The sequence below is a fragment of the Streptosporangium sp. NPDC050148 genome (assembly GCF_055586505.1).
In genome coordinates, this window is the sequence record NZ_JBVJIA010000014.1 from 106,578 (window position 1) to 164,248 (window position 57,671).

Genomic DNA, 57,671 nt, shown 5'->3' on the forward strand with positions numbered 1-57,671 from the left:
CGCCCACCCCCCCCCCCCCCCCCCCCACCCCCCCCCCCCCCCCCCCCCCCCCCCCCCCCCCCCCCCCCCCCCCCCCCCCCCCCCCCCGGGGCGTCAGGCGCCGGAGGTGGCCAGCCAGACCGCCGTGTCCGGCAGCAGCAGGTGCCCCTCGACCGGAGCGCTGCCGATCAGGACGCGGTCGTGCGGGGGCAGCTTCACCGGCTCGATGCCGCAGTTGATGACGCAGGTCAGCGGTCCCCGCCTGAAGACAAGAGCGTCCCCGGAGCTCTCCAGCCAGGTGATCTCGTCGGGCAGGGTGCCGCGCAGGTCGCGGCGGGCGCGCAGGGCCTCCCGGTAGAAGCTCAGCGTCGAGCCCGGGTCGTTCGACTGGCGCTCGGCCGACAGCACCACCCACTCGACCGGCTGGGGCAGCCAGGGCCGCGTCCCGTCCGGGGAGAAGCCGTACGGCTCGGACACCCCCGACCAGGGCAGCGGGACCCGGCACCCGTCCCGGCCGGGCAGCTTCCCCTCGGACCGGGCGAAGATCGGGTCCTGGCGGGCCTCCGGGGGAAGATCCTTCACCTCGGGGAGGCCCAGTTCCTCCCCCTGGTAGAGATATGCCGATCCCGGCAGGGCGAGCATGGCGAGCAGCGCCGCACGCGCGCGGGCCAGACCCGTCGTGGAGTTCGTCAGGCCGTCGCCGTACCGGGTCACGTGCCGGATCACGTCGTGGTTGGAGAGCACCCAGGTGGGGGCGGTCACGGCGGCCAGCGTGTCGTCGATGACCTTCTTGAACGCGGCCCCGGACCAGGGCGCCTCCAGCCAGGCGAAGTTGAAGCTCTGGTGCAGCTCGTCGGGACGGACGTAGAGCGCGAGGTCCTCGGCGGAGTCGGTCCAGACCTCGCCGATGGCCATCCGCTCACCGTCGTAGGAGTCGAGCACCTTGCGCCACTCGCGGTAGACCTCGTGCACCTCGGGCCGTCCCCAGATCGGGGACTCGGCCTTGAACGCCTGGTCCTCCGGAGGCGTGTCCGGCAGCCCCTCGGCCTTGTACAGGCCCATCGCCACGTCGATCCTGAACCCGTCCACCCCCCGGTCCAGCCAGAACCGCAGCACGTCGAGGAACTCGGCGTGCACCTCGGGGTTGCGCCAGTTGAAGTCGGGCTGCTCGGGGGCGAAGAGGTGAAGGTACCACTGCCCGTCGGGCGCCTTGCTCCAGGCCGGGCCGCTGAAGGTCGACTGCCAGTTGTTGGGCGGCAGGTCCCCTCCGTCGCGGAAGATGTAGCGGTCGCGTCCCTCGCCGCGCAGCGCGGCCTGGAACCACTCGTGCGCCGAGGAGCTGTGGTTCGGGACGATGTCCACGATGACCCGCAGGCCCAGCCGGTGCGCGTCGGCCACCAGGTCGTCGAAGTCGGAGAGCGTGCCGAAGAGCGGGTCGACGTCGCGGTAGTCGGCCACGTCGTAGCCGCCGTCGGCCATCGGGGAGCGGTAGAAGGGGGTCAGCCAGATCGCGTCCACGCCGAGCTCGGCGAGGTACGGCAGGCGTCGCCTGATGCCGGGCAGGTCGCCGACGCCGTCTCCGGAGGCGTCGGCGAAGCTGCGAACGTAGATCTCGTAGACGACGGCGTCACGCCACCAGGGGGTTTCCATGAGCATGGGTTGCCCCCGGTCGGCGGGGTTTATGCGTCGGGGGCGTTGACCATGCTGTGCGCCGCGTACACGAGGTAGTCCCAGAGGCGTTTCTCCAGGTCCTCGGGGAGCTCCAGGGAGGCCACCGCGTCGTGCATGTGCCTGAGCCAGGCGTCGCGCTCGGCCGAGCGGATGACGAACGGGTTGTGCCGCATCCGCAGGCGCGGGTGCCCCCGCTGGGTGCTGTAGGTGTTGGGGCCGCCCCAGTACTGGATGAGGAACAGCCGCAGCCGATCCTCGGCGCCTTCGAGGTCGTCCTCGGGGTAGAGCGGCCGGAGCAGCGGGTCGGTGGCCACTCCCTGGTAGAAGTGGTGCACCAGACGCCTGAAAGCCTCCTCGCCGCCGACGGCGTCGTAGAAGGACTCTGGTTCCTCGGGGGTGGCGGACACGTGCTCCAGCCTAATCGACGTCAGCCGGCGATCGGGATGGAGGCCCGGTCCAGGGCCGTCTTGACCCGGAGGCGGAGCTCGCGGGCGATCTCGGCCTGCTTGGAGGGGAGGGTCTTCGCGCTGATCCGGAAGATGACCGAGGTGTCGGAGATCTGCTCGATGCCCCAGACCTGCGGCTCCTCCACGATGACGGAGCGGAGGTCCGGGTCCTCCCACATCTCCTCGACGGTCGCCTTGAGCAGGTCGCGGACGGCCGGGACGTCGGAGGTGTAGGCCACCGGCACGTCCACGGTGGCGCGCGACCAGCCCTGGGACTCGTTGCCGACCCGGGTGATGGTGCCGTTGCGCACGTACCAGACCCGGCCGTCGGCGTCGCGCAGGCGGGTGATGCGCAGGGTGACCGCCTCCACGGTGCCCACCGCGGCACCGGCGTCGATCACGTCGCCCACGCCGTACTGGTCCTCCAGGAGCATGAACATCCCGGCGATGAAGTCCTTGACGAGCTCCTGGGCGCCGAAGCCGATCGCCACGCCCACGATTCCGACGCTGGTCAGCAGGGGGGCGATGGGTATCGTGAGCCGCTCCAGGACGGTCAGCACGGCGGTGCCGAGGATGATGATGGAGGCGACGTGCTTGAGCACCGAGCCCATGGTCTCGGACCGCTGCCTGCGCCGCTCGGCCAGGATCGCGTCCAGGCCCTCGGGGGCCGGCGTGTCCCTGCCGCGCAGCCGTCCCGCCAGTGAGGTACGCCCGGAGGACGCCCGCCGCACCACGCGGTTGATCAGCCGGTGCGCCACGTTGCGCAGGATCAGCGCGATCACGATCACGAGCACGAGGGCGAGGGCGGCCGCGACCACGGGGGCCCAGTTGGCCGGGATGATGGTCTGCACGAGATCGCAGAGTATCCCCCCGCCGTCCCCGCATCCCCTCGTCAGGCCCGCGCTCATGTCCAAAAGCCCCTTGACGCTCTCGGCTGGATCCAGCGTCGTCGTGACGGTCGGGGTCGGGACGGGGGACGGGCTGGGACTCGGGGTGGGAACGGGCGTGGGGGAAAGCAGGAACACGGAGTGGATCCCTCTCGGATCGGATCGATGGCCGGCCGGGCGCGTCTGATGACCCACCCATCTTGCCGATCGAACCGGCCTCCGTCACATCACGCCGGGGAAGACGGGGACATCCGGATCAGGGGCCGCGGGGGGCGGACCCGGATGCCCCGGTGACGGGTGGCCCGGACGGGACACGCACCCGGAAGCGTGTCCCGTGTCGTTCCCGAGAGGAATCCCCTCCTGTCACCGTCCGGACGAGAGGCCGGACGGCAGTCTGTGCTTCGGATCGGTTCGGGGGCCTCGGCCCGACGGAGCCGAGGCGTGTCGCGGGAGGTCCCGCGGGCGACCGGTTCGCAAGGCCGGTCCGTGCGGGCGGCTCACCTCGCGAGGGTGGCCGCCGGGCCGGGACGGGCCCGAGGGGGCGGGCCCGTCCGGCCGATTCGGAGCCGGCGGGACGACCAGCGTCCGAGGACGCTCCGCACCGGTCGCCCCGCCGGCTCCGTCGAGCCGCGGCAGGCGCGGCGCACCGGCCGGAACACCGGCCGTTGCGCCGCTCACCTCACTCTCCTACCGCGGCGAGTACGCGTGCGACCTTGGTCGCGGCACCGGCGGGGTCCTCCACCGTGTGCATCTTCTCGCCCCAGGACCACCAGTAGTACCAATCCCGATGGCTGGGGGCGGCCTGGGCTCGGCAGGTGACGTTCTCCGCCAGGCTGGTCGCCTTGGGGTTGATCACACGCACGAACGTGCGGCCCGAGTGGGTCCGTACCACGCGGGCGTGCAGCCCGCGGCAGTCAAGCTCCGTCACCAGTCGTTCCAGGTGCCGGAAATCGTCTTCACCCACCTCGTCCCTCCTCGTGATGTCGGTTGCCGGCGCCGAACCGTGTTCGCTCGATCACGCATTCGGTGCTGCTCGCCAAAGATGACTCACGGTGGGCCCATGGGTCAATTCGGGGAAAACCCAGTTCAGGGTGGACGTTGTGCCAAGTGGGTTGAAAGAAACAGCCCCCGGGAGGACGATTCTTAGCCCATGGCTTTATTTGTGCGTTCCGGATGAGTCAAACGTGGTCCATCATTCTCGGTAGGCGCAGTGCGACAGAAAGATCACACTGAGTCAAGGGGGAGAGGACCGGTCGGGACAACGTGTGCCGGCCAGCCCCGGCTGGCCACGAGAGAGGGGCCGGTATGTCCGGCAGGCAGCACAGGGAGACAGAGTTGGCACGACGGATCCGGGCTCGTGGCCTGGCGTCCGGGAAGTCCTCGGCGCAGATAGCCGAGGAAATTCATGACAAATGCAGTGCGCAATTCGGGACCACACGGATTAAAGGTCACCGGCTCGCGCACGGCGTCGCCCTCGCGGACGTCATCGAACAGATACGGGCGCTGTTCGAACGCGACGGCAAGTCGGCCCCGGGCATCGGCGAGACGCTCCTGTCCGCGTACGAGAGCGGGCTGAAGCGGCCCGGTCCCGAGTACCTGCACTACCTGTGCTCCGCCTACCGGGTCGAGCCGGCCTCCCTCGGGTACGACGGCCCGTGCATCTGCGGCCACGGCCACAAGATGCCCGGTGTCGTCCGAGGCGATCTCCAGGATGGAAGACCCGACACTTCCCCTGGTCCGCGAGAGCTGCTGATCCAGCCGATCGGCCTCGGCCTTTCCGCGGACGGGGGCGAGGAGGACGAGAACGTGCTACGGAGGACACTCTTACAGCTCCTGGCGGGCAGCGGCATCGCGCTGGACGGCCAGGTGCTCGGATCGGTGGAGAGCATCCGCAGGAGGATGGACGACACGCTGGTCTCGGCCACCGTCTCGCCCGCCATGCTCGACCAGTGGGAGGAGTCGACCATCGGCTTCGGCCGCCAGTACATGAACACTCCGCCGCTCCGGCTGCTGTGCGACGTCATGCTGGAGTTCAGCGCGGTGCGCAAGGCGATGGAGCGGCGCCAGCCGGTCGACCTGCAGGAACGGCTCTGCCGGATGGCCGCCCAGCTCGCCGGGCTGAGCGGCATGATCATGATCAATCTCGGTGACCACCGGCTCGCCCGGTCGTTCTTCCGTACCGGCAGGACCGCCGCCGACGAGACCGGGGACCGCGCGCTGCGGGCGTGGGTCACGGCCAGGGAGGCCCTGGTCCCGCTCTACTACGGCGATCCGCGCGAGGCGCTCAACCTGGCGAAGAAGAGCCGGGACCTGGCCGGGCAGACCCCCTGCGCGGCCCAGGCGATGGCCCCGGTGGTGGAGGCCCGCGCGCTGGCGATGATGTCGGGCGCGGGCAAGAAGGACGTGGTCGACCAGGCCAAACGGGCCCTGTCCCGGGCCAGGGCGGCCTTCTCCCAGATGACCGCCGCCGAACAGGACGACTCCACCTTCGGCTACACCGAGCGCCAGCTGTACTTCCACCAGGGGGACGCGCTGGTCAAGCTCGGGCAGGCGATGGAGGCCGACCTCATCCTGGAACAGGCGCTCACCAAGTACGGCCCGGCCGACTGGCTGGATCCGACCATCATCAAACTCGACCGCGCCCAGTGCAAGATCCTCGAAGGCGACGTGGAGGAGGCCCTGGACATCGCCCAGCGCACGATCGAGGGCCTCGACGACGAGTGCAGGCCCGACATCCTCATGCAGCGCGCGCACGAGGTGGCCCGGCAGGCCGAGGTGAAGGCTCCCGGCCATCCCAAGCTCAGGATCTACCTGGACTCGCTGCGCAGCCGCGGCGTCCCGGTGGCGGATCCGGTGGCCGACGGGAGGGAGAGTTGAGGCCGACGCTCCGGCGTTATCGCTGGTCCGACCTCGAAACCGTCTGGGCGCTGCACCAGATATGCCTTGCCCAGGTGGGGCTCGCGCCCGGGGACGGCGTCTACTACGAGGACGACTTCCCCAGGATCGGCGAGGTCTATCTCGCCGACCGGGGGGAGTTCCTGGTGGGCGAGATGCCCGGCGGGCGCATCGTCACGATGGGAGGGCTCCGTCGCGTCGACGACCGGAGCGCCGAGATGTGCCGGTTGCGGGTCCATCCGGAGTTCCAGCGGCGCGGGTTCGGTGCACAGATGGCCCTCGCCCTGGAGGCCCGCGCGGTCGAGCTGGGGTACGCCCGGCTCTGCGGGGACACCACCCTGAACCAGCCCGCGGCGATGGAGCTCTACCGCAGATTCGGATGGCGGGAGATTCGCCGGGAGGAGCGAGGAGGATGCACCGTTATCTACGGAGAAAAAGACCTTATATCCGCTATGTCCTCTTTAACGCAGTAAGTTGGTGAACCGCTTCGCTCCAGGTATTGCCGATCGCGGAAACAGCGGAATACTGGGTCTTCTCATCCGTCGACATTCTCTGGTGCGTACGATGAAAAAGATCATTGTTCACAAGCCCGGCGTTTCCCGACTCGGTGGTGTCGCCGGAGTCATCCACAAGGGGTGAAGGTCTTTTCGGCGAGGGAGGGCGGCCCCGGTCCATGGGATCGGGGACCACTCTCGCGCCCTTCTGCGTCATACTTTACGGCCCTGTGATGGCCTTTTTCGGTCTGTAATGGCGTCGAGGAATATGCGGGCCCCTGAGGTGTGACGCGTTTGTATGGATTTCCGGTCCCGCGTCGGGTGTATTACGGCCCCAAGCGGATCGGCCGGTTCCAGCGGGGTGTCCCGATCGGTCCAGGACGTGTCCCGGCCGGTCCAAGGTGTGTCCGGTCGGTCCAGGGCGTGTCCCGGTCGGTCCGGCAGGGGGTCCGCGGGCGGGACGATCCGGACGGCTCTTCCTCGGGCGTCCGGGCGGGGCGGCGGAATGATCCGCCGGTCAGCCCAGCAGGGTGAGGCGGCGGACGACCTCCGGCAGGTCGGGGGGCTCCAGGAAACCGGGCAGGTCGGTCATCTCCGCCACGGAGAACCAGCCGGAGCCCAGGAAGGTGGTGTCCTCCTCGGCGGTCAGCGACACCGCGCCCGCTTCAGGGCCGTCCTCGAACCTGGCCAGGTAGAACCGCTCGGTCTTGGCGTAGTGGACGCCGAGCCAGTCGAACTCCCGGCGTACCGGAACCCACCGGTCCAGCACCGCCTCCCCGGGCAGGCCCGTCTCCTCGGTGAGCTCCCGCCGGGCGGCCTGCAGGGGGGTCTCGCCCGGGTCGATACCGCCACCGGGCGGTTCCCACAGGGTGTGGCCGCTGGTGGTGTCACGCCAGTGCATCAGGAGCACCCGTCCGGAGGCGTCCACACAGATCACCCTGGCCGCGGGCCGGTCGTTCGGCTGAGAGTCCCCCATGGGCCAGGGACGCTACCACCCGTACCCCGCCGGGCCGGAGCCCGGTGTGACCCGGTGACGGCCCCGTGGCGGCCCGCGTCCCGGAAGGCGTCGTGGACGGCGTTCCGGACCGGCGGATGCGGCGCCGGGATTCGCTGTACCCTGCCCAGGTCAGGTGCGAGCACCGTACGATCCACCTCCTCAAGCTCAAGGGTGAAGGCATGAGTTCCAGGGCCGAGTATGTGTTGACGCTCTCCTGCCCGGACCGTCCCGGCGTGGTGGCCGCGGTCTCCGGTCTCCTGGCCGGACGAGGATGCAACATCATCGAGAGCCAGCAGTTCGGGGACGCCGTGGCCGAGCGGTTCTTCATGCGGGTGCAGTTCGCCTCCCCGCTGCCCGACGCGGAACTGCGCGAGGCCGTCGCGGCGCTGGCCCCGGAACTCGGCATGGACTTCAGGCTGCGCGACGTCTCGGTCAAGCCGCGCGTGCTGGTGATGGTCAGCAGGTTCGGCCACTGCCTGAACGACCTGCTCTACCGGACCCGTTCCGGCCTGCTCGACATAGAGATCGTCGCGGTCGTCTCCAACCATCCCGACCTGCGCCCGCTGACCCAGTCGTACGGCATCGACTACCACCACCTGCCGGTCACCCCCGAGACCAAGCCCAGGCAGGAGGCGGAGGTGCTCACCCTCGTCGATCACTACCGGGCTGATCTGGTGGTGCTCGCCCGCTACATGCAGGTGTTGTCGGAGGATCTCTGCGGCAAGCTCGCCGGCAACGTGATCAACATTCACCACTCGTTCCTGCCGTCGTTCAAGGGGGCCAAGCCCTACCACCAGGCGCACGCGCGGGGCGTGAAGCTGATCGGCGCGACGGCGCACTACGTGACCGCCGACCTCGACGAAGGGCCGATCATCGAGCAGGAGGTGGCCCGGGTGAACCACACCCACTCCGCCGAGGATCTCGCCGCCATCGGACGCGACGTCGAGTGCCAGGCCCTGGCCCGCGCGGTCCGCTGGCACACCGAGCAGCGGGTCCTGCTCGACGGCCACAAGACGATCGTCTTCCCCCGCTGACCACCGTGATCGCCACCTGACCGGTGCGGTCGTCACGTGGCCTGTACGACCGTCATGTGATCACCGCGCTCGTCATGTGACCGGTGCGGTCGTCGCGTGCCTCTCACGTGGGCCTCAGGCGACCGTCCCGTGCCCGTCCGTCCCGTCGGTGACGGCCCCCTCGGCCGGTTCGGGCGGCGCGTCCCCGGCCGCCTCGGCGAACCCGGCCGCCCGGGTGTCGGCGGCGCGGCTCTCCTGCTCGGTGAGCGTGAGCGTGCGCAGGTGGAACAGCTCGTCGAGCGCGGCGGCGTCGAGGAGACCCTCGGGTCTGTCCGGTGAGACGTCCGGATGGTCGTGCAGGATGATCGGCGAGGAGAGCACCACGTCCCGGTGGCCCGGCTCTCCCACCAGGACGGGCCAGGTGTGCTCGTTACGGCAGGTCTCCACGGCCGGCCGCGCCCACTCGGGCGGGTCGAGCAGGGAGACGAAGGCGCCGGCGGTCACCGCGACGATCAGGTGCGCCGAGATCAGCGAGTGCCGGAGCGCCTGCTCGCGCGGGGCTCCCAGCGGCTTCCAGTCGTCGGTGTTCTCCACCCGGGCACGCAACCTGATCAGACCGTACGGTCCCGGAACGCGCTCGGCGGAGACCGTGAGGGCCGCGTGCAGCGGCAGGTGCTCGGAGACGAGCCGGCCCACGATCTCCCCGGACGGGGAGGCGATCGGCTCGATCACGCGATCGCCGGGGATCCGCACCTCGACCACCCGGGCGGGCGTGCCGAGCAGACCGGCGACCGGGAAGACCGCCTCCACCTCCCGCTCGGTGGCCTCGTCGAAGGTGAGGTAGGTGCGGTGGCCGTTGCGCAGCTGCTGGACCGGCCAGTAGCCGTCGTCCTCGGCCCGCTCGACGCAGCGCGTCCTGACGTGCAGGAAACGCAGGTTCAGGTGGACCACGGCGTACGCGGCCCCTTCGAGGAGGCACTCGGTCACGCTGGCCGAGTGGTCGGCGGTGGCCGTGAACCCCGGTGGTACCAGGACCCCGAACCGCCGGCGCACCTGGTCCTTGGCCGCCGGGGTGAGGTGGGGGTAGAGCAGGCGCCCCTCGTACAGCACCGCCTCCGCCAGCCGCCGCGCGATGTCCATCGGCACGCTCATCGAATACCTCCAGCGTGGAGATCCCGGGCTACGACCGTGGGAGGACGCGGAACGGCGCCGCAAGGACGCGGAACGGCGCCGCGAGGACGTCCCGGGGCCGGGGGAGGGGCGGGCATCAGGCCCCACCGGTGCCGGGGGTGCCGGCGGCGGCGATCCGGACGTCAGGGGCGCCGACGCGGGCGGCCGTGACCGGCGGCGGGACGGGCACTGCTCGCGTACTCGCTGCTGCGGTCATGTCGACGCTCCGTATTCTCCACGGTAGCCGTCACAGTACGATCGGCCGCCCCGGGGCCGACACCCCCGGTTCGGCAACCCGAGGCAAAGCTCTGATCATTGACGCGGTCTTTTCGTCCGGGACGTGCGGGTCGTGACCGCCCCCATGGACACGACCCGCGACGCTCCCGGGACCCCCGGGATCAGGAGCGGACCCCGAGATCAGGGCCGGCCCCCCGGATCAGGGCTGATACGTCCCGAAGTACCACTCGTTCCCCTCGGGATCCTTGCAGGCGTAGTCGCGGGATCCGTAGGACTGGTCGCTCAGCTCCCTGGTGACCACGGCGCCGGCCGTGACGGCCCTGTCGTGGTGGGCGTCGGGGTCGTCAACGACGACGTAGACCCCCGGCCCGCCGGGCTCTCCCGTGCCGGTCATGATCATCCCGGTGCCGACGAGCAGCTCACCGTGCTCGACCCTCCCCTCGGGTGAGGTGTGCAGTTCCTTGACCTCGAATCCGAACGCCTGGGTCAGCCAGTCGACGGCCTTGACCGGGTCGCGGTACATGACCAGTGGATACACCGTGCGCATGTCTCTCTCCTCCGTGGTGGTTCCCGATCACGATGCCACCGGAGAACACGGAGGGATTGGACGAATCTGACCTGGTCACCCCGGGACGGGGAACGCGGGCGCCGTCATCTCTCCGGGAGTGGCCCCGGCCATGGCCCGGAAGTCGCGGTTCATGTGGGCCTGGTCGTAGTAGCCGCAGGCGGCGGCGGTGTCGGCCGCGGACAGGCCGGATCTCAGGCGGCCGGTGGCGTGCTGGAACCGCAGGACCCTGGCCGCGGCCTTGGGAGCCAGCCCGATCTGGTCGTGGAAGCGGGAGACCAGGTGGCGGTGGCTCCATCCCAGCTCGGCGGCGAGGGACGCCACGGGCACCGCGCCCCGGGCGGCGACCAGCCGGCCCCAGGCCCAGGCGACGCGGCGGTCGGGGGCGGGGGCCTCGCCGATCCGCCGGCCGAGCACCGCGTCCAGCAGGGCCAGGCGGGCCGCCCGGCCGGGGGTCTCGGCCAGCCGCTCGATCGTGGTCGTGGCCCAGCCTCCCAGGACCTCCTCCAGGGACACCACCCGGTTGGCCAGCTCCCGCAAGGGCACCCCGAGCAGCCTCCTGGCCCCGAAAGGCGTGAGGTCGACCTGCAGCCCCTCGGCGGGCCCGGCGGTGACGGTGTCGACGTAGGTGTCGTGCAGGCCCGCGGCGAACGAGGCCAGCCTACGGTCACCCCCGGGCCCGCTCAGCGCGAGCGGCGCGCCGAACCCGAAGATCATCACGATGCCGGGGAAGGGTGGCTGCCTCCGGGCCCTGGGCAGGGCGTACCGCTCGCTGTAGGCCGACATCTCGGTGACATGGGGACGCAGGAGGGAACCGGGTTCCCCCACGGTGAAGCTCAGGCCCTCGGCCGCCCCCGTCTCGTTCGCGTCGTCGTGCACGCCCCGACCATAACCGGCCCCACCGACGGTTCGGCCCCGGGACGCCCGGGGCGCGTCCCGGGGCCGGACGCGCCCGTTCTCGGCGCCCTCCTCAGGAGGTCAGGCCGGTGTGGTGGGCGAGGAAGGTGAGCTGGTCGGCGACCAGCTCGACGGTCTTGCTCACCGCGCGGGCCCCGTGACCGGCCTCCATCTCGTTGCGGAGCAGGATCGGCCGGTCCCCGGCCTGGGCGTGCTGCAGGGCCGCGCACATCTTCCAGGCGTGCAGCGGGTGGACCCGGGTGTCGGACTGGAAGACGGTGAACAGCGTCGCCGGGTAGGAGACCCCCTCCCGCACGTTGTGGTACGGCGAGTAGGCGTGCAGCCAGGCGAACTCGTCGGGCTTCTCCGCGGAGCCGTACTCGACGTTCCACGTCGCGCCCAGCCCGAACAGCTCGTAGCGGATCATGTCGAGCAGCGGTGCCGAGCAGACCACCGCGGCGTACAGCTCGGGACGCTGGGTCAGGGCCGCGCCGACCAGGAGACCGCCGTTCGAGCCGCCGGAGATGGCCAGCTGGGCGGAGGTGGTCACACCGGTCGCGATCAGGTGCTCGGCCGCCGCGTGCAGGTCGTCGAAGACGTTCTGCTTGTGGGCCAGCATCCCGGCCCGGTGCCACTCCTCGCCCTGCTCGCCGCCGCCGCGCAGCTGGGCGATCGCGTACGTGCCGCCCGACTCGACCCAGCTCAGGATGGACGCCGAGTAGCCCGGGGTCATCGAGATGCCGAAGCCGCCGTAGCCGTACAGGACGGTGGGGCGCGGCCCCTCGGCGCCGGGAGGGGAGATCACCAGCATGTGGACCTCGCTGCCGTCGGCGGAGCGGTAGGTCACCTGCCTGGTGTCGACGGCCGGAACCTCGACGGCGCCGGGGGAGGCGGCCCACAGGGTCGTCTCCCCGCTGCGGGCGTCGTAGCGCTGGATGGTCGGCGGCGTGGTGTTGTCGGTGTAGCCGAACCAGGCCTCGTGACCGCCCTCGGGCCGCTCGCTGATGCCGCCGATGGTGCCCAGGCCGGGGGTCGGCACCTCCCCGACGCGCTCGCCGGAGACCAGGTCGTGGACGGTGATCTCGCTGATCGCGTGGCGGGTCCAGGCGACCAGCATGACCGGCCGGTCGAGGCCGTCGAGGATCGCGAAGTCCGTCAGCACCGCCTCGGGGTCCTGCGGGATCAGGTCGCGCCAGCTCTCGAAGCGCGCGTCCGAGGGGTCGGTCACGCAGACGCGGGCACGGGGCGCGTCGCGGTCGGTGAAGACGTACAGCCGCCCGTCGCGGCCGAAGTACAGGGCGGTCTGGGCGTCGACGTCCTGCTGGACGACCCTCAGGTCCGGCGAGGAGGGGGCGGAGGCGTGCAGGTCGGCGACCCAGAGGTCGTTGCGCGGCGCGGTGCCCCGGGAGGCGGAGATCTGCAGCCAGCGGCCGTCGCGGGAGACCGAGACGCCGTAGTAGTTGGTCTTCTCCAGGCCCTCACCGAAGATCAGGACGTCCTCCTGGGTGGAGGTGCCGACCCGGTGCAGGTAGACCCGGCGGTGGAACTGCTCCTCGTTCTCGGGCACCTCGGTGGCGGGCAGCCTGCGCACGTAGTAGAACGCCTCGCCGCCCGGCAGCCAGGCCACCGGGGAGTAGCGGCAGCGGTCGATCGGCCCCTCGACGCGCTCGCCGAGCGCGACGTCCATCAGGTAGAGGCTCGACTCCTCGTCACCGCCCACCGAGACCTGGTAGGCCAGCAGGCGGCCCTCCTTGTCGGGCTGCCAGGAGTCCAGGGTGGTCAGCCCGGTCGGGTCGAGCGCCATCGGGTCGAGCAGCGCCCGCTCGCTGCCGTCGGGGTCGACGGTGTAGAGCACGGCGTGCTCCTGGGCGGGGGCGCGGCGCATGAAGAACCGCCGCCCTCCGCGCCAGGTCGGTGCGCCGATCGAGCCCGAGGCGAGCAGCTCGGCGATCCGCGCCTTGAAGGCGTCGCGCCCCGGAAGGGCGTCCAGCTCGGTCTCCAGCAGCCTCTCCTGCCCCACGAGCCAGTCCTTCGTGGCCGGATCGTCGGGATCCTCCAGCCATCGGTAGGGATCGGGGACGGGGACCCCGTGCAACTCCTCGACGAGGTCAACACGGCTGGCGGGAGGGTATGGCTGTCGCGTCATGGCCGAAACCCTACGACCTCCGGGCGACCGTACGGGGGTGGTGGCGGGGCATTGCGCGGCGGGCGTAGCAGATCATCGGCGGGAGGAGTTAAAAAGTGGTAATGCGGGCATAAAACGTACCAGGTGTCTCTCCAGTCATTTATGGGTGGCGGGAACCGCGTTGCAGAAGCCAAACTTGGTGAAGGACGGTGCCGTGGTGAGCATCCGCTGGGCCGTCCGGCGGAGGTCCTCGTGACGGAAGCACCCGGGCCCCAGGAGGGGCCGCCAGCCGGGGCACGCAGTGGCGTGCCCCCTCAACAGACGTGTCGTACGGCGGGACAGGCCCGCTGATGCGCCAGGTCCTGCTCTTGAACGCAACCTACGAACCCCTGACCACCCTGTCGCTGCACCGGGCCGTCGTGCTCGTGCTGCGGGAGAAGGCCGACGTCGTGCACCGCGACGGGCGGGGCGCCGTGTTCCGCTCGGCGAGCCGCACGCTCGACGTCCCCTCGGTGATCAGGCTTCGGAGATATGTCCGTATCCCCTACCGGTCGCGGATCCCGCTGACCCGGACCGCGCTGATGCGCCGGGACGACTACCGGTGCGCCTACTGCGGCCAGCGGGCCGAGACCATCGACCACGTCATCCCCCGCTCCCGGGGCGGCCCCCACACCTGGGAGAACTGCGTGGCGTCGTGCACGACGTGCAACCACCGCAAGGCCGACCGGATGCTGGAGGAACTGGGGTGGACGCTCAGCGTCGCCCCGGTGGTGCCACGCGGCGTCCACTGGCGGCTGATCGGCGCGCACACCGTCGGTGACCCGCAGTGGGCGCCCTACCTCCAGGAGAGCGCCGCCTGACGGCGACGTCATCGATGCCGATGCCACCGACGCCGCCGATGCCGCCGATGCCGCCGATGCCGCCGATGCCGCCGACGCCGTCGCGGTCGCGTCCCCGGACGCGCCGCGGCGGCGTCGCCGTGTCCGGCCGGCCGGCGGATATCCGCTGGCACCGACGATCGCGGCCGGGGATCATCGTCGGATGACGTGGACACTCACCTCCGACGTGGAGGCGTTCGCCGCGACGGCGGAGCCGTGGCTGCTGCGGGATCCGGTGCGCAACACCGTCCCCCTCACCCTCCTGCGCACGGTGCGCCTGGGACTGTGGGGCGACGGCCCGCTGCTGGGCCGTCTGGAGCGTGACGGCCGGACCGAGGCCGTCGTGCTGCAGACGCCTCCCCACTTCCTGCTGCTTCCCGACATCCCCGTCGACACCGTGCCCGACCTCGTGACCCGCCTGATCGAGGACGAACGGGTGATCCCCGGGGTGAACGGGCCGCTCGCGCAGGTCGAGGCGTTCGCCTCCCGATGGTGGCGGCCCGAGACCGGGCGGCGCTCCGAGCGCCTCTACCGGCTCGCCTCGCCCGTCCCGCCCGATCGGCCCGCCGAGGGGACCTTCCGGGTCGCGGGTGCCGGTGACCTCGACCTGCTGGTCCGGTGGAGCGAGGAGTTCCAGATCGAGGCCGAGGGCGTCGCCCCCGCCGGCATGACCCCGCTGGTCGCCAGCAGGATCACCAGGCGGGAACTGGCCGTCTGGGAGGTGGCCGGCCGGCCGGTCGCGTTCGCCGGGGCGTCCGCCCCGCTGGGCGGGATGTCCAGGGTCGGCCCGGTCTACACGCCCCCGCCGTTCCGCCGGAAGGGGTACGGGACCGCGCTCTCGCACGCCCTGAGCGCCCGGGCGAGGGCCGAGGGGGCCGACGAGGTGCTGCTCTTCACCGACCTGTCCAACCCCACGTCCAACTCGATCTACCGGACGATCGGCTACCGGCCGGTGGCCGAGCACGCCTCGGTCACCTTCGGGTGAACGATCGGGCGGGCCTGGGTAGGCTTGACGCATGCCCCGATACGACTTCCGGTGCCGCGCCTGCGGATCCAGCTTCGAGGTCTCCCGGCCGATGGCCCGCTCCGGCGAGCCCGCCCCGTGCCCCGAAGGTCATGACGACACCGTGAAACTGCTCTCCACGGTCGCGGTGACCGGCGGCTCGGCGGCCTCGTCCGCCGCCGCCCCCAGGCCCGCCGCCGGTGGCGGTGGCGGTGGCGGGTGCTGCGGTGGAGGATGCTGCGGCTAGCCGTCCCACCGGTACGCGGGCCGGTGCCGCGTCGCGCGCGGCGCCGTCAGCGGACGCCGCCCGCGGCGACCCCGTCCCGTCGGCCCGCCCTGGCGTCCGGCCCCGTCACCCGGCCCGCGTCTGACGAGGGCGCAGGGTGACGAGACCGGACGACGCGTCCGGAACCGGGCGGGGACGACCCCGCCCGGGACCGGATTCTAGGCGGCGTGCCTGGCGCGCTCGGCGCGCTTGCCCTGGAAGGGCAGGAAACCCTCGGCCCGGTGCGGGCGCGCCGGCACGAAGGTCTGCTCGGTGGCGACGATCCGGTCGAACCGGAACGCCCGGATCGCGCCGCGCATGCGGCACATCCCGACGAGATACCAGTGGTCACGGTGAACCATGCAGGTCACCGGGTCGACGTCGCGGACGGTGATCCGCCCGGAGACGTCACGGTAGTGCAGGCGGATGACCATGCGTGAGGTGATGGCGTTGGCGATCGTCCGGGCGCGGTCGGCCACGGACGCGGGCAGCGGCTCGATCAGGGTGGTCAGGGTGGCCGCGACGACGTCGTCGTCGACCTCCAGGTGCTGGAAGGCGTGGCGCAGGCCGCTGCGGGCGGCATCGGCCTGCGGGCCCGAGCCCAGGTGTGCCATGGACAGGGCGAGGGCGGCGATCTCGGCGGTCGTCAGCGGGCAGGCGTTGGGCTTCACGACAGTTGCCATACCCTGATGATACGTCTCGATACCGACATTTTTTCGAACTTCCTGTCGGGTAAGGAATCTGTCGCCGACAGGAAGCCCAGGTCAAAGAGGTGCGGGCCGGGGAGGCGTCGAACGGACGGCGCCGGGCGGGGTGGCGTCAGCGGGACAGCTGCGACAGGTCGCGCGAGGCGCCGGTGGAGGCCGAGGTGGTCAGCGCCGCGTACGCCTGCAGCGCGGCGCTCACCTGACGGCGCCGGTCGACCGGCCGGTAGCCGCCCAGCTCGGCCAGGAGCCTCTCCCTGCGGGCGGCCAGCTCCTCGGTGGAGACCTTCAGCTCGATCGAACGGCCCGGGATGTCGATCGCGACCAGGTCACCGTCCTGGACGAGGGCGATGGTGCCCCCCTCGGCGGCCTCCGGGGAGGCGTGACCGATGGACAGCCCGCTCGTACCGCCGGAGAAGCGGCCGTCGGTGACCAGCGCGCAGACCTTGCCCAGCCCCCTGCCCTTGAGGAACGAGGTGGGGTAGAGCATCTCCTGCATGCCGGGACCGCCCTTGGGCCCCTCGTAGCGGATCACCACGACGTCACCGGCCTTGACCTTGTTGCCGAGGATGCCCTCGACCGCGTCGTCCTGGGACTCGAACACCACGGCCGGCCCCTCGAACCGCCAGATCGACTCGTCCACACCGGCGGTCTTGACGATGCAGCCCTCGGTGGCGATGTTGCCGTACAGCACGGCCAGGCCGCCGTCGCGAGTGTAGGCGTGCTCGGAGTCGCGCACGCAACCCTCGGCGCGGTCGAGGTCCAGCTCCTCCCAGCGGGCGCCCTGGGAGAAGGGCTTGACGGTACGGGCGTTGCCCGGGGCCGCGTGCCAGAGCTCCAGCGCCTCCGGCAGGACGTTCTCCGAGCGCACGTCCCAGGAGTCGAGGTAGTCGCCCATGGTGCCGCCGTTGACGGTGTAGGCGTCGCGGTGCAGCAGCCCGGCCCGGTCCAGCTCGCCCAGGATCGCCGGGATGCCGCCCGCCCGGTGCACGTCCTCGACGTGGTACTTCGCGGTGGCGGGGGCGACCTTGCACAGGCAGGGCACCCGCAGCGAGATCTCGTTGATCTCCTTCAGGCCGAAGTCGACCTGGGCCTCGCGGGCCGCGGCGAGGATGTGCAGGATCGTGTTGGTCGAGCCGCCCATCGCCACGTCCAGCGCCATGGCGTTCTCGAACGCGTCCCTGGTGGCGATGGCGCGCGGCAGGACGGTCTCGTCGTCGGCCTCGTAGTACCGGCGGGTGATGTCCACGAGCGCGCGCCCGGCGTCCTCGAACAGCTTGCGGCGCGCCTTGTGCGTGGCCAGGATCGTGCCGTTGCCCGGCAGCGCGAGGCCGATGGCCTCGGCCAGGCAGTTCATCGAGTTGGCGGTGAACATGCCGCTGCACGAGCCGCAGGTCGGGCAGGCGTTCTCCTCCATCTCCAGCAGCTCGGCGTCGGAGACGGAGTCGTCGGCGGCGGCGATCATCGGGTCGATCAGGTCGAGCTTGCCGTTGGGGGTCTTGCCCGCCTCCATCGGCCCGCCCGAGACGAACACCGTGGGGATGTTGAGCCTGAAGGCGGCCAGCAGCATGCCCGGGGTGATCTTGTCGCAGTTGGAGATGCAGATCAGCGCGTCCGCGCAGTGCGCGTTGACCATGTACTCGACGGCGTCGGCGATCAGCTCGCGGCTGGGCAGCGAGTAGAGCATGCCGCCGTGGCCCATCGCGATGCCGTCGTCGACCGCGATCGTGTTGAACTCACGCGGGATCGCCCCGGCCTCGCGGATCGCCCCGGCGACGACGTCGCCGACCTCGCGGAGGTGGACGTGCCCCGGGACGAACTGCGTGAAGCTGTTGGCCACCGCGATGATCGGTTTGCCGAAGTCCTCCCCGGCCACACCGGTCGCCCGGAGCAGAGCCCGGGCCCCGGCCATGTTCCTGCCGTGCGTGACCGTACGAGACCTGAGGGCGGGCATGGGGCCTTCTCCCATCGTCGAGACCGTGTCTACGAATGGTACGGCCACCGCCCGGTGCGTGAGACGCCCGTCCATGCCGCGAGACTGCCGCGAGACCGCCGCGAGACCGCCACGGGACCGCCGCGAGCCGCCGGTCCGGGGAGCGGGACGCGCGGAAAGGGCCCGCGGCGTCGACGCCACGGGCCCGTCCGGACGGCCGGTCCGGCCCTGGGGACCGGCCGCGCGGGTCAGCTCTCCGGGTAGCGCGCGGGCAGGACCCGCGCCGCCGCCTCGTAGATGCTCTCGATCTCGGCGTCGGTGAGTGAGCGTTCCCGCTTGGTGATCCATTTACGGACACGACTGCCGTCGAATACGTCCACCTCGCGGACGTTGAGGACCTTCCACGGGATGGCCGGGCCGTAGATCGCCAGGGAGGGCACGATGCTGATCTCGCGGCCCAGCTCGGCGCCGATCAGCTCGCTCGCCTGGGACGCCTCCCAGCGGGCCTCGTCCAGGCGGGGCTTCTGGTTGAACGGCCCGTGGAACAGCTTGCGGTGCGACTGGACGCGGACCGGCAGGCGCTTGTCCCACTTCTCGGAGTCGACCGCGTACACGCCGGTGGGGCCCACGACCAGGTGGTCGATCTGGGCCTCGCTGCCGGGGATCGCGCGCGCGTGCAGGGTGCGGTACCCCCCGCGCTCCAGCCGCTTGAGCTGCACCTCGGTGCGCCGCTCCGCGACCGAGGCGCGCCGCCAGGCGGGCACCGAGGAGTTGGACCGGGCCCGGAGCACCGTGTCCACGATCGCGGCGATCACCGCGGCGGTGAAGCCCAGCTGCCAGCTGGCCAGCAGGATGCCCGCGAGCACGCCCACACCGACCGACACGGCGACGCGCCTGCGCAGATGGCGGTACTTGGGGTGGTCGAGCAGGCCGCGCAGCGAGGCGCGCTCGACCGGCGCGTACGTCGTCGCCGGTGGGGCGGGTCGAGACGTCGGCCTCTCCTCGGCCTGTCGGTCACCGACCCAAATCGGTGACGCAGTGTTACCGTTTTCTGGTACCTGACCGGAATCCACGTAACTCACGGTAGCTGACGTCCTCGGGGGTGCCTAGTATTGCGTATCTCATACTTTTGTGACCGTCGTCCTCCGCTTGACGACGCCGTGAATCGGGTATCTAAGCGCTTCCGCTCTGGATGACCACCGCTCCGGCGCCCTACTGTGCAGGACGTGGCACACATTCACGATCTTAATGCCCTGGAGCAGGCGGCGGCCGTGCGGCGCAGGGAGATCTCCCCCGTCGAGCTCACCGAACACTATCTGGACCGCATCGACCGGCTGGACGCGCAGGTCGGGGCCTACGTGACCGTGACGGCCGAACTCGCCCTGGAACAGGCGCACAAGGCCGAGGCCAGGGTGCTCGCCGGGGAGGACGTCTCGCCGCTGGCCGGGGTGCCGATCCCGATCAAGGACCTCAACCTCGTCAAGGGCGTGCCGATCCACTTCGGCTCGGCCACCTACGAGGGCTTCGTGGCACCGGTGGACGACAGCCTGGTCGAGCGCCTCCGGGACGCAGGCACGATCATGCTCGGCAAGACCGCGACCCCCGAGTTCGGGCTGCCCTGCTACACCGAGACGCCCCTGTCCCCGCCCAGCCGCACCCCGTGGGACCCGTCCCGCTCGGCCGGAGGGTCCAGCGGCGGCGCGGCGGCCGCGGTCGCCGCGGGCCTCGCCCCCGCCGCGCAGGGCAGCGACGGGGCGGGCTCGATCCGCATCCCCGCGTCGGTCTGCGGCCTGTTCGGGCTCAAGCCCACCCGGGGCAGGATCAGCTCCGCGCCGATCGTCCCCGACCTGGCCGGCCTGGCCACCAACGGCCCGATCACCCGGACCGTCGCCGACGCCGCCGCCCTGCTGGACGTGATGGCCCACCACAACCCCGGGGACCTCTACCACGCGCCCGAGCCCGAGCTCGGCTCCTTCGGCGCGTACGTGGGCCGCGACCCCGGCCGGCTGCGGATCGCCCGCTACGCCGAGCCGCCGGTGCCCGGCACCGTCGTGCACCCGGAGGTGCTGGCCGCCTACGAGCACGCCTCGGCGGAGCTGGCCGCGCTCGGGCACGAGGTGGTCGACATCGCGCCGCCGTTCGGGCCGGAGATCGTGCCCCAGTTCGTAACGCTCTGGTATGCCTTCTCCTGCATGCACCCCGTGGAGCCCGGCAGGCAGGACAGGCTCCGGCCGCTCACCGCCTGGCTGCGCGAGCGCGGCTTCGCCACCCCGGCCCCGGACTTCCTGCAGGCCCAGTCGGCCCTGCAGCTGGCCACCCGGTTCGGCCTGCTGGTCACCGACGCCTACGACGCGGTCCTCACCCCGACCGTGACCCAGCCGCCCCGGCCGGTCGGCTGGTTCGAGGACGTCGACGGCCCCGAGGAGACCTTCGAGCGGATGAAGCGGTTCGCCGCCTTCCCGGCCATGTACAACGTCAGCGGCCAGCCCGCGGTCAGCCTCCCGCTGCACTGGAGCCCCGACGGGCTGCCGATCGGCGTGATGCTGGCCGGGCGGTTCGGCGACGAGGGCACCCTGATCTCGGTGTCGTCCCAGCTGGAGGCCGCGCGGGGCGGTTTCTGGGGGGAGCGCAGGCCCGCCGCGTGGTGACCCTCGACTGATCGTCGGCGCCGGGTTACTTTTGAGGTGTGGACAGCGCGATCGAGGTCTGCGGCTTCCTGATCGGGGTCTCCGGCGGTCTGTTCCTGCTCATCACCCTGCTCGTGACGATGCCCGGCAGGATGCGCGACCGGGCCGCCAGGGGCACCTCGGCGGGCGCGGTCTGGCTGGGCGGCCCGCACGGCAGCGAGCGCGGGATCACCGGCTCGGTGCTGGTGCTGACCAGCAGGTCCCCGTCCGGCCGTGCCGCGCCCGAGACCGACTGGGTCGCGCTCGCGGAGACCTCGGAGCCCGGACGTCACACCGGTGGCGCGTCGGCGGCCTGGTGACGTCCGACGACCCACGACGAGGCCGGGTGAGGCGGGGGAGGCGGGGAGACGGGGTGAGACGGGGATGTGGGCACTGACCTCGGCGCAGGGGGACGACGTGCGCGACGCGCTGCGCGCCGCGGAGCGCCGCACGGGCCTGCGCTTCGCCGCCTACCTCGGGCCCGCGATCGGCCCGCGCCGGCACTTCTGCGAGCGGCTGCACGCCGCGCTGGGCGAGGAGGCCGACCGGGCCGTGCTCGTCTTCGTGGACCAGCGGGCACGGGCCCTGGAGATCGTCACCGGCACCGCGGCCAGGCGGTGGCTGCCCGACGCCGAGTGCCGGTCGGCGGCGACGGCGATGGCCGCGGTCCTCGGCCTGGGTGACCTGGTGGGCGGGCTGGTCACCGGGGTCCTGCTGCTCGCCGACCGGGCGGCCCGGCGCGAATGACCCCGCCACCGGCTGTGCCGCCGACCCCGCCGATACCGTTCTCGGCCGTGCGCCGCCGCGGGCGCCTCCGGCTCCGCTCGGCAGGGGCGATCGCCGGTGACGAGCCCCGGAACGCCCTCCGGTGGGCCCTGCCGCACCGCGGGACGGTGATTCTCCCGGATAATCACCTCGTGACGAGGATCTTGTGGGACACGCCGCCGGCCGGTTTCACCGATCCGGACGGAGCGGCCGGGGCCGTCGATCCCAGCGGTCCTGCCGATCCCGCCGGTTCCGGGAACCGGCCCGCGGGCACGGGCTCCGGCGCGCAGGCCGGTCCCGTCCGGCCCGGCGGTCCCACCGGCCCGGCCCGTCCCGCCGGTGCCCCTCCCTACGGGCTCCCCGGCCGGACCGACCCCATGAGTCCGGCCGGTCCGGCCCCGTGGACCGGACCGGCCTCTCACCTCGCGCGCATCGCGAGGGAGGCCGCCGAAAGGACGCGGCGGCCCGACATGATCCTCGACTACGTCCGGGAGGCGCTCGCGGACGCCCGCCGCAGGGTGCGCCGGGAGAACGAGACGGCGGCCGTCCTGCTGGCCGTCACCGGCGCCGCGGCCGGGGCCGTCGTCACCGGGGTGACGACGGGTCACTGGAGGCCCGGCGAGCTGCCGGGCCAGACCGGATGGCTGTGGTGGACCGGCGCCTTCCTCTGGGGCATGGGCCTCCTCGTGCTCGTCGGCTCCCTGTGCCCGCCGATCGCGAACCTGGCGGGCAGGGCGCTGGAGAGACGCCGCTGCTACCTGCGGGGCTTCACCGGCCGCCTCAGGGCCGCGCACGGGGCCGAGGGGGAGGGGCCCGGGGGCGGACCGCGGATCGACCTGATCGTGCTGGAGATCCGCAGGCTCAACGCCCTGGCGGACGCCAAGCACCGCTACATCCGCCGGAGCGTCCTGCTGATGCTGCTCTCCATCGCCTTCTGCGTCCTGCCGGTGCTCCTCGGCACCCCGCTGTGAACCGGGCGTGACCCGCCCTGGGGACCCGCGCCCGCGTCCCGGGGCCGGATGGCGCCCGGCTCGTGCGACCGTGCCGCGCCCGCGTCCCGCGTCCCGCGCCCGGTCCGCGCCCGGTCCGCAGGACCCCCGGCCCCTCTGGACCCCCCGGGCGTCCGCGTCCGGGGTCAGGCGTGCAGGAGCCCCACCAGGTGGGTGCTGATGTCCGTCAGCAGCGTCGACGGCGCCACCGGCGCGCTCGCGACGGCGGAGAACAGGGAGGGAAGTCCCGGCAGCGGGAACCCGTCGTCCAGGGAGGCCTGCCGGCCCACCTCTGACTTGGCGAGCCCGGCCCGGCTGCGCTCCCACGCCTCGGTGACCTCCTCGGGCGAGGGCACCCCGAACCCGTGCCCCACCGGGGCCGCGTGGCGCAGCCGCACCAGCGGGGTCTCGGCGAAGGCCAGGGCCACCTTGGAGCGCAGGGCGAGGTCCTCGCGCCGGTCCGGCTCCACCCAGTCCATCGCGGTGCAGGGCTTGCGGCAGGCGGCCACGCAGGTGCCCAGCGCCCCGGCCACCTGGCTGTGCTGGCGGTCGAAGTAGGCGCGCCAGCCCTCGGCGGGCTCTCCCGCCACGCGCAGGGTCCGGTTGGCGGCCGACTGCTCGGGCTTGGTGTGGTCGCACTCGCGGTCGCCGATCACGCCGAACCTGCTGCCCGGCGCGGTGAGGCCCTCCGGCCAGCGCGCCGGGTCACCGGCGCTGCCGAGCACCGGTTCGAAGGCCAGCAGCGGAAGGTACTCGCTGGCGATGTGCAGGGCGGCGACCATGGGGCTCAGCTCGCGGCGATGCCACCGGACCGCGATGACCTCCAGCAGCAGCTCGTACGCGGGCAGCAGCGACTCCAGCGCGCCGCGCGGCTGCTCGCGGGGCGTCTGCGGCATCGTGCAGGCCCGTGCCCGCCTGCGCAGGTCGCCCGGGACGGCCCGCGCCTCGATGGCGAAGTCCTCCGCGTCGAGGGAGAGCAGCCGCTGGGCGAACTCGCAGGTCGCCTCGATGTCGTCCGCGTCCTCCACCACGCCCGAGGCGAGGGCCCCGACGTCGCCGAAGGCGTACCGCCGGGCCAGGGAGATGAGCAGATCACGTGCCGATTCCACCCGGTCACCCTCTCATGGCCGGCAGGCGGCAGAGGAATTGTCCGTCCATGAAGGGACACGGCAGGACATGTAGGTACGCGTGGTGGCACGGATGAACACGACAGGAACGGCCCTGACCGGACGGGCCGCGTCAGGTTCACGCGGCCCGGCCGGTCAGGGCCGTTCCTGATCCACTCCAGGGTCGGTCCGAGCCGGCCCGGGACCGGTCCGAGCCGGCCCGGGCAGATGCGCGTCCGGTCCGGGGCAGGCCCCCGGACCGGACGGGTCAGGCCTGCGAGGCGTCCCTGGCCCGGGCGCGCAGCGCGCGCCCGACACCGTCGGCGCCCTCCAGCAGCAGCCGCCGCAGGGCGTGCGGCGGCTCCTCGGCCGAGATGAAGTCCTGCGTCCTGGCGATCGTCTCCGGGGAGATCGACAGCGCCGGGTAGCAGCCGTTGGCGAAGTTCTGGGCGCTGTCGGAGGTCCAGGTCTTCCAGATCCTGCCGATCTCGGCGAAGTACCTCTCCCGGTACGGCTCCAGCAGCTCAGGGTGGTTGGGGTCCATGAACCCCATGACGGTCGACCGGAGCACGGCCCCGCTGAGCTTGCCCTCGGTGATCGCCGACCAGGCGGCCTCCTTGCCCTCGGGCGTCGGGATCGCGGCCCGGGAGAGCGCGGCCATGCGCTCACCGGTGGCGGTGGGGTCACGCCGCAGCTCCCGCGCGATGTCCTCCTCGCCGAGCAGCCCGCCCGAGACCAGGGCGCCGACCAGCGTCCAGCGCAGGTCGTCGTCGACGGTCAGCCCCTCCAGCGCGGTCTCGCCGTCCAGCAGCCCCCGCAGGAACGCCAGGTCCCCGTCCGAGGTGGCCCCGGCCGCCAGCGCGTTGAGGTAGGCGAGCTGCTGGTCGGAGCCGGGCTCGGCCGAGCCCACCAGGTCGCGCAGCGTGGAGGTCAGCAGCGCCATGCCCTCGGCGCGCCAGGCCGGGTCGGCGTACTGCTGGACGGCCAGGCGGGCCTGGCGGAGCACGGTCTGCATGACCGTGATGTCCGTGATCGACCTGATCCCCGAGACGACCAGGGCGAGGTAGTCGCGGGTGGACATCTCGGCGTCCCGGGTCATGTCCCAGGCGGCCGACCAGCACAGCGCGCGGGGCAGCGACTCGGTGAACGCGGTGATGCCGCCGTTCACCAGGGTCTGCAGCGAGCGCTCGTCCAGCCGGACCTTGGCGTAGGTCAGGTCGTCGTCGTTGATCAGGATCAGGTCCGGCTGGACCTCGCCGACCAGCTCGGCCACGGCCGTGCGCGCCCCGGACACGTCCAGCTCCACCCGCCGGACCCGGACCAGCTCACCGCCGGTGAGCGAGTACAGGCCGATGGCGACGCGGTGCGAGCGCAGCGTCGGGTGGTCGGCGGGCGCCTCCTGGAGCACGTCGAACTCCAGGAAGCGGCCCTCGGGGTCGGTGGTGAACGACGGGCGCAGCGTGTTGACCCAGGAGGTCTCCAGCCACTCCTTCGACCAGGAGGACAGGTCGCGCCCGGAGGTGCGCTCCAGCGCGCCCAGCAGGTCGGCGAGCGTGGTGTTGCCCCAGGCGTGCTCGTTGAAGTAGGCGCGGACCCCGGCCAGGAAGTTCTCCAGGCCCACGTAGGCGACGAGCTGCTTCAGGACCGAGGCGCCCTTGGCGTACGTGATCCCGTCGAAGTTGACCTCGACCGCGTGCATGTCGACGATGTCGGCCGCGATCGGGTGCGTGGAGGGCAGCTGGTCCTGGCGGTAGGCCCAGGACTTCTCGACGTTGGCGAAGGTCGTCCAGGCGCCCTGGCCCCACCGGGTGGCCTCGGCCTGGCAGAGCACCGAGGCGTAGGTGGCGAACGACTCGTTCAGCCACAGGTCGTCCCACCAGCGCATGGTGACCAGGTCGCCGAACCACATGTGCGCCATCTCGTGCAGGATCGTCTCGGCGCGGCGCTCGATCACCGCGTCGGTGACGCGCGAGCGGAAGATGTAGTTCTCCAGGAAGGTCACGCAGCCCGCGTTCTCCATCGCCCCGGCGTTGAACTCGGGGACGAAGAGCTGGTCGTACTTGCCGAACGGGTAGCGGACGCCGAAGATCCGGTGGAAGAAGTCGAAGCCCTGCCGGGTGACCTCGAAGATGTTCTCCGCGTCGAGGTGCTCGGCCAGGGATGCCCGGCAGTACAGGCCCAGCGGGATGCCGTCGTGCTCGGAGGTCACCCGGTGGTACGGCCCGGCGCACAGCGCGGTGATGTAGGTCGACATCACCGGGGTCGGCGGGAAGTGCCAGCGCCTGGCCGCCTGGAGCGCCCCGTGCTTGCCCCGGTGCTCGGGCAGGTCCTCGGCCGCGTCCGGCGCCGCGTTGGAGATGACCTCCCAGCCCGACGGGGCCAGCACGGTCAGCTCGAAGGTGGCCTTGAGGTCGGGCTGGTCGAAGCACGCGTACATCCGGTGCGCGTCGGCCGTCTCGAACTGGCTGTGCAGGTAGACGCTCCGGTCGACCGGGTCGACGAAGCGGTGCAGGCCCTCGCCGGTGCGCGTGTAGGAGCAGTCGGCGTCCACGAGCAGCTCGTTGGTCTCGGCCAGCCCGGTCAGGGGCAGCCGTCCCGTCTCCGGGTCGTAACCGCTCACGTCCAGCTCGGTGCCGTTCAGCACCGCCCTGCGCACCTTGGCCCCCGCCAGGTCGATGAAGGTCCCCGCACCCGGGCGGGTGCTGGTGAAGCGGACCGTGGTGACGCTCTCGAAGCGCTCCTCACCCTCGGTCAGGTCGAGCTCCACCGCATAGGACTGCACGCTGAGCAGCCGTGCGCGCTCGCGCGCCTCGTCACGGGTCAGATTGCCTGCCACTACCGCTCCCTCTTCACAACATCCCCCGCTCCATTGCTAAGGGGTGACTGAATCCTGCCATGTAAGGCCGTGGAACGCCGCTTCGGATCAACCGGCCGACTGATACCCAAATTCGAGAATAAATCTGCTCGTCAAGGTATTAATTCCCGCACGGAATAGGGAACTCCGTCCTTCCGGTTGTGGCCATCGACAGAGCCTCACTATCAGGAAGTCGAAGAACATGACAGAGCGAACCCCGGTGGATCTCTGGTTCGACCCCTTCTGCCCCTGGGCGTGGATGACCTCGCGCTGGCTGCTGGAGGTGCAGAAGGTACGGCCCATCGAGCCGCGCTGGCACATCATGAGCCTCACCGTACTGAACGAGGACAAGGACGTCCCGGAGAGCTACCGCGCGCAGATCGCCGACGCCATGGGCCCGGTCCGCGTGGTGGCCGCCGTGCAGGCGAAGTACGACTCCGAGACGGTCGGACGCCTTTACACCGAGCTCGGTGTCCGTTTTCACGACCAGAACAGGAAGGGCGGTGACACCCTCCGCGAGACCGTCGAGGAGGCCCTGGAGGCCGCAGGGCTGGACCGCGACTTCGCCGACGCGATGGACTCCACCGAGTACGACCAGGTCGTGCGCGCCTCGCACGCCGACGGCATCGACCGGGTCGGCCAGGAGGTCGGCACCCCGGTGATCTCGGTCGAGGGTGTCTCCTTCTTCGGCCCGGTCATCTCGCCCGCGCCCAAGGGCGAGGAGGCGGGAAGGCTCTGGGACGGGGTGGTCCTGGTGGCCGGCACCGACGGGTTCTTCGAGCTCAAGCGCTCCAGGACGCGGTCCCCGATCTTCGGCTGATCCGCCGCGTCCCCTTCTCCCCGGCGCCCGCGAGGCCCGCCGCCCCACGGCGGCGGGCCTCGCGTTATGACGGCGCGCACGCCAGGATGAGGAACATGCGTCACCTTTATCTGAACGGGACCTGGCGGCCGTCCGCGTCGAACGAGGGCATCGACGTGATCAATCCCGCGACCGAGGAAACGCTCGACAGGGTGCCCGCCGGGTCGCCCGCCGACGTCGAGGCGGCCGTGACCGCCGCCCGCGCGGCCCTGCCCTCCTGGTCCGAGACGCCCCCGGCCGAGCGCGGCAGGATCCTCGCCGCGGCGGCGGAGCTGATCCGGGAACGCTCCGACCGGATCGCCAGGATCATCGTCACGGACATGGGCGCGCCGTACGGTGTGGCGACGAGGGTGCAGACGCTGATGCCGGCCGGGGTGCTGGCCTCCTACGCCCAGCTGGCCGAGACCTACGACTTCGAGGGCGGGCAGGTCGGCAACTCCCGCATCTTCAGGGAACCGGCCGGGGTGGTCGCCGCCATCACCCCGTGGAACTACCCCCTGCACCAGATCGTCTGCAAGGTGGGCGCCGCGCTCGCCGCGGGCTGCACGGTCGTGCTGAAGCCCAGCGAGGTGGCGCCGCTGGCCGCCTTCGCGTTCGCCGACATCCTCGACGAGGTCGGCCTGCCCGCGGGGGTGTTCAACATGATCAGCGGCCACGGCCCCGGGGTGGGCGAGGCGCTGGTCGCCCATCCCGGCGTGGACATGGTGTCGTTCACCGGCTCCACCGCGGCCGGAAGGCGGGTCGCGGCGCTCGCCGCCGGGGCGATCAAACGGGTGGCGCTGGAGCTCGGCGGCAAGTCCGCCAGCGTGGTCCTGCCGGACGCCGACCTGGGCGCGGCGGCCAAGGTGACGGTGGCCAACGCCTTCCTCAACTCCGGCCAGACCTGCTCGGCCTGGACCCGCATGATCGTTCACCGTGACCGGTACGACGAGGCCGTCCGGCTCGCCGTCGAGGCCGCGCGGACGTACACCGTCGGGGACCCCTTCGACGAGGCGACCAGGCTCGGCCCGCTGGTGTCGGCCGCGCAGCGCGACAGGGTCGTCCGCTACATCAACCGGGGCCAGGAGGAGGGGGCCCGGCTGGTCACCGGAGGCGCCGACCGGCCCGCGGAGCGCGGCTTCTACGTCGAGCCCACGGTGTTCGCCGGGGTGGAGCCCGGGATGGTCGTCGAGCAGGAGGAGATCTTCGGCCCGGTCCTCGCGATCATCCCCTACACCCGGGGCGAGGACGAGGCGGTCGCCATCGCCAACGGCACGCCGTACGGCCTCGCCGGGGCGGTGTGGGCGGGCGACGAGCAGCGCGCGGTCGCGGTCGCCCGGCGGCTGCGGACCGGCCAGGTGGCGGTCAACGGCGGCAAGTTCAACCCCCGTGCCCCCTTCGGGGGGTACAAGCAGTCCGGTCTCGGCCGCGAGCTGGGCGAGTTCGGGCTGGAGGAGTACCTGGAGATCAAGGCCGTCCAGCTCTGAGGCGGTGGGCGCCCGCGTCCTCGCCGGCCGCCGCGCCCGCCGGGCCGGGAGCCGGCGGGGGGCGGAGAACGGGGAACGGGGAACGGGGACGCGGGGGAGCGGGGTCAGGGAGCCTGGAGCAGGACCTTCCGCGCGGCGTCCCTGGCCAGCCGGTCCACGTACAGCCTGCCGTCCAGGTGGTCGGTCTCGTGCTGGAAGCAGCGCGCCAGCATCCCCCTGGCCCTGATCCGGATCGGCCGTCCCAGCCGGTCCAGGCCCCGCACGGTCACCCCGGCGGCCCGCGGCGTCCGGGCGTAGATCGGGGCGCGGGTCTCGCGGTCGGGCACCGACAGGCACCCCTCCTCGTCGAGGACCTCGGTGTCGTCGTCCACGACCAGCTCGGGGTTGATCACGTGCCCCTTGCGGCTGCTGCAGTCGTAGACGAAGAGCCGCTTCGACACGCCGATCTGCGGCCCGGCCAGGCCGACGCCCCGCGCGGCGTACATGATGTCGAACATCTCGTCGATCATGCGGCGCAGGTCGCGGTCGAAGTCGGCGACCGGCTCGGCGGGGGTGCGCAGGACGGGGTCGCCGACCACTCGGATGTCACGCATGTGGGGGCTCTCTCTTGTAAGGGGCGGGCAAGGTCAGTGACCGTTACTCTAGCCGGGGCCGGGTGGAGCCGTCCCCGCGTACCTGCGAAACTGGCCCGGTGCGCGTCTACATCGGTGCCGACCATGCCGGCTATGAGCTCAAGAACCACGTCGTCTCCTGGCTGAAGGAACACGGCCACGAGGTGACGGACTGCGGTCCCTTCGTCTACGACGCGGAGGACGACTACCCGCCGTTCGTGCTGCGCGCGGCCGAGGGGGTCGTGAACGACCCCGGCAGCCTGGGCGTCGTGATCGGAGGCTCGGGCAACGGCGAGCAGATCGCGGCCAACAAGGTACGCGGCGTCCGCGCCGCCCTGGCCTGGAGCGAGGAGACCGCCAGGCTCTCCCGCGAGCACAACGACGCCAACGTGATCAGCCTGGGCGCGCGGATGCACACGCCGCAGGAGGCCGCGAGGTTCGTCGAGATCTTCCTCGGCACCCCCTACTCCGGTGCCGAGCGGCACGGCCGCAGGATCGCGCAGCTCGCCTCCTACGAGACCGACGGGCTGCTGCCGCCGCTGCCCTAGGCGCCCGGCACCCCCCCCGCATCCCGCGGGGTCCCGCATCCCGGTGTCCCGCTCCACCGTCCGGTCCCCGGCCGGGCGGGTCAGCGGTGGCGGTGCGCGGACTCCCCGCGCGGCGGTTCCCGGCGTGCGGACTCCCCGCGTACGGGCTCCCTGCGCGCCGGCTCGCGGCGGGCGGGCTCCTTACGGGGCGTCTCGTCGCGCAGAGGGCGGCGGTCCGCGCTCTCCTGCTGCTCGCGCGTCGGGCGCGACACGTCGCGCGCCCGCATCGCGGTGATCGTGTTGATCTGCAAGCTCTGCAGTGCCATGCCGCCACCATAACCCGCCCCGTTCCGGCCGTACCGGACATCCGGGTTCCGGGTTCCGGGTTCCGGGTTCCGGGGACGATGCTCAGAAGATCAGGCCGCTCCAGGGGGCGGGCTCCCACGACATCGCGACGGACAGCTCGCGCAGCGCCCCCGGACGCGACTCGCGCGCCAGCCCCGCCGCCCGCAGCGCCTCCAGCGGGCGTCCGCCCAGGTAGGCCGCGCCCAGCGCGGAGACGGGCAGCGTCACGTCGGCCGGGTCGGCGCTGGGCTCGCAGCGGGCGTCCGAGGTGCCGGCCGTCAGCCGCCAGCGGCCCGCGTTCCACGGGCACGTCGCGTCCTCGACCTCGATCACCACGTCCACCGGCGCGCTGTAGCGGCGCGCGGGCAGGGCGCGGCCGACGTGCACGAGGCGGAACCACAGCTCGTCGGCCCAGCGCGCGCGCAGCGCGCGGGGGTCGGCCAGCAGGTGGATCAGCGGGTCGTCCCCGGGCCGGACCGCGGTGACGTGCGAGACCAGGTCACGGTCGAGGACGTGACGCCACAGCAGCGCGTAGGCAGCCGGATCCAGGGCGAACAGGTCCCGCAGGCGCAGCTCGCCGTCGGGGACGTCGTGCTCGTCCCAGCTCGCCTTCATCCGGAACAGCGCGTACCCGCGCGGTCCCTCGTCGTCCTCGGCGACCACGGCGCGCAACGCCCCCTCCCCCCGGTCGGAGTCCTCGTCGCTCAGCACCGCGTCCCAGCGCGCGGGGGTGCGGGCGTACAGCCCCGGGCGGCGGTCCAGCACGGCCGCGTGAATCTTCTCGAAGACGTCCCTGGCGTCCGCGGGCCGGACGACGCGCAGCCGCAGCGCGGGATCGGCCGGGGCGTGCCGGGTGAAGACCGCGCCCGCGGTCGGGATCCGGACGCTCAGGCCGTCGGCGGCCCTGCCGTAGCCGTACCGTCCGTAGATCACGGCCTCGGAGGCGTGCAGCGCGGCCACGGCCTCGCCGCCCTCGTGCAGGTCGGAGAGCTGACGGGTCATCAGCGCGGACAGCACGCCCCTGCGGCGGTGCGAGGGCAGCACCCCGACCGCGGTGACGCCGCCGACCGGGATCGGCCCGCCGGGCACGGCCATGGTGAGGCTGCACACCGCGGTGACGCCCACCAGCAGGTCACCGTCGAAGGCGCCGAGCGAGCGGCCGAACTCGGTGTTGCGCCGGTACAGCTCCGCGCGGTGCGGCGGTATCGCGTTGCCGAACGCCTCCTCGTCCAGGGCGATCCAGTCGGGCCACTCGGTCTCGGCGACCGGACGCAGGCTCAGGCTCATCCCTCGGATGGTAGAGAGGACAAACGGTTCCGGCCATCTAATATCCATGCTTAATGATCAAGGCGTTGGTCAAGTGGACTGCCCAAAGGGGGGAGGGCCGGATACAGTCAGGCGCATCATGAGTTCCCGTCCGGTGCCGCTGCTCCCTCCGGCGCTCCGCGCGTTCCTGGTCCGGATCCCGCTGCTCGTCCCCCTCGTGCGCCTGCTGCGCAGGGGCCCGCTGGCGCGCGACCGCAACCTGCTCATCACCCTGACCCTGCTGACCCTGCTGATCGGCGGGCTGGCCGCCAGGGTCTCCATGGAGTGGTTCTCCCCGGCGCTCATGATCCCGGTCACGCTCGTGGCGGGGCTCCAGCTCCGCCTGAACAGCCTCGCCAAGCTGCTCTGCGCGGTCGCCGCCGCCCTCGTCTACGTGGCCGTCGTACGAGGGGTCGGGCACATCGGCCCCGGCCTGCTGGTCACCTTCGGCTTCACCGCCGTGCTGGCCGCGCTGATGGCCCGTACCCGCGGAAAGCTCGGCGTGCAGGGCCTGCGCGGCGACGCGATGCTGCTGGAGCTGCGCGACCGCCTGAAAAGCCAGGGGGACCTGCCTCAGCTGCCCAAGGACTGGGGCTCCAAGGTGGTGCTCAAGCAGGCCGGAGGCTCCTCCTTCGGCGGCGACTTCCTGGTCTCCATCCGCGAGGGCGACACGCTCGACCTCGCCCTGGTCGACGTGTCGGGCAAGGGCGTCGACGCCGGCACGCGGGCGCTGATGCTCTCGGGCACCTTCGGCGGCCTGCTCGGCTCGGTCGACGACTTCCTGCCCGCCTGCAACGCCTACCTGCACCGCCAGCGCGAGGCCGAGGGCTTCGTCACCGCGGTCCACCTGCGGCTGAACCTGGCCACGGGCGAGTACGTCATCACCTCGGCCGGCCACCCCCCGGTGGTCAAGTTCGAGTCCGGCACGGGGACGTGGAAGGTCTCCACGGCCAAGGGCGTCGTCCTGGGCGTCGTGCCCGACCTGCACTGCGAGACCGACCGGGGGATGCTCCGCAAGGGCGACGCCCTGATGCTCTACACCGACGGCCTGATCGAGCAGCCCGGCCGCGACATCGACGCCGGCCTGGACCGCCTGCTGGGAGAGGCCGAGCGCCTGGTGCCCACCGGTTTCCGCGACGGCGCCCGCAACCTGGTGGCCTCCATGTCGGCGGGCCACAACGACGACTGCGCCCTCATCCTCATCTGGCGCCCCTGACCCGTACGGGCCGCCTTACGGATCACCGTCCGGGCCGCCGTTCCGGCCCCGGGCCCCCGCCCCTCCGGGAGACCCCGGGACCTCGCCCCTCCGGGAGACCCCGGGGCGGCGTCAGAGCCATCCGGACTCGCCGGCGATGCGCGCGGCGTCGAGACGGTCGCGCGCCTGGGTCTTGCAGATGATCCTGGACAGGTGGTTTCGGACCGTTCCCACGGAGAGGAAGAGCGCCTCGGCGATCTCGTTCGACGTCGCGCCCCGGGCGACCAGCCGGAGCACGTCCAGCTCGCGGGGGGTCAGGGGGTTCTCCGCAGATCTCAGGGCCGCCACCGCGAGCTCGGAGTCGACCGCGCGGCGGCCGGACGCGACCAGGCGGATGCCTCCGGCGAGCTGCTCCGGGCCCACCCGCAGGCTCATGAACCCGAGCGCGTGGGCGGCGAAGGCCCGCCGCACCTGGCCCGGGCTGGGGTCGTGCGACAGCAGCAGCACCCCGCAGCCGGGAGCCTCCTCGTGCAGCCGCCGCGCGACGTCGAGACCGTCGGCCGGGGGCAGGCCGAGATCGACGACGGCTACCTCGGGGGAGTGCCGCAGCACGGCCGCGAGCACCTCCTCGCCGGTGGCCACGTCGGCCACCACCTTCATGTCGGCCTCGCCCTCCAGGGACGCCACCAGTCCACGCCGGACCAGAGGCAGGTGTTCGGCGACCACGATCCCGATCAAGACGCTCCTTCCTCACCTCGACACCATCCTCATCTCACCTTGCCAAAGAGTGATCGTGCGATCGCTCATTGTCAATGATCTCCCTGTCGTCGGTAAAGGGAGCGACGTATCCGCCGGGGAACACCGCGGTGGCGGGGGAGCGTGCGGGACGGATACTTCGGCTAACCTCTTATGGGGCGTTGTCGGGGAAACCGCGATGGGAGTATGAACCTGTGAGCTGGCTCTCCGTGGTCGGGGTCGTCGTCTTCCTCGTGGGACTGATGGTGTCGATCGGGCTGCACGAGATCGGCCACCTGGTGCCGGCCAAGCTGTTCGGCGTCAGGGTCACGCAGTACATGGTCGGCTTCGGCCCGACCATGTGGTCACGGCGCCGCGGCGAGACGGAGTACGGCATCAAGTGGCTCCCGCTCGGCGGCTACATCCGGATGATCGGAATGCTGCCGCCCCGGCCCACCGACGCCCCCGGCAAGGTGCGCTCGGTCTCCACCGGTCCCTGGCAGGGCCTGATCGAGAACGCGCGCGACGTGGCCCTGGAGGACGTGCGGCCGGGCGACGAGGACCGGGTCTTCTACCGCAAGCCCTGGTGGCAGAAGGTCATCATCATGTCCGGCGGCCCGGCGATGAACTTCGTGCTGGCGTTCATCCTGTTCGGCGTGGTGCTCATGGGATTCGGCGTCCCCACGCAGAAGACCGAGATCGCCTCGATCCCGCAGTGCGTCAAGTCCGCCGCCGACTACGCCAAGAACCCGAAGTGCACCGCGGCCGACCGGCAGAGCCCGGCCAGCGTCGCCGGGCTGAGGCCCGGGGACGTCATCGTCTCGGTGGCGGGCAGGCCCGCCGCGAGCTGGGAGGCCGCCACCCGCGCCATCCGCGACCACGGGGCCGGGCCGATCGCGATCGGCATCAGGCGCGCCGGTCAGGACCTGACCGTCAACGCCTCCCTGATCGCCCAGGACCGCGAGTCCCTGGACGAGCCGGGCAAGATCGAGAAGGGCGTCGGGTACCTCGGCGTCAGCCCGAAGATCGTCATCGAGCGGCAGGACCTCGGTGCCGTCGCCGCGCACATGGGGGACCTCACCTCCGCCACCGCCGCGTCCCTGATGAGGTTCCCCGAGAAGATGGTCGGCGTCTGGCACGCCGCCTTCTCCGGTGACGAACGCGACCGCAACGGCCCGATCGGCGTGATCGGCGTGAGCCGCATCGGCGGTGAGATCGCCGCCGCGGCCATCCCGCTGGAGAACAAGGTCGTCGTCTTCATCAACCTGCTGGCGGGCTTCAACCTGGCGATCGGCATGTTCAACCTGATCCCGCTGCTCCCGCTGGACGGCGGCCACATCGCCGGCGGCCTCTGGGAGGGGCTCAAGCGCGCCTTCGCCCGCGTCACCCGCCGCCCCGCCCCCGGGCACGTCGACATCGCCAAGGCCCTTCCGCTCACGTACGCCATCGCCTTCCTGATGGTCATCATGGCGGGCCTGCTGATGTACGCGGACCTGGTCAACCCCGTCCGCCTGTCCGGCTGATCCGGTGAACGACGGCACGCCCGGAGCGCTGGTCGACGTGGCGCTGTTCCGGCTCCGCCGGATCTGGTCGCGCCCGCTGCGCGCGCGCAGGGCCGCGGAGTCGCAGCGGCCGGTGCACATGTCGAACGTGATGGTCGTGCACGCCGTGCACAAGCTGAGCCTGGACGTGCCCGAGGTGACCGTGGGCGCGGTCGCCGAGCAGCTGGACGTCGACCCCTCCACCGCCAGCAGGCTGGTCAACGACGCGATCGGCGCCGGGTTCGTGGAGCGCGAGGAGTCGGCCGTGGACGCCAGGCGGGCCCGGCTGGTGCTGAGCGAGCGGGGCCTGCGCGTGCTGGAGGCGGTCGTCCGCCACCGGCGCGCCTACCTGAACGACCTGATGTCCGACTGGGAGGAGTCCGACCGCGAGGTCTTCGCCCGGCTGCTCGCCCGGTTCGCCGAGGCGGCCGTCGCCCGCCCGGCGAACCTCGCCGGCCTGGACCGGGTGATCACCGCGGTGCTGGCGGAGATGCCCGCCCCGCGCTGAACCGCCCCCCGCGGGCCGGTCGCCCACGGCGGCCGTGGCGGCCCGCCCGGCCGGTCTCCACGGGCACGGGACCCTACTCCCCGGCCACCCCGTCGATCCGCTGGCGGATGATGTCGGCGTGGCCGTTGTGCCGGGCGTACTCCTCGATCATGTGGATGAGGATCCAGCGCAGCGAGACGTCCTTGTCGCGGCGCTGCGTCTTGCCGATCGTGTCCAGGGGGAGGGTGATCGACACCTCGCGCGCGTGGGCGATCTCGGCACGCCAGCGGGCGAACGCCTCCTCGGCGCTGGTCGTCTCCAGGTTGTCGAAGTCGCCGTCGGGGTCGTCGTCGGTGTAGTAGTACGGGCCGACCCCCTCGCCGTTGAGGACGTTACGGAACCAGTTCCGCTCGACCTCGGCCATGTGCCGGACCAGGCCCAGCAGGGAGAGCGAGGACGGCTCGGCGGAACGCAGGCGGAGCTGCTCGTCGGAGAGCCCGGCGCACTTCACCTCCAGGGTCTCCCGGTGCCACTCCAGCCAGGAGTGGAGCATGGAGCGCTCGTCGGCGATGAAGGGGGGATCAATACGTTTGTCGGTCATGAGGCAATCCTGTCGTCACGCATGACCACTGTCATACTGTTTTGCTCATGACCGGGTGCTTCACGGCGCGTCCGGTCGCGGTGCGGTGGCCGAGAGGATCGCTCGACCAGGCTCCGCGCCCGGCGGGCGGGGCCTTGCGTGCCGAGCGACTGGCCCGACGCGTGCAGGCCCTCGAAGACCAGCGTGAGGTGGTCGGCCACCTCGCCGGGGTCGTCGACCCCGAGCCGGCCGGTCAGCTCGCCCATGGTCTCGCGGAACCAGGACTTCGCCGCGACCGCGCTGCGATGGGCGGGCAGGTCGGCGTCGGGGAACTCGGCCAGCGCCATCAGCATCGGGCAGCCGCGGTACTGCTCGGAGCTCACCTGGGTGAAGACCGCGTCGAAGATCGCCAGGATCTGGTCGCGCGGGTCGGGGCCCGCCGTCTCCGCACACCGCCGCAAGCCCGCCTTTCTCACCACCGTGTATGTGAAGGACGACATGAGCGACACGATCGGTACGACCACGACGGCCACCCCCTCCACCCAGGCCGCCCTGCTCCGCTCGCTGCACGTGACCGGCGATCCGCTGGTGCTGCCCAACGTCTGGGACGCGGCCTCGGCCCGGATGGTCGAGGCGGCCGGTTTCCCGGCCGTGGCCACGAGCAGCGCCGCCACCGCGGCGGTTCTCGGCTACGAGGACGGCGAGGCGACACCCGTACGGGAGGTGCTGGCCGCGACCGAGCGGATCGTCCGGGTGGTGAGCCTGCCGGTGACGGTGGACTTCGAGCGCGGATACGGGCTGGCACCGGCCGAGCTGGTCGAACGGTTCGCCGCGACCGGGGCCGCCGGGCTGGACCTGGAGGACTCCGACCCGTCCACCGGACAGATGATCGACATCGGTGAGCAGGCGGACTTCCTGGCCGCGGTGCGTGAGGCCGCCACGTCGCAGGGCGTGGACCTGGTCGTCAACGCCCGCACGGACTCGTTCCTGCGTCAGGCCGGGTCACCGCAGGAGCGGCTCGCCGCGACCCTCGAGCGCGGTGCCCGCTACCTGGCGGCCGGCGCGGACTGTGTCTATCCGATCGCCGCCGGCGCTCCCGACGTGGTCCGGGCGCTCACCGACGGCGTGTCCGGGCCGGTCAACGTCGGGTACGGCGGGAAGCTGTCGCTGGCCGAGCTCGCCGCGCTCGGCGTCGCGCGGGTGAGCTTCGGGCCGTCGCTGCAGCGGCACCTGTACGCCAAGGCCGGGTCGGCGCTGTTCGCGGCCGTCGCCTCCGGCGAGAACCCGTTCACGCTCTGACACGGTGACACGGTGACGCGCGGCACTCTCCCGGACGGCGGCACCGGGAGCGGCTCGTCGCGCTCACGGCGTCAGCGAGCGGGGCGGCCGGTGCTGGCCCGGAACACCATCTTGGGATTCACCGTCGCCGACGTGCGGAAGTGCGCGCGGGCCCGCCCGGTGAGCGGTCGCTCGATGCGTCGCAGCAGCATGCGCAGGGCCTGCGTGCCGACCTCCGCGAAGTTCTGCCGCACGGTGGTCAGCGGGGGCCAGGTGTAGGAGGACTCCGGCAGGTCGTCGAAGCCGACCACGCTGACGTCCTCGGGCACGCGGCGGCCGGCCTCGCGCAGGGCGCGCAGGAGACCGATGGCCATCGAGTCGTTGGCCGCGAACACCGCGGTGACGTCGTGGTCACGGGCGAGACGCCTGCCGAGCTGGTAACCGGAACGCGCCGTCCAGTCGCCCGTCAGGGGAGGGCGCACCTCACGGCCCGCGTCCTCCAGCGCCTGCCGCCAGCCGGCCAGGCGTTCGGTGGCGTCGATCCACGACGACGGCCCGGCGATGTGCCACACGGTACGGTGGCCCAGGCCGAGCAGGTGCCGGGTCGCGCGCGCGGCGCCCCGCCGCTGGTCGACCGCGGTCATGGGCACCCGCCCTCCGAGGCCTCCTCCGGCGTCGACGACCGGGAAGTCGGCCGGCATCGGTTCCAGGTCCGGGCGGTGGAGCGGGGCTATGACGATCACACCGTCGGCCATCTGCTCACGGAGGGCGTCGATACCGGTCGCGACCGCGGCCGCCGAGTGGGCGGGCGCGTTGTGGACGTTGACCATGAGCTGGGCCGCCCGCGCCGCGCGCTCGATGCCGTGCCGGATGGAGGTGGGCCCGTACAGGGCGGAATCGACGCCGACCACGCCGATGACTCCCGGATGACGCCACCTCAGCAGGTCCGCGGACAGGTGCGGCCGGGAGCCGGTGTCGCCCGTCACCATCACGTGGGCCGGCGCCTGCCGCGACCCGTCGTCGGAGGAGGGGGCGGTGGGGCGGCGCGACGGGGAGGCGGATGTCGATCCGGCGCAGGTGCCGATGTTGCGCACACGTATCCGCGGTCGGTCCGAAGTCATGGCAGGAGTGTTGGGGGTAGCTAAGTTACTGTCAAGAGAAGTTATCGATCGGTGAGACGGGCCTCCGGAAACGGCAGGCCGGACATGATCACCGCGTTTCCGCCGGTGAACGGAGCGGCCCGGCACCGTCCGGGTGGACGTGCCGTGACGTGCGCCGGTCGCACGGGGCCGTCCTTGAAACTTTCACCGGCCGGACGTTAACGTACTGTGAAACGCCCTGGTGGCACCTGTCCGGCGGACGCGGGCGGGGACGGCGGTTGACACGCCGGCGGCACGTTCGATGTACTCCGCCACACACGCGTTTCCCGATGGTCCGGTGACGGAGGCCGGGCGTTGAATGTTAACGCTAACAAAGCCGTGTGCCCGATCGGCCGCACGACGTCCTCCCGGTCGCCCGCCCGAAGGGAGAGGTCTCATGACGACGGCCGCCCCGGCGGACGGTCCCGCCGGTCCGGATCGACTCCCCTGCCGACCGCCGACAGGTCCGGGCGCCGACGCGGTCGCGCCCGGGCTCCCCACGCTCCCGCAAGGAAAGAGGCACGCCCGTGAAACCGGCACTCCGCCTGCTGACACTCGTGGTCCTGCTGCTGGCCACGACCCTCGTACCGGCATCGGCCCGGGCCGACAACCCCATCGTCCAGCACATCTACACCGCGGACCCCGCGCCCCTGGTGCACAACGGCCGGGTCTACCTCTACACCGGTCACGACGAGGACGGCTCGACGTACTTCACCATGAAGGACTGGCGCGTGTGGTCCTCCGAGGACATGGTGAACTGGACCGACCACGGCTCCCCGATGAGCGTCTCCACCTTCGGCTGGGCCGGCGCGGACGCCTGGGCCGGACAGGCCATCCACCGCAACGGCAAGTTCTACTGGTACGTCCCGGTGAAGGAGCGCGCCACCGGAGCCATGGCGATCGGGGTGGCGGTCTCCGACAGCCCCACCGGCCCGTTCACCGACGCCATCGGGCGCCCGCTGGTCAAGAACGGTGAGATCGACCCGAGCGTGTTCATCGACGACGACGGTCAGGCCTACCTGTACTGGGGCAACCCGCGCCTCGCGTACGTCCGGCTGAACGCCGACATGATCTCGTACTCGGGCGGGATCACCTACGTCCCGCTCACCTCCGCGGGGTTCGGGACCCGCACCGGGAACGCGAGCCGTCCGACGCTCTACGAGGAGGGCCCCTGGATCTACAAGCGCAACGGCCTGTACTACAACGTGTTCGCCGCGGAGTGCTGCGGTGAGTTCATCGCCTACTCCACCGCGCCCAGCGTCACCGGCCCCTGGACGTACCGCGGAACGATCATGCCCAGGCAGGGCGGCAGCTTCACCAACCACGCCGGAGTGATCGACTTCAAGGGCGGTTCGTACTTCTTCTACCACAACGGCGCGCTCCCGGGCGGGGGCGGCTTCACCCGCTCGGTCGCGGTGGAGAAGTTCACCTACAACGGCAACGGCACGATCCCGACCATCGACATGACCGCGGCGGGCGCGCCCCAGATCGGCACGCTGAACCCGTACGTCCGCCAGGAGGCGGAGACGATCGCCTGGGGGAGCGGAATCGAGACCGAGCCCACCGGCGAGGGCGGGATGAACGTCGGGTTCATCGAGAACGGCGACTGGATCAAGGTGAAGGGCGTGGCGTTCGGTGGCGGCGCGTCCTCGTACTCGGCCCGCGTCGCGTCGGGGACCAGCGGCGGACGCATCGAGCTGCGCCTGGGCGGTGCCACCGGCACCCTCGTCGGGACCTGCACCGTCCCCGGCACCGGTGGCTGGCAGACCTGGTCGACCGTCACCTGCCCGGTGAGCGGCGCGACCGGCACCCACGACCTCTACCTGCGTTTCACCGGTGGCAGCGGTTACCTGATGAACCTGAACTGGTGGCAGTTCACCCCGGCCGGCACCGGCGGGAACCTGCTGACGAACGGCACCCTGGAGAGCGGCACCACCGGCTGGACCGCCTTCGGCGGCACGGTGGCCTCCAGCGGTACCGCCCACGGCGGGTCGCAGTCGCTGGCCAGCACCGGCCGCACCGCCTCGTGGAACGGCCCCAGCCAGGACGTCACCGGCAAACTGACCAACGGCAAGAGCTACACGACAAGCGTGTGGGTCCGCTCCCAGTCCGGCACCCCCGACGTGCGGGCGACCCTGGCGGTCACGGCCGGCGGCACGACGAGCTACGTCGCGCTGACCCCGGCCGCCACGGCGAACACGGGCGGCTGGACCCAGCTGACCGGAACGGCGACCGTGTCCTGGACCGGGACCCTGACCGGTGCGAGGTTCTACGTCGAGACCGCCTCGGGAACCGACTCCTTCCTCATGGACGACGTCTCCTTCCAGTAGCCGCTCCTTCCGGTGGCCGCGAACCTCCGGTGGTGGTGAACGTGCGGTGGCCGTGAACCCCCGGTGGCTCTGAAGTTCCGGTGGCGATGAGCCCTCGGTGGTCCTGAGCCTTCGATGGCGGCGAGCCTTCGGTGGCCGTGAGCCTTCGGTGGACCTGAGGCTTCGATGGACACGAGCCGGGCCGGTGGGGCTCTCCTTCGTGAGATCGCTCCGCCGGGCGCCACAGGGGGTTTCACGCCTTCGGACGCCCCGGCCTTCCGGACGGGCCCTGGCCACCGGTTCCGCCCGTGGTGCCGGGGCCCTGGGCGCGGCTCCGGGGCCCTCGGACCGCACGGCCGCCGCCGACGGGGAGGACAGCGCCGGCCCGGGGTGCCGCCGAAGTCGGCGGCACCCCGGGCGTCATGTTGTTAGCGTTAACATAATCGTGGCCGTGAACGGGATGAAAAATCGTCCGAGGGTGGCCCGGTGCGGTTCGAGACGCCGAGGTGCGGGCCTCTACGGCTTGACGGCCAGCCCGCCGTACGCCCAGGCGTGGCCGCCTCCGGGAATGGCCTCCCGGTACTCGTCCTCGGCGGGACGCCACTCGACCACCTCGACGAGTCCGGGGTCCACCATCGTCCAGTTCCGGAAGAATCCTTCGATCTCCGCGTGAGTGCGCGGGACCATGGGCGCCGTGCCCTTGTCGTAGGGCTTGGTGAATTCGTCGCTGTCCACCTGGGGCGCGAAGTCGAGCGTTATGTGGGAAAGCAGCAGATGGCTTCCGGGCGGTACGGCCGCCTTGTATCGCTCGATCAATCCGGCGGGTCCGTCATCGTCGGTGATGAAGTGCAGAACACCGGCCATGATGAGCGCGACCGGCCGGTCGAAATCGATGACCTCATTGACCTGCGGGTCCGCCAGAATCCGGTCGGGATCCCGGATGTCGGCCTCGATCACCGTCGTCATTCCCTCTTCGCTGCTCGTCAGGAGCGCCCGTCCATGAGCCAGGACGATGGGATCATTGTCGACATAGGCCACGCGGGACGCGGGATTCACGCCTTGAGCGATCTCGTGGGTGTTCCCCTGGGTGGGAATGCCGGTGCCGATGTCCAGGAACTGCGTGGTCCCGGTCTCCTCGGCGAGATACCGGACGACGCGCCGAAGAAACGCCCGATGGGCGCGTACGCCCTCGCGTGTGCCGGGTGAGACCCTGACGAGCTGTTCCGCCGCCTCGCGATCGGCGGCGAAGTGGTCCTTGCCACCCAGCAGGTAATCGTAAATGCGTGCCGGATGGGGAATCGTCGGGTCGATCCGCGCGCCCGGCGGCCGATCGGTCGCCTGCGCACTCAGACCATTCGTGGTATCGGTCATCGGTACTCCAGAGGATGGGCCTCCACCGACACGATCGGCGATGAAGACGTAACGTTCGTTCACTGTAACCCGTCACGCCATGATCCGTCGCGCAGAGATCACGTCTCGATTCTCCGTCCGGCGCCGGGCGGCCGATGAGCCGTGCGGCGGATGAATGCGGCCCGACCTGGGGAATTCCTTCATGGCGCCGGTGGGGAATCCGCTGGGAATCCGCCCGGAGGACACGGTCGCCGACAAGGTCCATGCCGTACGCGTCCCTGCCTGAGGACGCATGATTTTTCATGACGCAAGAAAAGTGATTTCCCACTTGGCGGGCGAATTCATGACGTCCGAGTGGCCGTTGACCACCGGTCCCATCGGTCCGTCCATGGCGGACGCCGCCGCTTTCGAGACCGCCGAGAGACCCCGAGAGGCCGCAGGCGCCGTTCCCGCGGCGATGGGCTCCCGCCGCAGGACGCGCGGCGGCCGAAGGCCCGCTCATCGCCCCCCGGCGTGGAGGACGGGAGCGGAGCGGTGAACCGCCCCCGTCCGATGCCGGGCAGGGGTACCGCCGTCACCGGCGAACGTGAGAGCAGAGGTCGCGGGCCCCGTTGCCGGGCTCGCGGGAGGCGCCGAGGGTGGGGCGGCCCTCCGGGATCGCTGAAACTTTCATCCCGACGCATCCCCTGCAATCCCACTCTTACCAGCCGAGCGACAGGGGATTGATCGGAAACATTCTCCGTTCGTTCCCGCAGGACATGCCGGTCAGGCAGGGCGACGGACCCGTGGACCCCCGTCCGGCGAGGTGTGCCGGGCCGCCCCGGCCGATGTCCATCGGAAGCGACGATCAATACGGCCGGAATTTCGCTCGGCTTGACATGGCCTTGGAATGGTTTCCAGACTGTCCCTGGCGGCCGTTCCTCCCGGTCTGGTGGAGTCGGCGAGGAGACGTCGCCTTCGCCGTCGGCGGCGCATTGGTGGGAAGAACCGTCATGCGATGACATTTTTTGTGATCGTACGGCGAAAAAGAAAAATGCGCCGTCGACGGTGAACGAACGCTGTCCCGGTCACTCGCCGACGACACGGATCACATGTGCGACGTGACCGTGGGCCGCGTGTGTTCAACAGGGTGGATCACGGTTCCTGCTTCGGCGAGTGCGGCCGCACCCCGCTCGCCGAAGCAGGGACGAGAACGACCACGAGGGTCACTGGACCGGCGAGAAGATGCGCTGCTGGATCTCCTTGCGGTAGTCCTCCAGCGTGTTGTCTATGTGCACCGCCGCCGCCTGGGCCGCGGCCTCGGCGTCACCCGTGCGTATCGCCCGGTGAATGGCCTCGTGCTCCTCGATGGCCTTGGCCCCGTGCCCGCCGATGGAACCGCGTAGCCCGATGATGCTGGACTGGGCCTGAAGCCGGCGGGCCTCCCGTACCGCCGCCTGCAGGAACATGTTGTGCGAGGCGACGGCGATCGCGGTGTGAAAGGCGTCGTCGCCTTCGTTGAAAATGTCCTCGCGTCCGATCTCGAACCCGTGACGGCAGCGCCCGGCGGCCTTTTCTATGTCGCCCAGTTCCACGGGCGTGGCACGGCGCGCGGCCAGCCGGCTCGTCTCCATCTCCTGGGTACGGCGGAACTCGAAGAGCATGTAGACGTGATCGAGGTCCGTGGGCAGGAAGGAAGAGGCCCAGTGACCGCTTCCGAGCATTCCCTCATCCGCGGCCACATAGAGGCCACGGCCTTTCTGAGCACGTACGCGGCCCAGTGCCGAGAGTATTTTCACCGCCTCGCGCACGACCGTCCGGCTGGTTCCCAGTTGGCGGGCCAGCTCATTCTCGGTGGGCATCCGATCACCGGGCTGCAGGCCCATTTGAGTGATCAGCTCCAGCACTCGCTCCGCGGCCACTTCGTACCCTGGCCGATAGCCCGTTGCGCGCGGAGTTTCACTCGCGCCGTCTGTTTCCTCTGCCACGTGTCCAAGAGTACGACCTGGCGCAGCGCGTAGTGGCGCGCATTCGCTCCGCCGTACCCGTCCGGCCGGGCGGGGCGACGTGAAAATGTTCTTCCCCGGTCGGCGGGGACGAGGTGATCAACGGCGGTCCGTCCCCGCCGGGAGCGTCGGGGACAGGGTGATCAACGACGGTCCCTCCCACCGGGAGCGTCGGGGCTCCCGGCGAGGGCGTTCACGGATTTTCGTGTCAGGCGCGGGCCCATTTCTGGTTGGTGCCGCCGTGGCAGGTCCAAATCTGGATCTTGCTGCCGTTGGCGGTGCCGTAGGCGGAGACGTCCAGGCACTTGTCGGCGCCGAGGGCCGTGATGGTGCCGTCGGCGTTCAGGCGCCACTTCTGGTTGTTCTGGCCGTTGCAGTCCCAGATGTTGACCGCGGTGCCGTCGGCGGTGCCCGCGGCGTTGACGTCCAGGCACTTGCCGCCGTACACCCGAAGCTCACCGGCGGAGGTGGAGGCCCACTTCTGGTTGTTCTGGCCGTTGCAGTCCCAGATGTTGACCGCGGTGCCGTCGGCGGTGCCCGCGGCGTTGACGTCCAGGCACTTGCCGCCGTACACCCGAAGCTCACCGGCGGAGGTGGAGGCCCACTGCTGGTTGGGCTGGCCGTTGCAGTCCCAGAGCTGCGTGGCGGCGCCGTTGGCCTGGGAGACGTTCGCCACGTCCAGGCAGCGGCCGGAGGCCACGCCGCGGATCGGGCCCGCGGGGGAGGACGGGGTCGGGCTGGGGGTGGCGCCGGGCCGGCCGATGCTGCCGGGAACGGCCTGGAGCGCCGCGTACCAGGCGGCGGCCATCTTGTCGTAGCCACCGGCGGTGGGGTGGATGCCGTCGATCAGGTCGGACGTGGTCAGCTTGGAGTGCATGTCGACCAGGTGGACGCGCTTGCCGCTGTTGACCTTGGCCTGCACGATGCCGGGGACGGCCGCGTTGAAGGTACGGGCGGCGGCCGCCTGACCGGCGTTGGACAGCGGGATGACGGTGGCGACGAACACGTCCGCGTCAGGCACGGTCGCCGTGATGCGGTCGATCAGGGTGGACAGCCGCTGGGGCGCACCGGCCACGTTGTAGTTCTGCAGGATGTCGTTGGTGCCGATGTGCAGCAGCACCGTGCGCGGGTTGTAGGTCCGTGCCCAGCCGGTGACGTTCGCGTCGATCTGGTCGATGCGCCAGCCGGGGTGCCCCTGGTGGTCGTGGTCGCCCAGCGAGCCCGGCCCGTTGAACTGCGAACCGACGAAGTCGACGGTGTACCGGCCGGCGACGAGACGCTGCCACAGGCCGATGCGGTACCCGCCCGGCACCTGGGTGCCCTCGGTGATCGAGTCACCCAGCGGCATGACGCGCACCCCGCCGTTGGACTCCGCGCCGGCGGACGTCGCCGTCACCCCCACCGTCAGGACGAGGATCGTCACGGCTCCCAGCGCCGCGGAGACCAACCGTTTCCAATTAAGCATGCCCAACCTTCTTCGGGAACTGAGAGCAACGGCTTACGACCGGCGCGGTGAGCCAGGAGACGCTGAAAGTCTTTCGTCGGTCCCGGCCGCGGTCGGCGGATCCGCCTGCCGGGAAGGCATTCGACCTCAATCAATGGGATGAGAAGGTGTTAGCGCTAACATCTGTGGGGTGGGCGTCTTCGGGAAGAACATCGGCGATGAGGTGGAGTAAACACAGGGAAGACGGAGGGCGTCAAGAGTGCGAAGCATCGTGGAAATCCGATGCGGCAGGCGGTGTCCGGGGAGCAGGAGCTTCGAGGGCCCCTCACCTGGCGGGACGTACCGGTGTGATGAAAGTTTCACCCGTCGGCCTTCGTCGTCGCCTTCGCTGCCCCCCGCCGGCCGCCCGCTTCCCCGTGGGAGCGGGCGGCCGGCGGCGGATCGGTGCGATCAGCGATACCCGGCGGCGACGATGTCGGCCTGGACGGCGTTCTCCGTGGCGTCGGAGGGGTACCCGGCGACCATGGCCCCCTCGTAGAAGGTGCCCGCGCTGAGGTTGGCGCCGCCGTCGGGCTTGCAGCAGTCACCGCCACTGCCCAGGATGATGGCCCCCTGCTTCTTCATCGGGCTGTACCCGTTGGGCAGCGAGCCGTCGTACAGGGTGTACAGGCTCCCGGACTGGGCGTTGCTGCCCTTGATGGCGAACCGGGTCGTACCGTTGTTCTTCAGCGTGGCGGTGACGAACCTGTGGGGGAAGGCCCTCTGGTTGGGGTTCCACGACTGGCTGCCACCGGGGAAGAGACCCCACTCCAGGTCGGCCTGGACCCAGGGACCGCTTCCCTGGCAGCCGCCGAACCAGCACTGGGTGCTGAAGTTGATGGCGTCCATGGCCCCGGCGGCGTCGGCCTTGCGGGTCGTCTCGCTGTTGCCGTAGTCGAAGCAGCAGCCGTTGTTGACGTGGGTGCCGCTGGTGACCATGTACATGCCCTCGGGCGCGCTGCCGGTGGGGACCCCCGTCAGGTGGCCGTCCCGCCAGTAGCTGTTGCCGGGGTTGATGTAGAGGGAGTATGCCTTGCTTCCGCCGACGGTGAGCGACTCGGTGGTCGCGGTCGCGGGCCTGCTCTGCGGGGAGCCGGGGACCACGCTGGACCCCTGGTACCACAGGTCGTTGCCGCGGCCGGACTGGTCGTACACGACCGTGATGACGCACGCGGTGCCGGCGCAGAAGGAGTCCTGGGTCGCGGCGTTGGCGGTCCCGCCCGCCGTCAGGACGGCGATGTTCCGGGTGGAGTTGTCCGAGGAGCGCCTGACCTGGTAGAGGTTGCCGGCATAGGAGCCGTAGAGCGCCCGGGTCGTGCTGTGCGCGGCCACGCACGGCGTGCCGCCCGAGGCGTAGATGTCGCACGAGCGCGCGCCGGGCGGCGGTGGGGTGGGCGTCGTGGTGGGCGTCGGGCTGGGCTGGGTGCCGGTGGTCCACTTCTGGTTGGTGCCGCCGTGGCAGGTCCAGATGTGGACCTTGGTGCCGTTGGCGGTGCCGTAGCCGGAGACGTCCAGGCACTTGTTCGCCCCGATCGCGGTGATGGTGCCGTCGGTGTTCAGGCGCCACTTCTGGTTGGCCTGGCCGTTGCAGTCCCAGATCTGCGCGAGGGCACCGTTGGCCTGGGAGACGTTCGCCACGTCCAGGCACCGGCCCGAGGCCGTGCCGATCAGCGGGGTGGTCGCCGCCGAGGCCGGTGCCGCCCATGTCAGGACGGTCACCGGCACGGTCGCCAGCGCCGCCACGACGGCCGCGACGGCGGCCGGTCGAGAGCTCCGCCTTCGTGCCGGACGGTGCGCCGGGCGGTCGGGGAAGGGCTGCATGTCGTACTCCTCGGGGTAGGGCATGACGAAGACGGTCGTGAGCCGGAGGCCGCGGGGCCCCGCGCGGGCGCCCGCAGGCGGTACGGGCTCGCCCGGCCCGATGAAGAAAGCCTGAAACACCGCTCTCCACGCGATCGAATCGATTCGACACCGTCGATGGCCCACCGGGCGGATGAGAGGTCGTGCACGGTGAAGCACATACAGGCGGTGAATCACCTGTCAAGTCACGGCCTGTCCCGCAGGCCCCGAGAACCCCGTCGTACGCCGTCTGTCCAGCGACGCCGCCGATCGAGGCCGATGAAACGTTCATGCCCGGCTCGTTCCCGGCGGCGTTCCGGCATCCGGCGGGGAGGGCGGAGCGGCTTCCCGGGGGCCGTCGGACCCCCGGCGCCGCCCACGGCGGCCCGGACCTCCGCATCCGGATCGGACGCGTCGGAACCGACGTGACCGCCGCACGGGACCGGGTGTCAGGAAGCGGTCGCTCCGGAAATCCGCACCCGAGTCAGTACGACACATGTGAACGGTTCATCCGGACCGGACCGATCCAACGAGTGGGCTCGCACGCATCACTCCTGGTGGAGGGGTTATATCGATTCACAGCACTCTGAACCGTCGTGTGCGCAGGACGAAATAAGTGTGCTTAAGGTCTTGACAGGTATCGGCGCGGCGAACGTAATTGGTAACGAGGTCCCGGGAGACGGCGCTCCCGCGAGGACCTCCCGGCCGGATCACAAAGGCGGGGTGCGGAGGCGCATCGGTGACCTCCACACCGTGATCCTCCATACATCCACAGCCTCGTTCGCCACGCGTTCCCGGTGGTGTCCACGGTGAGGCGTGCCGTCTTCTGGAGATGAACGTGACCGACCCGACCCCCCACGCCGCCCGGACCGCTCGTGATCCGGTGCGGACGTCCCCGCCGACGCCGTGACGACACGGCACCGCAGACCCCTCACCAGGTGATCGCCCACGGTCACCGCGGCCGCCGAGCCGCCTGATCCCCCGTTCCGGAGCCGCCGTCGCGGCACCGGCCGTCGTCGTGCGCTCCCCGCCCGGTGATCGCCATGCCCAGGGAGGGTCCACCGCCTGACACGTCAGGGGCGGACCCGACAACACCCCCCATAGCCGACAAGGATCCACCGTGCACTTACCCTCGCGCGTCACGGCGCTCAGAACGGCCGTGATCGGTCTCGTCACCGGGGTGCTGGCCGCGGCATTCGCCTTCATCGTCCCGGCGACCTCCGCCCTGGCGGCCGTCACGACCCTGTACGCCGCTCCCTCCGGCACGGGCACCGCCTGCACCTCGGCCCAGCCGTGCTCGTTGTCCGCGGCCCAGACGGCGGTACGGTCGCTGAACGCGGGCATGTCCGGCGACATCGTCGTCGAGCTCGCCGACGGGGTGTACCGGCCGGCGGCGCCGATGCGGCTGACCGCGGCCGACTCCGGTAACAACGGCCACACCGTCAGCTGGCAGGCCGCCGCGGGCGCCCGTCCCGTCATCAGCGGTGCGAGGGCGGTGACCGGATGGACACAGGCCGACCCCGCCAGGAACATCTGGCGGGCCGCCGTGGGCACCGGCATCGACACCCGGCAGCTGTACGTCGACGGCGTCGCCGCCACCCGCGCGCGCACCCAGGTGAACCGGGCGGACTTCACCGCGAGCAGCACCGGGATGAGGTTCACCAACGGTGCCCTGAACTATCTCAACAACCTGAGCGGCCAGAACCGGATCGAGATGGAGAGCGTCGGCTCGTTCACCGACCGGTACTCCCCGGTCCAGAGCATCAGCGGCAACCTGATCACGATGCAGCAGCCCGCCTGGAACAACAACAACTTCGGCTACGACACCTTCACCCAGCCGCACCGCGCGGGCCCGCTCTACCTGACCAACGCCTACGAGTTCCTCGACTCCCCGGGTGAGTGGTACATCAATCCCGCAACCGGCGTCCTGTACTACATCCCGGCCGCGGGCCAGAACATGGGCACCGTCAGCGTCGAGCTGCCGGTGCTGCAGTCACTGGTCGCCGTGGGCGGGACCTACGACGCGCCCGCGCACCACATCGCCTTCGGCGGCATCACGTTCACCGGCACGACGTGGCTGGGCCCCAGCGGCAACCAGGGGTTCGTCGACCAGCAGACCGGCGCCTACATCGCCGGCACCTGGAACTGGCCCGCCTTCTCCTCGTGCCACAACGGCTGCACGCAGTTCGAGGCCGCCCGGCCGAACTGGTTCCAGATGCCGGCCGCGCTCCAGATCTCGGCCGCCAACAACGTCACGGTCAGCGACTCCCGGTTCCTCAACCTGGGCCAGACCGCCGTGGGCATCGGCAACGACGCGAACGCCCACGCCAGCGGTGTGGGTCTCGGCGCCGGCAATATCACCGTCACCCGCTCCGAGATCGCCCGCAGCTCGGCCGGGGGCATCGTCGTCGGCGGCGTGCGCGCCGACGCCCACCACCCCAGCGACCAGCGCATGGTCAACCGCGACATCACCGTCAGCGACAACCGGATCCACGACCTGGGCCTGGACTACCGCGGCATCGTGTCGGTCCTGACCACGTACGTCACCGGCTCCCTGGTCGCCCACAACGAGGTCTACAACATGCCCTACACCGGCATGTCGATCGGGTACGGCTGGGGCGCCAACGACGCCGGCGGCAACAACAACTACGCCGGCCGCGGCCTGTACAACCACCAGCCGCGGTACACCACGCCGACCACCGCCTCCGACAACCGGCTCATCGGCAACTACGTCCACGACGTCATGCAGCAGATGAACGACGGCGGCTGCATCTACACGCTGTCGTGGAACCCCGGCGCGGTGATCAGCGACAACCACTGCCTGCGGACCAACGGCTACTTCGGGGTCTACTTCGACGAGGGCTCCAAGTACTACACGGTCAGGAACAACGTCTTCTCCGCCATCGGCACCTGGGCCACCGCCAACTACTGGGGCGGCGAGAACATGGGCAACTGGACCGTCGTCAACAACTGGACGAGCAACGGCGCCACGAACGTGACCAACGGCGACCGCGGCAACGTGGTCAGCGGCAACGTCACCGTCACCAACGGCAACTGGCCGTCGGGCGCCCAGGCCGTGATGGCCGCGGCCGGGCCCCGGAACGGCGCGTCGCCGACGCCGACGCCGGGCAGCGCGAGCGCGCTCAGGGGAACCGCTTCCGGCCGGTGCCTGGACGTCAACGGCGCCTCCCAGGCCAACGGCGCCCTCGCGCAGATCTGGGACTGCAACGGCCGGCCCAACCAGCAGTGGACCTCCACCGCCGCACAGGAACTGCGCGTCTACGGCGGCAAGTGCCTGGACGTGACCGGTGCCGGGACCGCCGACGGGACCGCGGTCCTCATCTGGGACTGCAACGGCCAGGCCAACCAGAAGTGGCGCCTGAACACCGACGGCACCATCACCGCGATCGGGGCGAACAAGTGCCTGGACGTCTCCGGCTACGGCACCGCCAACGGCACCAAGGTCCACATCTGGACCTGCCACGGCGGCACCAACCAGAAGTGGACCCGTACCTGACAGTCGCGGACGGCGGGGGTCACGTCCCCCGCCGTCCCCGCAAGAAAGGAGAACCGATGCCCAGACGTCCGTGGCTCACATCACTGATCACGATGGCGTTGATCGTTTCCGGAACCTTCGCGCTCACCGCCACTCCGGCCAACGCGCTCACCATCCCGGCCTCCGACTACCAGCAGGTGCCGCTCGCGTCGGGCGGCGGCGAACTGGGGGAGGCGATGTCGCTGGCCGTGCTGCCGAACCGGTCGGTCCTGCACACGTCCCGCGACGGCACACTGCGCGTGACCGACGTCAACGGCAACACGAAGGTGGCCGCCAGGCTCAACGTCTACACCCACGACGAGGAGGGCCTCCAGGGTGTGGCGGTCGATCCGGGCTTCGCCACCAACCGGCACGTCTGGCTGTACTACTCACCCCGGCTGAGCACGCCCAACGGTGACGCCCCGGCCACCGGGACCCAGGCGCAGTTCGACCAGTGGAAGGGCGAGTTCTACCTGTCGAGGTTCACCCTCAGGGCGGACGAGACGCTCGACACGTCCAGCGAGAAGGTGGTCCTACGGGTCGCCAACGACCGCGGCCAGTGCTGTCACGCGGGCGGCGACATCGACTTCGACGCCTCCGGCAACCTGTACCTGACCACCGGTGACGACACCAACCCCTTCGAGTCGGCCGGCTACTCCCCGCTGGACGAGCGGACCAACCGCAACCCGCAGTACGACGCCCAGCGCAGCTCCGCCAACACCAACGACCTGCGCGGCAAGCTCCTGCGGATCAAGCCGCAGGCGGACGGCACCTACACGATCCCCAGCGGCAACCTGTTCGCGCCGGGGACGGCGAGGACGCGGCCGGAGATCTACGCGATGGGTCTGCGCAACCCGTTCCGGATGAGCGTGGACAAGGCGACCGGTGTCGTCTACCTGGGCGACTACGGTCCGGACGCGGGGTCGACCAACTCCGGCCGGGGACCGAGCGGGCAGGTGGAGTTCAACCGCATCACCGCCGCCGGCAACTACGGCTGGCCGTACTGCACGGGCGGCAACACCGTCAACGAGACCTACAACGAGTGGAACTTCGCCTCCAACAGCACCGGCGCGAAGTACAACTGCGCGGGAGGCCCGACCAACAACTCCTTCCGCAACACCGGCCTGACCACGCTGCCCCCGGCCAAGGCGGCGTGGATCAAGTACGGCGGTGACTCCGGCTCGCCGCCGGAGTTCGGCACCGGCTCGGAGTCGCCGATGGGCGGCCCGGTCTACCGGTACGACCCCAACCTGAACTCCTCCGTCAAGTTCCCCCAGGTGCTCGACGGACGCTACTTCGCCGGCGAGTACGGCCGCCGCTGGATCAAGGCCATCGAGGTCAGGAGCGACGGCGGCTACGGGGAGATCTCCGCGTTCCCCTGGTCGGGGACGCAGGTGATGGACATGGCCTTCGGCCCCGACGGGGCGCTGTACGTGCTGGACTACGGCACCGGCAACAACAACCAGGCGCTCTTCCGGATCGAGTACATCGGCAAGGCCAACCGCAACCCGATCGCCAAGGCCGCGGCCGACAGGACCTCGGGGCCGGCTCCGCTGACGGTGAACTTCTCCTCGGCCGGCAGCTCCGACCCCGAGGGCGGCGCGCTGACGTACTCGTGGAACTTCGGCGACGGCACCACCTCCACGGCCGCCAACCCGAGCAAGACCTACAGCGCCAACGGCGCGTACACCGCCACGCTCACCGTCCGGGACCCGCAGGGGCTGACCGGGAGCGCGAGCGTGAGCGTGTCCGTCGGCAACACCGCCCCGTCCGTCACGCTCACCACCCCCGGCGACGGCCGGCTGTTCGCCTTCGGCGACACGGTGCCGTTCCAGGTCAACGTCAGCGACCCGGAGGACGGCACGATCGACTGTTCGAAGGTGACGGTCTCCTACTCGCTCGGCCATGACAGCCACGCCCACCAGATCACCTCCAGGACCGGCTGCAGCGGCTCCATCGCGGTACCGGTCGACGGCGAGCACGACGCCGCGGCGAACATCTACGGCGTCTTCACGGCCTCCTACACCGACGCCGGCGGCCTGACCTCCACCAGCAGCCGGACGCTGCAGCCACGGCACCGGCAGGGCGAGCACTTCGGCGCCCAGCAGGGCGTGCAGACGGCCGACCACACCACCGCCGAGGGCGGCAGGACCGTGGGCTTCGTCGACGACGGCGACTGGATCTCCTTCCAGCCGTACAACCTGGGCAACGCCACGAGCATCACCGCGCGGGTGTCCTCGGCGGGCGCGGGCGGCCGGATCGAGGTCCGGACGGGCTCGGCCACGGGCACGCTGCTGGGAACGGTCAACGTCACGAGCACCGGTGGGTGGGAGACCTTCGCCGACGTCTCGGCGAACCTCGCCGGCGCACCGTCCGGCACCACGACGCTGTACCTCGTCTTCCGCGGCGCGACCGGCCAGGGCTACCTGTTCGACCTGGACGCCTTCACCTTCGGCACCGGTACGACCCCGACGCCCACCCCGACCCCGACGCCTTCGGGGAACGCGCTGAAGGGCGTGGGCTCGGGCCGGTGCCTGGACGTCTCGGGTGCCTCGACGGCCAACGGTGCGGCGGTGAACATCTGGGACTGCAACGGCCGGGCCAACCAGCAGTGGGCCTCCACCGCGGCGCAGGAGCTGCGGGTCTACGGCGACAAGTGCCTGGACGTGACCGGTGCCGGCACCGCCGACGGCACCGCGGTCAACATCTGGGACTGCAACGGCCAGAACAACCAGAAGTGGCGCCTGAACGCCGACGGCACCATCACCGCCGTCGGTGCCAACAAGTGCCTGGACGTGTCCGGATTCGGTACGGCCAACGGCACCAAGGTCCACATCTGGACCTGCGCCGGAGGCACCAACCAGAGATGGACCCGCGCCTGAGGCCGTCCGCCCCACCAGGCGGCCTCGGCCGCACGACGAGTACCTAATCGACATGGCGCCCGGTACGGCCCGGCTCATCGCCGCAAGGGCCGCACCGGGCGCCACGATGGAAGGACACCCATGCTTCGACATCTGACCCCCGCGCCTCCCGGGCGCATCGCGGGCGGTGGCAGGAGGACCTCCGTGCTGCGACGCCTGTCGGTGGCCGCGGTGGCGCTCGCCGCCACCGCCGCGACCATGGCCCCAGCCGTCTCCGCCGAGGCCGCCACGACCGTGATCCCCGCCGTCTCCGCGGGGACCGCCAAGGCCGCCGCCTTCGAGGTGCTGGTCTTCTCCAAGACGGCCGGGTTCCGGCACGACGCGATCCCCGTCGGGATCCAGACCATCCGCGACCTCGGGGCCGCGAACGACTTCACCGTCACCGCCACCGAGGACGCCGGCGTCTTCACCACCTCCAACCTCGCCCGGTACAGGGCGGTGGTGTTCCTCAACACCACCGGTGACGTGCTGAACGACAGCCAGCAGTCGGCCTTCCAGTCGTACGTGGACGGCGGGGGCGGCTACGTCGGGGTGCACTCGGCCGCCGACACCGAGTACAACTGGCCGTACTACGGGCAGCTGGTGGGCGCCTGGTTCAGCAGCCACCCGGCGATCCAGCAGGCCACGGTACGCAACGAGGACCGGGCGCACGCCGCGACCTCCCACCTGGGACCGACCTGGACACGGACCGACGAGTGGTACAGCTTCCGGAGCAACCCCCGCCCGAACGTGCGCGTCCTGCAGAGCCTGGACGAGAGCACCTACAGCGGCGGCGGCATGGGCGACCACCCGATCACCTGGTGCCGTCCCCAGGCCTCCGGCCGCTCGTTCTACACCGGACTGGGACACACCCAGGAGTCGTACGCGGACTCGAACTTCCGCACGCTGCTGCTGGGCGGGATCCGGTACGCGGCCAAGGCGACCAACGCCGACTGCCGTCCGGAGACCGGTTACACGCCGTTGTACAACGGGTCGACGACGGGCTGGTCACAGGCCGGGCCGGGGGCGTTCACGAACAGCTCGGGCACGCTGACCTCGCAGGGCGGCATGGGCATGCTCTGGTACAACGCCAAGCAGTTCGGGTCGTACTCGCTCAAGCTCGACTGGAGGCTGAACGGCGACTCCAACTCTGGGGTGGTCGTCGGGTTCCCGGCCACCACCGACCCGAACGCGGCGCTCAACACCGGGCACGAGGTGCAGATCGACGCGACCGACAGCGCGGACAAGACGACGGGGGCGGTCTACGGGTTCAAGGCGGCGGACCTCGCCGCACGCGACGCGGCGCTGAACCCGCTGGGGCAGTGGAACACCTACGAGCTGCTGGTGGAGGGCGAGCGGCTGCAGGTGTTCCTGAACGGTGTGAAGATCAATGATTTCACCAACACCGACCCGGCCCGCTCGCTGCAACAGGGCCACATCGGCATCCAGAACCACGGGTCCCCCGACGTGGTGGCGTACCGCAACATCCGCATCAAGGAACTGGGCGGCGTGACGCCGACCCCGACCCCCACCCCGACGCCTTCCGGGCAGACGAGCGCGCTGCGGGGGGTGGGCTCGGGCCGGTGCCTGGACGTCTCGGGCGCCTCGACGGCCAACGGCGCCGCGGTGAACATCTGGGACTGCAACGGCCAGGCCAACCAGCGCTGGACCTCCACCGCCGCCGGTGAGCTGCGGGTGTACGGCAACAAGTGCCTGGACGTGAGCGGGGCGGGCACCGCCAACGGCACCGCGGTCAACATCTGGGACTGCAACGGCCAGAACAACCAGAAGTGGCGCCTGAACGCCGACGGCACCATCACCGCCCTGGGCGCGAACAAGTGCCTGGACGTGTCCGGTTTCGGCACGGCCAACGGCAGCAAGGTGCACATCTGGACCTGCGCCGGCGGCACCAACCAGAGGTGGAACCGCGTCTGAGGTCTGCCTGCGACGGCGGTTCCACGCTCACCCGGTGGGCGTGACACGGCGTCCGGCGCGGGGCGATCGCCCGCGCCGGACGTCCGGCGCCCTGGACGACCCGGAAGACCTAGACGACCCGGGCGACCTGGGCGGCAAAAGTTTCATACTCATCATGGTCGCGGACGCGGCCGCGCCGTATCCCACCCGCGTCGGCCGGGGCCGCCGGTTTCCCATGTCCTCCAGCGGAAGGGCTTCGCGAATGGCGGATCCCATGGCACGCTGCACGGTCTCCGACCCCTCCGTCATGTCCGTAAATATCTGAAATAAAGGCACTTGACACTGATATTAAGTGGGCTTATTTTCCTAACCGAACCGGTTTGATGATCGCCGGATGGCCGGTCCCGGTCTCCCTCACGCCACACGCCGTTCACCGGGCGGGCGCGCCTTCCGGCCTCGCGAGCGGACACCGGACCGGCGGCCCGGGTCGTCCGCCGGCGGGGAACGGCCGGGCGGGCGCGCCGGGTCCGGCACGACCCCTCATCGCCACTAGGAGATCCTCGTGCACGACTCCCCTCACCGAACGGCGCGAAGATCGCCCTCGGACGATCCCACCGGTGCGACACGGGCCGGCCTGACCGTGCCGTCCGGCGGGCGGGCCACGTGCTGAGGATGACCGGCATCGGCAAGAGCTTCCTGGGCGTCCGCGTCCTCGGCGGCGTCGATCTGGAGGTGTCCGCCGGCGAGGTGCACGCCGTGGTGGGGGAGAACGGCGCGGGCAAGTCGACGCTCATGAAGATCCTCGCCGGCGTGCACGCGCCGGACGAGGGGACCGTCGAGATCGACGGCCGGACCGTGGTGTTCGGGCATCCGGTCCAGGCGCAGCGGGCCGGGGTGGCGATCATCTACCAGGAGCTCACCCTGCTGCCGGAACGGACGGTGGCCGAGAACGTCTTCCTCGGCCGCGAGCCCGTCCGGCGCGGCATGGTCGACCGGGGCGCGATGGAGTCGGCGACGGCCGAGCTGCTGAGCTCGCTGGGCGAGGAGTCGTTCGGGCCGCGCGATCTCGTCCGGCGGCTCTCGGTCGCCCAGCAGCAGGTCGTCGAGATCGTGAAGGCCCTGTCGCTGAACGCCCGGATCGTGGTCATGGACGAGCCCACCGCCGCCCTGGCCGACCACGAGGTGGAGCTGCTCTACGCGCTGGTGCGGCGCCTGGCCGGGCGCGGCATCGCGGTCCTGTACATCTCCCACCGGCTTCGCGAGATCTTCGAGCTCGCCGACCGGATCACCGTGCTCAAGGACGGTGCCCGGGTCACCACGGAGCGGGCCTCCGCCCTGGACACCGCGACCGTGGTCCGCCTGATGGTCGGCCGGGAGCTCGAGTCCTACTACCCGCCCAGGGCGGCCGGTCCGCCCGGGCAGGTGGTGCTGAGCGTGCGCGACGGCGCCAACGCCGCCCTGCACGGCATCGACCTCGACCTGCGGGCCGGGGAGGTCACGGGGGTGGCCGGGCTGCAGGGCTCGGGCCGCAGCGAACTGGCCAAGGCATTGTTCGGCGCCGAGCCCTTCACCCGCGGTGAGATGACCCCCTGCCGTCCCCGGTCGGTCCGCGAGGCCATCGCCGCGGGGATCGGCCTGGTCACCGAGGACCGCAAGGCCGAAGGGCTGCTGCCGCGCCAGCGGGTGCGGGACAACGTCCTGCTCGCCACCCGGGCCGTCCGCGGACGCCGTCCCCGGATCGAGCCGCTG

Annotated in this window: 47 protein-coding genes (1 of these 47 only partly in view); 22 read left to right on the forward strand and 25 right to left on the reverse strand. The window is 71.1% G+C overall.

Annotation, left to right across the window (positions count from 1 at the left end; translation table 11 throughout):
- Positions 1-93: 93 nt before the first annotated feature.
- The 4 genes from ACZ6RT_RS17935 to ACZ6RT_RS17950 all read right to left on the reverse strand — a co-directional run bounded on the left by ACZ6RT_RS17935 (position 94) and on the right by ACZ6RT_RS17950 (position 3,947).
- Complete coding sequence (locus tag ACZ6RT_RS17935) at positions 94-1,635, reverse strand: glycoside hydrolase family 13 protein (RefSeq protein WP_470154752.1); 1,542 nt, start codon at positions 1,633-1,635, stop codon at positions 94-96.
- Positions 1,636-1,658: 23 nt separating this feature from the next.
- Positions 1,659-2,057: a globin gene (locus ACZ6RT_RS17940; protein ID WP_344895565.1), complete on the reverse strand. Its 399-nt coding sequence runs from the start codon at positions 2,055-2,057 to the stop codon at positions 1,659-1,661.
- A 20-nt stretch (positions 2,058-2,077) separates the two neighbouring features.
- Entirely contained in the window at positions 2,078-2,947 is an 870-nt protein-coding gene (locus tag ACZ6RT_RS17945) for a mechanosensitive ion channel family protein (RefSeq protein WP_470154754.1), read from the reverse strand.
- A gap of 715 nt (positions 2,948-3,662) precedes the next feature.
- On the reverse strand, positions 3,663-3,947 hold the full coding sequence (locus tag ACZ6RT_RS17950) for a hypothetical protein (RefSeq protein ID WP_344895571.1): 285 nt from the start codon (positions 3,945-3,947) through the stop codon (positions 3,663-3,665).
- A gap of 341 nt (positions 3,948-4,288) precedes the next feature.
- Here ACZ6RT_RS17950 and ACZ6RT_RS17955 point away from each other — a divergent pair, with 341 nt between their 5' ends.
- A complete protein-coding gene (locus ACZ6RT_RS17955) occupies positions 4,289-5,860 on the forward strand; it encodes an XRE family transcriptional regulator (RefSeq protein ID WP_399194683.1) in 1,572 nt (523 codons plus the stop codon).
- Positions 5,857-6,351 (forward strand): GNAT family N-acetyltransferase, encoded by a 495-nt coding sequence (locus tag ACZ6RT_RS17960; protein WP_399194681.1) that lies wholly within the window; start codon positions 5,857-5,859, stop codon positions 6,349-6,351. Before ACZ6RT_RS17955 ends, ACZ6RT_RS17960 begins: the two co-directional genes overlap by 4 nt.
- A 538-nt stretch (positions 6,352-6,889) precedes the next feature.
- Here ACZ6RT_RS17960 and ACZ6RT_RS17965 read toward each other — a convergent pair.
- Positions 6,890-7,348, reverse strand: a complete 459-nt coding sequence (locus ACZ6RT_RS17965; protein ID WP_470154757.1) for an NUDIX hydrolase — start codon at positions 7,346-7,348, stop codon at positions 6,890-6,892.
- Positions 7,349-7,548: 200 nt separating this feature from the next.
- Here ACZ6RT_RS17965 and purU point away from each other — a divergent pair, with 200 nt between their 5' ends.
- Positions 7,549-8,403, forward strand: a complete 855-nt coding sequence (gene purU / locus ACZ6RT_RS17970) for a formyltetrahydrofolate deformylase (protein ID WP_399194677.1) — start codon at positions 7,549-7,551, stop codon at positions 8,401-8,403.
- 114 nt (positions 8,404-8,517) lie between these two features.
- Here purU and ACZ6RT_RS17975 read toward each other — a convergent pair whose 3' ends face one another.
- From ACZ6RT_RS17975 to ACZ6RT_RS17990, 4 genes are all read right to left on the reverse strand, one after another.
- Entirely contained in the window at positions 8,518-9,534 is a 1,017-nt protein-coding gene (locus tag ACZ6RT_RS17975; RefSeq protein ID WP_399194675.1) for a hypothetical protein, read from the reverse strand.
- 454 nt (positions 9,535-9,988) lie between these two features.
- Positions 9,989-10,336 carry a VOC family protein gene (locus tag ACZ6RT_RS17980; RefSeq protein ID WP_399194673.1) on the reverse strand — a complete coding sequence of 116 codons (348 nt, stop codon included), beginning with the start codon at positions 10,334-10,336 and terminating at the stop codon, positions 9,989-9,991.
- A 75-nt stretch (positions 10,337-10,411) separates the two neighbouring features.
- Positions 10,412-11,233 (reverse strand): helix-turn-helix domain-containing protein, encoded by an 822-nt coding sequence (locus ACZ6RT_RS17985; protein ID WP_470154760.1) that lies wholly within the window; start codon positions 11,231-11,233, stop codon positions 10,412-10,414.
- 91 nt (positions 11,234-11,324) lie between these two features.
- Positions 11,325-13,397, reverse strand: a complete 2,073-nt coding sequence (locus ACZ6RT_RS17990) for a prolyl oligopeptidase family serine peptidase (RefSeq protein ID WP_470154762.1) — start codon at positions 13,395-13,397, stop codon at positions 11,325-11,327.
- A gap of 329 nt (positions 13,398-13,726) precedes the next feature.
- Between ACZ6RT_RS17990 and ACZ6RT_RS17995 the strand changes: the two genes are divergently transcribed.
- The 3 genes from ACZ6RT_RS17995 to ACZ6RT_RS18005 all read left to right on the forward strand — a co-directional run bounded on the left by ACZ6RT_RS17995 (position 13,727) and on the right by ACZ6RT_RS18005 (position 15,504).
- The gene (locus tag ACZ6RT_RS17995) at positions 13,727-14,236 is read left to right on the forward strand and encodes an HNH endonuclease (RefSeq protein WP_344895599.1); all 510 of its coding nucleotides are present in this window, start codon (positions 13,727-13,729) and stop codon (positions 14,234-14,236) included.
- A gap of 181 nt (positions 14,237-14,417) precedes the next feature.
- The gene (locus ACZ6RT_RS18000; protein WP_470154763.1) at positions 14,418-15,239 is read left to right on the forward strand and encodes a GNAT family N-acetyltransferase; all 822 of its coding nucleotides are present in this window, start codon (positions 14,418-14,420) and stop codon (positions 15,237-15,239) included.
- 31 nt (positions 15,240-15,270) lie between these two features.
- Positions 15,271-15,504: an FmdB family zinc ribbon protein gene (locus ACZ6RT_RS18005; RefSeq protein WP_470154765.1), complete on the forward strand. Its 234-nt coding sequence runs from the start codon at positions 15,271-15,273 to the stop codon at positions 15,502-15,504.
- Positions 15,505-15,701: 197 nt separating this feature from the next.
- On the opposite strand, the gene ACZ6RT_RS18010 is transcribed toward ACZ6RT_RS18005, so the two are convergent.
- From ACZ6RT_RS18010 to ACZ6RT_RS18020, 3 genes are all read right to left on the reverse strand, one after another.
- Entirely contained in the window at positions 15,702-16,205 is a 504-nt protein-coding gene (locus ACZ6RT_RS18010) for a helix-turn-helix transcriptional regulator (RefSeq protein ID WP_344895608.1), read from the reverse strand.
- A 136-nt stretch (positions 16,206-16,341) separates the two neighbouring features.
- The gene (ilvD, locus tag ACZ6RT_RS18015; RefSeq protein WP_399194664.1) at positions 16,342-18,180 is read right to left on the reverse strand and encodes a dihydroxy-acid dehydratase; all 1,839 of its coding nucleotides are present in this window, start codon (positions 18,178-18,180) and stop codon (positions 16,342-16,344) included.
- 227 nt (positions 18,181-18,407) lie between these two features.
- Positions 18,408-19,232: a nuclease-related domain-containing protein gene (locus ACZ6RT_RS18020; RefSeq protein WP_470154768.1), complete on the reverse strand. Its 825-nt coding sequence runs from the start codon at positions 19,230-19,232 to the stop codon at positions 18,408-18,410.
- Between the two features lie 153 nt (positions 19,233-19,385).
- On the opposite strand from ACZ6RT_RS18020, the gene ACZ6RT_RS18025 reads away from it, so the two are divergent.
- The 4 genes from ACZ6RT_RS18025 (at position 19,386) to ACZ6RT_RS18040 (ending at position 22,561) form a co-directional block, all read left to right on the forward strand.
- Positions 19,386-20,807 carry an amidase gene (locus tag ACZ6RT_RS18025; RefSeq protein WP_399194660.1) on the forward strand — a complete coding sequence of 474 codons (1,422 nt, stop codon included), beginning with the start codon at positions 19,386-19,388 and terminating at the stop codon, positions 20,805-20,807.
- Between the two features lie 38 nt (positions 20,808-20,845).
- The gene (locus tag ACZ6RT_RS18030; RefSeq protein ID WP_399194658.1) at positions 20,846-21,145 is read left to right on the forward strand and encodes a hypothetical protein; all 300 of its coding nucleotides are present in this window, start codon (positions 20,846-20,848) and stop codon (positions 21,143-21,145) included.
- Between the two features lie 64 nt (positions 21,146-21,209).
- Positions 21,210-21,572 (forward strand): TPM domain-containing protein, encoded by a 363-nt coding sequence (locus ACZ6RT_RS18035; RefSeq protein ID WP_399194657.1) that lies wholly within the window; start codon positions 21,210-21,212, stop codon positions 21,570-21,572.
- Positions 21,573-21,742: 170 nt separating this feature from the next.
- Entirely contained in the window at positions 21,743-22,561 is an 819-nt protein-coding gene (locus tag ACZ6RT_RS18040) for a Pycsar system effector family protein (RefSeq protein WP_470154771.1), read from the forward strand.
- A 164-nt stretch (positions 22,562-22,725) separates the two neighbouring features.
- Here ACZ6RT_RS18040 and ACZ6RT_RS18045 read toward each other — a convergent pair whose 3' ends face one another.
- Together ACZ6RT_RS18045 and pepN are read right to left on the reverse strand one after the other, a co-directional pair.
- The gene (locus tag ACZ6RT_RS18045; RefSeq protein ID WP_399194653.1) at positions 22,726-23,688 is read right to left on the reverse strand and encodes a hypothetical protein; all 963 of its coding nucleotides are present in this window, start codon (positions 23,686-23,688) and stop codon (positions 22,726-22,728) included.
- Positions 23,689-23,953: 265 nt separating this feature from the next.
- Positions 23,954-26,521, reverse strand: coding sequence for an aminopeptidase N (gene pepN, locus ACZ6RT_RS18050; protein WP_399194651.1), 2,568 nt, complete (start codon positions 26,519-26,521; stop codon positions 23,954-23,956).
- Positions 26,522-26,741: 220 nt separating this feature from the next.
- On the opposite strand from pepN, the gene ACZ6RT_RS18055 reads away from it, so the two are divergent.
- Positions 26,742-27,359, forward strand: a complete 618-nt coding sequence (locus ACZ6RT_RS18055) for a mycothiol-dependent nitroreductase Rv2466c family protein (RefSeq protein WP_399194649.1) — start codon at positions 26,742-26,744, stop codon at positions 27,357-27,359.
- A 95-nt stretch (positions 27,360-27,454) separates the two neighbouring features.
- The gene (locus ACZ6RT_RS18060; protein WP_470154774.1) at positions 27,455-28,864 is read left to right on the forward strand and encodes an aldehyde dehydrogenase family protein; all 1,410 of its coding nucleotides are present in this window, start codon (positions 27,455-27,457) and stop codon (positions 28,862-28,864) included.
- A 104-nt stretch (positions 28,865-28,968) separates the two neighbouring features.
- Here the strand turns inward: ACZ6RT_RS18060 and def are convergent, their stop codons facing one another.
- Positions 28,969-29,457 (reverse strand): peptide deformylase, encoded by a 489-nt coding sequence (gene def / locus ACZ6RT_RS18065; protein ID WP_470154776.1) that lies wholly within the window; start codon positions 29,455-29,457, stop codon positions 28,969-28,971.
- 98 nt (positions 29,458-29,555) lie between these two features.
- Here def and ACZ6RT_RS18070 point away from each other — a divergent pair, with 98 nt between their 5' ends.
- Positions 29,556-30,023 carry a ribose-5-phosphate isomerase gene (locus ACZ6RT_RS18070; RefSeq protein WP_399194643.1) on the forward strand — a complete coding sequence of 156 codons (468 nt, stop codon included), beginning with the start codon at positions 29,556-29,558 and terminating at the stop codon, positions 30,021-30,023.
- A gap of 80 nt (positions 30,024-30,103) precedes the next feature.
- On the opposite strand, the gene ACZ6RT_RS18075 is transcribed toward ACZ6RT_RS18070, so the two are convergent.
- Positions 30,104-30,328, reverse strand: a complete 225-nt coding sequence (locus ACZ6RT_RS18075) for a hypothetical protein (protein ID WP_470154779.1) — start codon at positions 30,326-30,328, stop codon at positions 30,104-30,106.
- Positions 30,329-30,410: 82 nt separating this feature from the next.
- Positions 30,411-31,634: a GNAT family N-acetyltransferase gene (locus ACZ6RT_RS18080; RefSeq protein ID WP_399194639.1), complete on the reverse strand. Its 1,224-nt coding sequence runs from the start codon at positions 31,632-31,634 to the stop codon at positions 30,411-30,413.
- A gap of 118 nt (positions 31,635-31,752) precedes the next feature.
- Here ACZ6RT_RS18080 and ACZ6RT_RS18085 point away from each other — a divergent pair, with 118 nt between their 5' ends.
- Complete coding sequence (locus ACZ6RT_RS18085) at positions 31,753-32,868, forward strand: PP2C family protein-serine/threonine phosphatase (RefSeq protein WP_399194637.1); 1,116 nt, start codon at positions 31,753-31,755, stop codon at positions 32,866-32,868.
- A 111-nt stretch (positions 32,869-32,979) separates the two neighbouring features.
- Here ACZ6RT_RS18085 and ACZ6RT_RS18090 read toward each other — a convergent pair whose 3' ends face one another.
- Positions 32,980-33,585: a LuxR C-terminal-related transcriptional regulator gene (locus tag ACZ6RT_RS18090; RefSeq protein ID WP_399194635.1), complete on the reverse strand. Its 606-nt coding sequence runs from the start codon at positions 33,583-33,585 to the stop codon at positions 32,980-32,982.
- Positions 33,586-33,797: 212 nt separating this feature from the next.
- Between ACZ6RT_RS18090 and ACZ6RT_RS18095 the strand changes: the two genes are divergently transcribed.
- Positions 33,798-35,105 carry a M50 family metallopeptidase gene (locus tag ACZ6RT_RS18095; protein ID WP_399194633.1) on the forward strand — a complete coding sequence of 436 codons (1,308 nt, stop codon included), beginning with the start codon at positions 33,798-33,800 and terminating at the stop codon, positions 35,103-35,105.
- A 4-nt stretch (positions 35,106-35,109) separates the two neighbouring features.
- Positions 35,110-35,631, forward strand: coding sequence for a MarR family winged helix-turn-helix transcriptional regulator (locus tag ACZ6RT_RS18100; RefSeq protein WP_399194631.1), 522 nt, complete (start codon positions 35,110-35,112; stop codon positions 35,629-35,631).
- 73 nt (positions 35,632-35,704) lie between these two features.
- Here the strand turns inward: ACZ6RT_RS18100 and ACZ6RT_RS18105 are convergent, their stop codons facing one another.
- Entirely contained in the window at positions 35,705-36,211 is a 507-nt protein-coding gene (locus ACZ6RT_RS18105) for a DinB family protein (protein ID WP_399194629.1), read from the reverse strand.
- A complete protein-coding gene (locus ACZ6RT_RS18110) occupies positions 36,208-36,651 on the reverse strand; it encodes a hypothetical protein (protein WP_470154782.1) in 444 nt (147 codons plus the stop codon). The genes ACZ6RT_RS18105 and ACZ6RT_RS18110 overlap by 4 nt, the downstream gene beginning before the upstream one ends.
- A 37-nt stretch (positions 36,652-36,688) precedes the next feature.
- On the opposite strand from ACZ6RT_RS18110, the gene ACZ6RT_RS18115 reads away from it, so the two are divergent.
- Positions 36,689-37,489 (forward strand): isocitrate lyase/PEP mutase family protein, encoded by an 801-nt coding sequence (locus ACZ6RT_RS18115; protein ID WP_470154784.1) that lies wholly within the window; start codon positions 36,689-36,691, stop codon positions 37,487-37,489.
- A 71-nt stretch (positions 37,490-37,560) separates the two neighbouring features.
- On the opposite strand, the gene ACZ6RT_RS18120 is transcribed toward ACZ6RT_RS18115, so the two are convergent.
- A complete protein-coding gene (locus ACZ6RT_RS18120; protein ID WP_470154786.1) occupies positions 37,561-38,589 on the reverse strand; it encodes a substrate-binding domain-containing protein in 1,029 nt (342 codons plus the stop codon).
- Positions 38,590-39,134: 545 nt separating this feature from the next.
- On the opposite strand from ACZ6RT_RS18120, the gene ACZ6RT_RS18125 reads away from it, so the two are divergent.
- Complete coding sequence (locus tag ACZ6RT_RS18125) at positions 39,135-40,937, forward strand: family 43 glycosylhydrolase (protein WP_470154788.1); 1,803 nt, start codon at positions 39,135-39,137, stop codon at positions 40,935-40,937.
- A 495-nt stretch (positions 40,938-41,432) separates the two neighbouring features.
- Here the strand turns inward: ACZ6RT_RS18125 and ACZ6RT_RS18130 are convergent, their stop codons facing one another.
- The 4 genes from ACZ6RT_RS18130 to ACZ6RT_RS18145 form a co-directional block, all read right to left on the reverse strand.
- The gene (locus ACZ6RT_RS18130) at positions 41,433-42,287 is read right to left on the reverse strand and encodes an SAM-dependent methyltransferase (RefSeq protein ID WP_399194619.1); all 855 of its coding nucleotides are present in this window, start codon (positions 42,285-42,287) and stop codon (positions 41,433-41,435) included.
- Positions 42,288-43,471: 1,184 nt separating this feature from the next.
- A complete protein-coding gene (locus ACZ6RT_RS18135; protein WP_470154790.1) occupies positions 43,472-44,233 on the reverse strand; it encodes a FadR/GntR family transcriptional regulator in 762 nt (253 codons plus the stop codon).
- 226 nt (positions 44,234-44,459) lie between these two features.
- Entirely contained in the window at positions 44,460-45,716 is a 1,257-nt protein-coding gene (locus ACZ6RT_RS18140; RefSeq protein ID WP_470154792.1) for a ricin-type beta-trefoil lectin domain protein, read from the reverse strand.
- Positions 45,717-46,145: 429 nt separating this feature from the next.
- Positions 46,146-47,579, reverse strand: a complete 1,434-nt coding sequence (locus tag ACZ6RT_RS18145) for an arabinofuranosidase catalytic domain-containing protein (RefSeq protein ID WP_470154794.1) — start codon at positions 47,577-47,579, stop codon at positions 46,146-46,148.
- Between the two features lie 1,114 nt (positions 47,580-48,693).
- Between ACZ6RT_RS18145 and ACZ6RT_RS18150 the strand changes: the two genes are divergently transcribed.
- From ACZ6RT_RS18150 to ACZ6RT_RS18165, 4 genes are all read left to right on the forward strand, one after another.
- A complete protein-coding gene (locus tag ACZ6RT_RS18150; protein ID WP_470154796.1) occupies positions 48,694-51,090 on the forward strand; it encodes an RICIN domain-containing protein in 2,397 nt (798 codons plus the stop codon).
- Positions 51,091-51,146: 56 nt separating this feature from the next.
- Positions 51,147-53,990, forward strand: a complete 2,844-nt coding sequence (locus ACZ6RT_RS18155; RefSeq protein ID WP_470154797.1) for a PQQ-dependent sugar dehydrogenase — start codon at positions 51,147-51,149, stop codon at positions 53,988-53,990.
- Positions 53,991-54,110: 120 nt separating this feature from the next.
- Positions 54,111-55,943, forward strand: coding sequence for a lectin (locus ACZ6RT_RS18160; RefSeq protein ID WP_470154800.1), 1,833 nt, complete (start codon positions 54,111-54,113; stop codon positions 55,941-55,943).
- A gap of 651 nt (positions 55,944-56,594) precedes the next feature.
- Positions 56,595-57,671: the 5' portion of a sugar ABC transporter ATP-binding protein gene (locus tag ACZ6RT_RS18165; protein ID WP_470154838.1), read on the forward strand. Its footprint extends 348 nt past the window's final position; 1,077 of the gene's 1,425 nt are visible here — the first part of the coding sequence; its start codon is at positions 56,595-56,597; its stop codon lies off the right edge, out of view.

Coding starts and splice junctions, on each gene's coding strand:
- ACZ6RT_RS17965 (WP_470154757.1), bottom strand. CDS start 7,348: ATGGGGGACTCTCAGCCGAACGACCGGCCCGCGGCCAGGGTGATCTGT.
- ACZ6RT_RS17990 (WP_470154762.1), bottom strand. CDS start 13,397: ATGACGCGACAGCCATACCCTCCCGCCAGCCGTGTTGACCTCGTCGAG.
- ACZ6RT_RS18035 (WP_399194657.1), top strand. CDS start 21,210: ATGTGGGCACTGACCTCGGCGCAGGGGGACGACGTGCGCGACGCGCTG.
- ACZ6RT_RS17975 (WP_399194675.1), bottom strand. CDS start 9,534: ATGAGCGTGCCGATGGACATCGCGCGGCGGCTGGCGGAGGCGGTGCTG.
- ACZ6RT_RS18080 (WP_399194639.1), bottom strand. CDS start 31,634: ATGAGCCTGAGCCTGCGTCCGGTCGCCGAGACCGAGTGGCCCGACTGG.
- ACZ6RT_RS18010 (WP_344895608.1), bottom strand. CDS start 16,205: ATGGCAACTGTCGTGAAGCCCAACGCCTGCCCGCTGACGACCGCCGAG.
- ACZ6RT_RS18120 (WP_470154786.1), bottom strand. CDS start 38,589: ATGACTTCGGACCGACCGCGGATACGTGTGCGCAACATCGGCACCTGC.
- ACZ6RT_RS17955 (WP_399194683.1), top strand. CDS start 4,289: ATGTCCGGCAGGCAGCACAGGGAGACAGAGTTGGCACGACGGATCCGG.
- def (WP_470154776.1), bottom strand. CDS start 29,457: ATGCGTGACATCCGAGTGGTCGGCGACCCCGTCCTGCGCACCCCCGCC.
- ilvD (WP_399194664.1), bottom strand. CDS start 18,180: ATGCCCGCCCTCAGGTCTCGTACGGTCACGCACGGCAGGAACATGGCC.
- ACZ6RT_RS18130 (WP_399194619.1), bottom strand. CDS start 42,287: ATGACCGATACCACGAATGGTCTGAGTGCGCAGGCGACCGATCGGCCG.
- ACZ6RT_RS18055 (WP_399194649.1), top strand. CDS start 26,742: ATGACAGAGCGAACCCCGGTGGATCTCTGGTTCGACCCCTTCTGCCCC.
- ACZ6RT_RS18060 (WP_470154774.1), top strand. CDS start 27,455: ATGCGTCACCTTTATCTGAACGGGACCTGGCGGCCGTCCGCGTCGAAC.
- ACZ6RT_RS17935 (WP_470154752.1), bottom strand. CDS start 1,635: ATGCTCATGGAAACCCCCTGGTGGCGTGACGCCGTCGTCTACGAGATC.
- ACZ6RT_RS17980 (WP_399194673.1), bottom strand. CDS start 10,336: ATGCGCACGGTGTATCCACTGGTCATGTACCGCGACCCGGTCAAGGCC.
- ACZ6RT_RS17995 (WP_344895599.1), top strand. CDS start 13,727: ATGCGCCAGGTCCTGCTCTTGAACGCAACCTACGAACCCCTGACCACC.
- ACZ6RT_RS18155 (WP_470154797.1), top strand. CDS start 51,147: ATGCCCAGACGTCCGTGGCTCACATCACTGATCACGATGGCGTTGATC.
- ACZ6RT_RS18160 (WP_470154800.1), top strand. CDS start 54,111: ATGCTTCGACATCTGACCCCCGCGCCTCCCGGGCGCATCGCGGGCGGT.
- ACZ6RT_RS18115 (WP_470154784.1), top strand. CDS start 36,689: ATGAGCGACACGATCGGTACGACCACGACGGCCACCCCCTCCACCCAG.
- ACZ6RT_RS18075 (WP_470154779.1), bottom strand. CDS start 30,328: ATGGCACTGCAGAGCTTGCAGATCAACACGATCACCGCGATGCGGGCG.
- ACZ6RT_RS18000 (WP_470154763.1), top strand. CDS start 14,418: ATGACGTGGACACTCACCTCCGACGTGGAGGCGTTCGCCGCGACGGCG.
- ACZ6RT_RS18140 (WP_470154792.1), bottom strand. CDS start 45,716: ATGCTTAATTGGAAACGGTTGGTCTCCGCGGCGCTGGGAGCCGTGACG.
- ACZ6RT_RS18145 (WP_470154794.1), bottom strand. CDS start 47,579: ATGCCCTACCCCGAGGAGTACGACATGCAGCCCTTCCCCGACCGCCCG.
- ACZ6RT_RS18085 (WP_399194637.1), top strand. CDS start 31,753: ATGAGTTCCCGTCCGGTGCCGCTGCTCCCTCCGGCGCTCCGCGCGTTC.
- ACZ6RT_RS18105 (WP_399194629.1), bottom strand. CDS start 36,211: ATGACCGACAAACGTATTGATCCCCCCTTCATCGCCGACGAGCGCTCC.
- ACZ6RT_RS18005 (WP_470154765.1), top strand. CDS start 15,271: ATGCCCCGATACGACTTCCGGTGCCGCGCCTGCGGATCCAGCTTCGAG.
- purU (WP_399194677.1), top strand. CDS start 7,549: ATGAGTTCCAGGGCCGAGTATGTGTTGACGCTCTCCTGCCCGGACCGT.